The sequence below is a fragment of the Methylocella silvestris genome (assembly GCF_002891535.1).
Classification (GTDB): Bacteria; Pseudomonadota; Alphaproteobacteria; order Rhizobiales; family Beijerinckiaceae; genus Methylocapsa; species Methylocapsa silvestris_A.
In genome coordinates this window covers 1-47,074 of record NZ_PDZR01000026.1, presented here as the reverse complement: position 1 = coordinate 47,074, position 47,074 = coordinate 1, and the positions used below count along the sequence as shown (strand labels likewise).

The 47,074-nt window shown below is 62.1% G+C and carries 42 protein-coding genes and 1 pseudogene; 23 read left to right on the top strand and 20 right to left on the bottom strand.

From position 1 onward, the window contains the following. Positions 1–3,342 (bottom strand): type I polyketide synthase (locus tag CR492_RS17465; RefSeq protein WP_146030313.1); only part of this gene is annotated, 3,342 nt, incomplete at its 3' end. Between the two features lie 9 nt (positions 3,343–3,351). After that, entirely contained in the window at positions 3,352–5,355 is a 2,004-nt protein-coding gene (locus tag CR492_RS17460; RefSeq protein WP_102845012.1) for a non-ribosomal peptide synthetase, read from the bottom strand. A 625-nt stretch (positions 5,356–5,980) separates the two neighbouring features. On the opposite strand from CR492_RS17460, the gene CR492_RS17455 reads away from it, so the two are divergent. The 6 genes from CR492_RS17455 to CR492_RS17430 all read left to right on the top strand — a co-directional run bounded on the left by CR492_RS17455 (position 5,981) and on the right by CR492_RS17430 (position 13,520). After that, positions 5,981–6,358, top strand: a complete 378-nt coding sequence (locus CR492_RS17455; RefSeq protein ID WP_102845018.1) for a DUF983 domain-containing protein — start codon at positions 5,981–5,983, stop codon at positions 6,356–6,358. Further along, positions 6,355–7,098 carry an SURF1 family protein gene (locus CR492_RS17450; protein WP_102845011.1) on the top strand — a complete coding sequence of 248 codons (744 nt, stop codon included), beginning with the start codon at positions 6,355–6,357 and terminating at the stop codon, positions 7,096–7,098. Before CR492_RS17455 ends, CR492_RS17450 begins: the two co-directional genes overlap by 4 nt. Before the next feature lie 189 nt (positions 7,099–7,287). Further along, complete coding sequence (gene thrC, locus CR492_RS17445; protein WP_102845010.1) at positions 7,288–8,709, top strand: threonine synthase; 1,422 nt, start codon at positions 7,288–7,290, stop codon at positions 8,707–8,709. Continuing rightward, positions 8,706–9,971 (top strand): M16 family metallopeptidase, encoded by a 1,266-nt coding sequence (locus tag CR492_RS17440; RefSeq protein WP_102845009.1) that lies wholly within the window; start codon positions 8,706–8,708, stop codon positions 9,969–9,971. Before thrC ends, CR492_RS17440 begins: the two co-directional genes overlap by 4 nt. 13 nt (positions 9,972–9,984) lie before the next feature. Beyond that, complete coding sequence (locus CR492_RS17435; protein ID WP_432431220.1) at positions 9,985–10,593, top strand: GNAT family N-acetyltransferase; 609 nt, start codon at positions 9,985–9,987, stop codon at positions 10,591–10,593. A 65-nt stretch (positions 10,594–10,658) separates the two neighbouring features. Beyond that, positions 10,659–13,520 carry a sensor domain-containing phosphodiesterase gene (locus CR492_RS17430; protein WP_180982599.1) on the top strand — a complete coding sequence of 954 codons (2,862 nt, stop codon included), beginning with the start codon at positions 10,659–10,661 and terminating at the stop codon, positions 13,518–13,520. Between the two features lie 25 nt (positions 13,521–13,545). Here CR492_RS17430 and CR492_RS17425 read toward each other — a convergent pair whose 3' ends face one another. After that, positions 13,546–14,166 (bottom strand): YqgE/AlgH family protein, encoded by a 621-nt coding sequence (locus CR492_RS17425; protein ID WP_102845016.1) that lies wholly within the window; start codon positions 14,164–14,166, stop codon positions 13,546–13,548. Positions 14,167–14,453: 287 nt separating this feature from the next. On the opposite strand from CR492_RS17425, the gene CR492_RS17420 reads away from it, so the two are divergent. Continuing rightward, positions 14,454–15,299, top strand: a complete 846-nt coding sequence (locus CR492_RS17420) for a protein-disulfide reductase DsbD domain-containing protein (RefSeq protein WP_180982596.1) — start codon at positions 14,454–14,456, stop codon at positions 15,297–15,299. After that, positions 15,289–15,774: a peroxiredoxin gene (locus tag CR492_RS17415; protein WP_102845006.1), complete on the top strand. Its 486-nt coding sequence runs from the start codon at positions 15,289–15,291 to the stop codon at positions 15,772–15,774. The genes CR492_RS17420 and CR492_RS17415 overlap by 11 nt, the downstream gene beginning before the upstream one ends. A 36-nt stretch (positions 15,775–15,810) precedes the next feature. Here CR492_RS17415 and rnhA read toward each other — a convergent pair whose 3' ends face one another. The 3 genes from rnhA to CR492_RS17400 form a co-directional block, all read right to left on the bottom strand. Then, the gene (gene rnhA / locus CR492_RS17410) at positions 15,811–16,272 is read right to left on the bottom strand and encodes a ribonuclease HI (RefSeq protein ID WP_102845015.1); all 462 of its coding nucleotides are present in this window, start codon (positions 16,270–16,272) and stop codon (positions 15,811–15,813) included. A gap of 13 nt (positions 16,273–16,285) precedes the next feature. Then, a complete protein-coding gene (thrB, locus tag CR492_RS17405; RefSeq protein ID WP_102845005.1) occupies positions 16,286–17,251 on the bottom strand; it encodes a homoserine kinase in 966 nt (321 codons plus the stop codon). A gap of 157 nt (positions 17,252–17,408) precedes the next feature. Then, a complete protein-coding gene (locus CR492_RS17400; RefSeq protein WP_102845004.1) occupies positions 17,409–18,146 on the bottom strand; it encodes a DUF502 domain-containing protein in 738 nt (245 codons plus the stop codon). A 237-nt stretch (positions 18,147–18,383) separates the two neighbouring features. On the opposite strand from CR492_RS17400, the gene CR492_RS21390 reads away from it, so the two are divergent. Next, positions 18,384–18,515 (top strand): hypothetical protein, encoded by a 132-nt coding sequence (locus CR492_RS21390; RefSeq protein ID WP_280951551.1) that lies wholly within the window; start codon positions 18,384–18,386, stop codon positions 18,513–18,515. Positions 18,516–18,612: 97 nt separating this feature from the next. Here CR492_RS21390 and CR492_RS17390 read toward each other — a convergent pair whose 3' ends face one another. Continuing rightward, a complete protein-coding gene (locus tag CR492_RS17390; protein WP_180982595.1) occupies positions 18,613–20,037 on the bottom strand; it encodes a serine protease in 1,425 nt (474 codons plus the stop codon). 855 nt (positions 20,038–20,892) lie between these two features. Between CR492_RS17390 and mmoX the strand changes: the two genes are divergently transcribed. From mmoX to irrA, 11 genes are all read left to right on the top strand, one after another. Beyond that, positions 20,893–22,473 carry an aromatic/alkene monooxygenase hydroxylase subunit alpha gene (mmoX, locus tag CR492_RS17385; protein WP_102845001.1) on the top strand — a complete coding sequence of 527 codons (1,581 nt, stop codon included), beginning with the start codon at positions 20,893–20,895 and terminating at the stop codon, positions 22,471–22,473. A gap of 109 nt (positions 22,474–22,582) precedes the next feature. Next, the gene (mmoY, locus tag CR492_RS17380; protein WP_102845000.1) at positions 22,583–23,758 is read left to right on the top strand and encodes an aromatic/alkene monooxygenase hydroxylase subunit beta; all 1,176 of its coding nucleotides are present in this window, start codon (positions 22,583–22,585) and stop codon (positions 23,756–23,758) included. 12 nt (positions 23,759–23,770) lie between these two features. Further along, complete coding sequence (gene mmoB, locus CR492_RS17375; RefSeq protein ID WP_102844999.1) at positions 23,771–24,184, top strand: methane monooxygenase regulator MmoB; 414 nt, start codon at positions 23,771–23,773, stop codon at positions 24,182–24,184. A 24-nt stretch (positions 24,185–24,208) separates the two neighbouring features. Further along, on the top strand, positions 24,209–24,721 hold the full coding sequence (mmoZ, locus tag CR492_RS17370) for an aromatic/alkene monooxygenase hydroxylase subunit gamma (RefSeq protein WP_102844998.1): 513 nt from the start codon (positions 24,209–24,211) through the stop codon (positions 24,719–24,721). Positions 24,722–24,723: 2 nt separating this feature from the next. Then, positions 24,724–25,095 (top strand): soluble methane monooxygenase-binding protein MmoD, encoded by a 372-nt coding sequence (gene mmoD, locus CR492_RS17365; protein WP_348626730.1) that lies wholly within the window; start codon positions 24,724–24,726, stop codon positions 25,093–25,095. Between the two features lie 209 nt (positions 25,096–25,304). Beyond that, positions 25,305–26,357, top strand: coding sequence for an aromatic/alkene monooxygenase hydroxylase FAD-binding subunit MmoC (mmoC, locus tag CR492_RS17360; protein WP_102844996.1), 1,053 nt, complete (start codon positions 25,305–25,307; stop codon positions 26,355–26,357). A gap of 41 nt (positions 26,358–26,398) precedes the next feature. Further along, positions 26,399–28,489: a sigma-54-dependent Fis family transcriptional regulator gene (locus tag CR492_RS17355; protein ID WP_245412149.1), complete on the top strand. Its 2,091-nt coding sequence runs from the start codon at positions 26,399–26,401 to the stop codon at positions 28,487–28,489. 33 nt (positions 28,490–28,522) lie between these two features. Next, entirely contained in the window at positions 28,523–28,873 is a 351-nt protein-coding gene (locus tag CR492_RS17350) for a hypothetical protein (protein WP_102844995.1), read from the top strand. Between the two features lie 203 nt (positions 28,874–29,076). Next, positions 29,077–30,753 carry an Hsp60 family chaperonin gene (locus CR492_RS17345; protein WP_102844994.1) on the top strand — a complete coding sequence of 559 codons (1,677 nt, stop codon included), beginning with the start codon at positions 29,077–29,079 and terminating at the stop codon, positions 30,751–30,753. A 630-nt stretch (positions 30,754–31,383) separates the two neighbouring features. Next, positions 31,384–31,710: a hypothetical protein gene (locus tag CR492_RS17340; protein ID WP_102844993.1), complete on the top strand. Its 327-nt coding sequence runs from the start codon at positions 31,384–31,386 to the stop codon at positions 31,708–31,710. 137 nt (positions 31,711–31,847) lie between these two features. After that, complete coding sequence (irrA, locus tag CR492_RS17335; RefSeq protein ID WP_102844992.1) at positions 31,848–32,324, top strand: iron response transcriptional regulator IrrA; 477 nt, start codon at positions 31,848–31,850, stop codon at positions 32,322–32,324. A gap of 485 nt (positions 32,325–32,809) precedes the next feature. Here the strand turns inward: irrA and CR492_RS21215 are convergent, their stop codons facing one another. Beyond that, positions 32,810–33,334 carry a c-type cytochrome gene (locus CR492_RS21215; protein WP_245412148.1) on the bottom strand — a complete coding sequence of 175 codons (525 nt, stop codon included), beginning with the start codon at positions 33,332–33,334 and terminating at the stop codon, positions 32,810–32,812. A gap of 58 nt (positions 33,335–33,392) precedes the next feature. Then, on the bottom strand, positions 33,393–33,641 hold the full coding sequence (locus CR492_RS17325; protein WP_102844991.1) for a hypothetical protein: 249 nt from the start codon (positions 33,639–33,641) through the stop codon (positions 33,393–33,395). A gap of 380 nt (positions 33,642–34,021) precedes the next feature. Between CR492_RS17325 and CR492_RS17320 the strand changes: the two genes are divergently transcribed. Further along, positions 34,022–36,190: a TonB-dependent hemoglobin/transferrin/lactoferrin family receptor gene (locus CR492_RS17320; protein ID WP_102844990.1), complete on the top strand. Its 2,169-nt coding sequence runs from the start codon at positions 34,022–34,024 to the stop codon at positions 36,188–36,190. Between the two features lie 26 nt (positions 36,191–36,216). Next, on the top strand, positions 36,217–36,537 hold the full coding sequence (locus tag CR492_RS17315; RefSeq protein ID WP_102844989.1) for an antibiotic biosynthesis monooxygenase family protein: 321 nt from the start codon (positions 36,217–36,219) through the stop codon (positions 36,535–36,537). 30 nt (positions 36,538–36,567) lie between these two features. Here CR492_RS17315 and CR492_RS17310 read toward each other — a convergent pair whose 3' ends face one another. The 8 genes from CR492_RS17310 to CR492_RS17275 all read right to left on the bottom strand — a co-directional run bounded on the left by CR492_RS17310 (position 36,568) and on the right by CR492_RS17275 (position 42,527). Beyond that, on the bottom strand, positions 36,568–37,386 hold the full coding sequence (locus tag CR492_RS17310; protein WP_102844988.1) for a heme ABC transporter ATP-binding protein: 819 nt from the start codon (positions 37,384–37,386) through the stop codon (positions 36,568–36,570). Beyond that, a complete protein-coding gene (locus CR492_RS17305) occupies positions 37,383–38,453 on the bottom strand; it encodes a FecCD family ABC transporter permease (protein WP_102844987.1) in 1,071 nt (356 codons plus the stop codon). Before CR492_RS17305 ends, CR492_RS17310 begins: the two co-directional genes overlap by 4 nt. Continuing rightward, positions 38,450–39,346: a heme/hemin ABC transporter substrate-binding protein gene (locus CR492_RS17300; RefSeq protein WP_245412147.1), complete on the bottom strand. Its 897-nt coding sequence runs from the start codon at positions 39,344–39,346 to the stop codon at positions 38,450–38,452. The genes CR492_RS17305 and CR492_RS17300 overlap by 4 nt, the downstream gene beginning before the upstream one ends. Before the next feature lie 8 nt (positions 39,347–39,354). Continuing rightward, positions 39,355–39,537 (bottom strand): hemin uptake protein HemP, encoded by a 183-nt coding sequence (gene hemP, locus CR492_RS17295; RefSeq protein WP_102844985.1) that lies wholly within the window; start codon positions 39,535–39,537, stop codon positions 39,355–39,357. Positions 39,538–40,801: 1,264 nt separating this feature from the next. Next, the gene (locus CR492_RS21210) at positions 40,802–41,104 is read right to left on the bottom strand and encodes a hypothetical protein (RefSeq protein WP_245412146.1); all 303 of its coding nucleotides are present in this window, start codon (positions 41,102–41,104) and stop codon (positions 40,802–40,804) included. 32 nt (positions 41,105–41,136) lie between these two features. Further along, complete coding sequence (locus CR492_RS17285; RefSeq protein WP_245412145.1) at positions 41,137–41,802, bottom strand: hypothetical protein; 666 nt, start codon at positions 41,800–41,802, stop codon at positions 41,137–41,139. After that, complete coding sequence (locus CR492_RS17280; RefSeq protein WP_146030312.1) at positions 41,795–42,283, bottom strand: helix-turn-helix domain-containing protein; 489 nt, start codon at positions 42,281–42,283, stop codon at positions 41,795–41,797. Before CR492_RS17280 ends, CR492_RS17285 begins: the two co-directional genes overlap by 8 nt. Position 42,284: 1 nt before the next feature. After that, positions 42,285–42,527, bottom strand: coding sequence for a helix-turn-helix transcriptional regulator (locus tag CR492_RS17275; RefSeq protein WP_102844982.1), 243 nt, complete (start codon positions 42,525–42,527; stop codon positions 42,285–42,287). A 163-nt stretch (positions 42,528–42,690) separates the two neighbouring features. Here CR492_RS17275 and CR492_RS17270 point away from each other — a divergent pair. Then, positions 42,691–43,127, top strand: a pseudogene (locus CR492_RS17270) (IS5 family transposase); the annotation flags it as partial. A gap of 593 nt (positions 43,128–43,720) precedes the next feature. On the opposite strand, the gene CR492_RS20870 reads toward CR492_RS17270, so the two are convergent. The 3 genes from CR492_RS20870 to CR492_RS17260 all read right to left on the bottom strand — a co-directional run bounded on the left by CR492_RS20870 (position 43,721) and on the right by CR492_RS17260 (position 46,976). Next, positions 43,721–43,864 (bottom strand): hypothetical protein, encoded by a 144-nt coding sequence (locus tag CR492_RS20870; protein ID WP_180982594.1) that lies wholly within the window; start codon positions 43,862–43,864, stop codon positions 43,721–43,723. 180 nt (positions 43,865–44,044) lie between these two features. Further along, on the bottom strand, positions 44,045–46,279 hold the full coding sequence (locus CR492_RS17265; protein WP_102844981.1) for a spermidine synthase: 2,235 nt from the start codon (positions 46,277–46,279) through the stop codon (positions 44,045–44,047). A 175-nt stretch (positions 46,280–46,454) separates the two neighbouring features. Continuing rightward, complete coding sequence (locus CR492_RS17260) at positions 46,455–46,976, bottom strand: tetratricopeptide repeat protein (RefSeq protein WP_102844980.1); 522 nt, start codon at positions 46,974–46,976, stop codon at positions 46,455–46,457. Positions 46,977–47,074: the final 98 nt, after the last annotated feature.

The window sequence follows — 47,074 nt, the reverse complement described above, 5'->3', positions numbered from 1 at the left end:
GGCTGGGGCTGGGGCGGCAAGCACTGGCGACCCGCCAAGAGCGGCAAGCTGATTGGCCATGAGCCGGCTCATCGTTTCGAGCTGATCGCGAATGATCTGCTCAACGCCTGAGGCGCCGGCGCCAAGCGGCGGCAGGGCGGCGGCGACAGGCACGGCAAAGGATGTGACCGCAAGCGGCGCGCTGGCTGGCGCCGCCGCCGCCGCGGGGATGGCCGCTGGCGCGGACGGCGCGTAAGCGGTGCGGGTCTCCGGCGGCAGCACCTCCTCGATATGGGCGGCGAGCGCCGGGATGGTGGCGAGATCCCCCAGCAATTGCCGGAAGGTCAGCTTGACCTTGAAGTCGCGCTGCAACTGTTGCGTCACCTGGCTGAGGAACAGCGAATCGAAGCCCATTTCGAGGAAGGTCGCGTCAGGCGCGGCGTCGGCGACTGATTCGCCGGACAGGCTCTCGAGCAGATCGACAAGATGCCGGCGCAGCTTGTCTGTCATTCCGGCGGCGGTGGATGCCGTATCATTTTGCGAAGTCGTCATGGGTGCTGCAGCCATTGGCGGAAAAATCTCATTTGTCGGAAATGCTGAAGACGCGCCCGCGGCGAGCGAGGCCAAAACTTCAGGCTCGCGCGGCGCTGTATCCGCGAGCGCCCCGGCCGCATGGGTGACAGGCGGCGCCTCGAGCCAGTGGCGCGCGCGCTCGAAAGGATAGGTCGGCAGCGGAACGCGCAGCCGCCTTTCGTGCGAAAAGAGCCCGCGCCAGTCGATCACGACTCCGGCGCACCAGAGCTGGGCCGTCGCGCGGGCGAAAATCTCGGTGTCGGACGCCTCGCGCGATGCGTCTGGCAGCGATGCGAGCACGGCGTCGGGCGCGTTTCCCGCGCCGCCCTGCCGCGCCAAAGTCGACAAAGTGACCCCCGGCCCGGCCTCGATCAGGATCGGATCGGGGCCCGCCGCGTCGAGCATGGTTTTGAGGCCGGCGGAAAACCGCACCGGTTCGCGGCAATGAGCGGCCCAATAGTCGGGCGAAACCGCCTCCGCCGCCGTCAGCCAGCCCCCTGTCGTCGATGAGATCAGCGGCACGGTCGGCGGTGAAAGCTTCACGCCTTCGACCACCTTGCGCAGCGCGTTCGCGGCCGGCTCCATCATGGGTGAATGGAAGGCGTGCGACGTATGCAGACGCCGCGTCATCACGCCTTGCGCGGACAATTGTGCGTCGAGCGCGGCGATCGCGTCATCCGGCCCGGCGGCGACGCAGAGCTTTGGCCCGTTGACGGCGGCGAGCGCGACATCTCCCTTCAGATAGGGCGCCAGCTCCGCTTCCGGCAGACGCACGGCCATCATCGAGCCCGATGGCATCTCCTGCATCAGACGGCCGCGCGCGGCGATGAGGCGCAGCGCGTCCTCATGCGAGTACACGCCGGCAAGGCAGGCGCCGACGAATTCGCCGACGCTGTGCCCGATCATCATCTGCGGCGCGACGCCGCGCTCGCGCCAGAGCTCGGCCAGCGCCAGGCCCACCGAGAACAGAGCGGGCTGCGCGAACTCCGTCGCCTGTAGCGCCTGCGCGGACAGTCGCTCGGCCTCGTCGCCATAAAGAAGAGCGCAGAGATCGGCGTTCAGAATCGGGCGCAGGATTTCGGCGCTGCGGCGCATGCTGTCGGCGAAAGCCGGCTCGGTCTCGAACAGACCCTGCCCCATCGCCGGATATTGCGCGCCCTGCCCCGGGAACATGAAGGCGATCTTTCGCGGCTCCCCCTTCGGAGCGCCGAAGACAAGGCCCTGCCCCGATTTCAGCGTGGCCGAAGCGGCGGCGGCGTCATCGGCCGCGATCGCGGCGCGATGGACAAAAGCGCGGCGCCCGGCGGCCATCGTAAAGGCAACGTCGGCGAGCGGCGTCCGCGGATTGTCGGCGAGATAGGCAGCAAGATTCTGTCGCGCCTTTTCGAGCGCGGCGGCGCTGCGCGCCGAAACGCAGATGATCTGCGTCGGACGGATTGACGCCTCCGACACGGCGGGCGGCGCTTCTTCCAGCACGATATGGGCGTTGGTGCCGCCGACGCCAAAGGCGCTCACGCCGGCGCGGCGGGGGCCGGTCTCCTGCGGCCAGTCCCGCCATGTCTTGTTGACATAGAAGGGGCCGCCCTCGAAGGCGATGCGTGGATTGGGCGTCTCGAAATGGAGCGTCGCCGGCAATTGCCTTGTTCTGAGCGCGAGCGCCGTCTTGATGACGCCGGCGACACCAGCCGCCGCGTCGAGATGGCCGACATTAGGCTTCACCGACCCCAAAGCGCAGAAGCCGACGTCGTCGGTGCTCGCCCGGAACGCCCGGGTAAGGCCGGCGACCTCGATCGGATCGCCAAGCGGCGTCGCCGTTCCGTGGCATTCGACATAAGAGATCGAACGCGCCTCGACTTCGGCATTGGCGAGGGCCGCCGCGATGGCCTCCCACTGGCCGTTGACGCTCGGCGCCGTGAAACCCGCCCGCGCCGCGCCGTCATTGTTCAGCGCAGTCCCGCGGATGACGGCGTAGATCGTGTCGCCGTCGGCGATGGCGTCTTCGATCCGCTTCAACAGCACGACGCCGGCGCCGCTGCCGAACACCGTGCCGTCAGCCTTGGCGTCGAAGCTGCGCACATGGCCGGTCGGCGAAACCATCGCGCCTTCAAGCGCGAGATAGCCGCGCTTTTGCGGGAAGGTAATCGAGACGCCGCCGGCCAGCGCCATGTCGGATTCGTAGAGGAGCAGGCTTTTGCACGCCTCGGCGATGGCGACGAGCGACGTCGAGCAGGCGGTCTGGATCGTCATCGCCGGACCGCGCAGGCCAAGCTTGTAGGACAGCCGCGTCGCGAACACATCGGGCAACGCGCCGATCAGTTCGCCATAACTGCCGACCTGATAATTGCTCGTGAACAGCTCCACCGCGGCGCGATCCCTGAGGACGTTGCGGAGGAAATAGGTGCTCATGCTGCAGCCGGCGAAGACGCCGATGGCGCCCTTATAGGCCGCCGGATCGTAGCCCGCGTCCTCCAGCGTCTGCCAGGCGCATTCGAGGAAAACGCGATGCTGCGGATCGGTCAGCTCCGCCTCGCGCGCATGCATTGCAAAAAAGCCGGCGTCGAAATTCTCGACGCCTTCCAGAATCGAACGGGCGCGCACGAAATTCGGATCGCCGCGCACGCTCGGGTCGAAGGCGTCCTCAAGCTCGGCGTCGGTGAAATGGCTGATCGATTCGACGTTTTCGCGCAAATTGCGCCAGAACCCGGCGACATCGTCCGCGCCGGGGAAGCGCCCGGCCATCCCGACGATGGCGACGCCCGGCGGCGTCTCGACTGCGGAGTTGTCTTTCATGCGCCCGCCTCAGTTGATGGAGACGGCGCGACGGCGCGAGGCGCGTTTTAGAGCCTCCGACTGACGCTGCTTGCGGAGAGAGAGTTCGTCCAGCGCCTGCCTGTCCGCCGAGGCGGCTTCGACGGCGCCCTCGGCCGCCGGGGCCGCGCGGGTCTTGAGATGGGCCGCCAGCGAACGGACGGTTGTGAATTCGAACAGCGCGGTCATTGGCGCGTCGATATGAAATTCCCTCAAAATTTCTTCCTGCAAAGCCATCACGTCGAGCGACGCTCCTCCCAGATCGAAAAAATTGGCGTCGAGGCCGACCGAGCCGACCTTCAGAATTTTGCTCCAGAGGGCGGCGAGCCGCCGCTCGGCATCGTCCGCAGCCATAATCGTCGGCGCCGCGGTTTGTTCATCCCCGCCGCCAAGCTTGGGCAGCGCCGCGCGGTCAACCTTGCCGTTCGGCGTTCGCGGCAGTTCATCAAGGATCATGAAATGCGCCGGAACCATATAATCAGGCGCAATCTCGAGCATGCTTTGGCGCAATTCTCCCAGTGGAAGCGTCGCGCCGCCTTGAGCCGTCACAAAAGCAATGATTTGCCGCTCGCCATCTGTGCGGGACCGCACAAGCGCAGCCGCATCGGCGACCTGCGGCAAGCGTCGGATCAGGGCCTCGACCTCATCGACTTCAACGCGCTTGCCGCGAATTTTCACCTGCCGGTCGACGCGGCCGATGAATTCGACGACCCCATCGGCGCGCTGGCGCACGAGATCGCCGGTTCGATACATGAGGCGGCCTGGCTCGCCGCAAAAAGGATCGGCGAGAAATTTTTCGGCGGTCAGCTCCGGACGATTGAGATAGCCGAGCGCGACGCCTTCGCCGCCGGCGAAAAGCTCGCCTTCTTCTCCGGCGCCGACGCGGGAGAGGTCCGGGCCGAGCACATAGACCTTGGTGTGATCGATCGGACGACCGATCGGGATCGCGGCGTCCGGCGCGATATCGCGGGGAATTTCGTAGCAGCAGGTGAAGGTCGTGTTTTCCGTCGGGCCGTAGCCGTTGACGATGCGGCAGTCCGGCAATTCATCCAGCGCGCGGCGCACATGGCGCGGCGAGAGAACGTCGCCTCCGGCGAGGAGCAGACGCAGCGGCTTCAAGATCTCGATCTGGCGATCGACGATTGCGTGGAACAGGCTGGCGGTCAGCCAGGCCGCGGTGACGCCATAGTCTTTGATCGCGGCGCCGAGTTCGGCGAAGCTTGGGTGTGTCTCCGCGACGATGGCGATGGCGGCTCCGTTCAGGAGCGCGTTCCAGATCTCGAAGGTCGAGGCGTCGAAGGCGAGCGGCGCGAATTGCAGGACGACGTCGCGCGATCCGAGATCGGCGAAGCTGTTGAGCGCGAGCCGGGTCACGGCGCGATGCGGGATGACGGCGCCCTTCGGGCGGCCCGTCGTGCCGGACGTATACATGACATAGCCCGGGCTCTCGCCGCTCGCCGCCTCGGGCAGCGGCGAATCATCCTCGCCCGCGATCGCTGCCGCTTCGGCGTCGATCAGGATCGTCGGCGCGGTCCAGAGGCTGGATGACCCTGCATCCGATGTCATCGAGGCGGCGGAGACGACGACGACAGGCGCGGCGTCCGCCGTGATGAAGGCGAGATGATCGGCCGGATAGGACGGATCCAGCGGAGCGAAGGCGGCCCCCGCCTTCAGCGCGCCGACCATCGCGATGATCGCCTCGGGCGAACGCGGCAGAAACAAGCCGACGACCGATCCCGGCAGAACGCTTTTGGCGCGAAGATAGCGGGCGAAGCTGTTCGAGCGGCGATCAAGCTCCACGAAAGTAATAACCTTATGTCCGCCATATAGAATGGCCGGACGGTCCGCATAAATTTCGGCGGCCTCCGAGAAAAAAGAATGAATTGCGCGGGCGCGATCGAAGTCTGGCGCCAAGGCGGGAGGTTGCGGCCGTCCGGAATGGTGCGAACTCACTTTGTGTCTCCATTCACGAATGGCGCTTCCAACGCCGATCATATCACCCGGCGCCGGCGCCCCACAGCCGATTTCCGCTGCAGCGTTGAATTTAAAAGCTAAGTTCCGAGCGTCGCCCGCGTGAACTTAATGAATGTAGCGCTATTCGGCAAAGCGATTTTTATCAATGTGGCGAAAATGAGAACGATTAATGCAGGTATTTCGAGCGGTAGAGTTCCTCATCTACCGCCGCGCGTATCGGCTGATCCCTCTTTTGCGATGTATGAACCCATCGGCGCCATGCAATACTGCCGAGATTAATCGCCAAGTCGGGCGCGCCCGAGAGGTTATGGCCGCGCCGCCGACATTTTGGCGGCGCCGTAGTTGCCCGCAATGCATATTCTGATCGCAAGAAGTTCGTCGCCGCAAACAGCGCGGTTGCGAGGTTCGGTGAAACAGACAAATCGAAAGCTGAACATCGCTTTCATTCTGTTGAGGGCGCCCCATCGGCGGGCGCTGTCTCGTCGTAAATTGAATGACATCGTAGTTAACATAGCTTGGCCGGATGCACAATTACGCCCACGCTGGTTTCCCTGCGCGCGCTGGATCGTTTTTGTGCTATGGAGCCGCGCCGCCGCGGCGCAGGCCCGCCTTCTCCCTGCGACGGCTTCTCTATTTTGGGATTTCCATGGTCGACCAAGCAGCCAATCGTCCGCCATCGGTGCTGTCCGCCGGGCTCAAGGGGCGCTGCCCGCGATGCGGGCGCGGCAGGCTCTTCAAAGGCGTTCTTGAGCTCGCGCCGCGCTGCGAGGCCTGCGGGCTGGACTATGGCTTCGCTGATTCCGCCGATGGCCCCGCCGTCTTTGTCTCGCTCCTCGGCGGCTTCCTCGTGCTTGGCGCAGCGCTTTGGACCGAACTCGTCTATGAGCCGCCGATGTGGGTTCATCTTGTGCTGTTTCTGCCGCTCACCCTCATCGTCTGCCTTGGCCTGGCGCGTCCGCTGAAAGGGCTGCTGGTCGCACAGCAATATCGCACCAAGGCGGAGCAAGGGCGGTTCGACCCTTGACGGCGCAAGGGACGCAGATCGCGCGACGCAGCCTCGCTTTCGCCGCCGCCGCAACCCTTGCCGCCTGCGCCCTGCTCGTCGGCCTCGGCCTCTGGCAATTGCAGCGCCTTGCCTGGAAAGAGCAGCTGATCGAAAAAGTCGCCGCGCGCGCGGGCGCCGCGCCCGCGCCGCTGCCGCCGGAGAGCGACTGGGCGACGCTCAAGCCCGACGATTACGAATACCGCGCTGTGCGTTTTGAGGGCGTCTATGAACACGACAAGGAGGCGCTGGTGTTCCGCGCCGCCGGAGGCGCGTTGCGCCAGCCGGGCTATTTCGTCTTGACGCCGGCGCGGCTCGCCTCGGGCGCAACCGTCATCGTCAATCGCGGCTTCGTTCCTCTGGCGCAAAGGGATCGCGCCGCGTGGCCGGAGCCGACGAGCGGGACGCCAGAGCCGATCTCAGGCCTGATGCGCCAGCCCGAGCCGCGTAATCTGTTCACCCCGGCCGACGATCCGGCGAAAGGAAACTATTTCACCCGCGATCCGGCCCTCATCGCAGCGCATTTTGGTCTGCCCCGCGCCGCGCCCTTCAGCGTCGACGCCGACCGCGGCCCGGCGGCGAGCGGCCCGCAGGGCGGGGCGACGGAAATCGCATTTCCCAACAATCATCTGTCTTACGCCCTCACCTGGTTTGGCCTGGCTCTTGGCCTTGCCGGCGTGTTTATGGTCTTCGTCTGGCAGAACCGCCGCGCCCTCCGCTAAATTGCGCCATATTCTCCTGATTTCCGTTGGCCCGGAGCATGGCGCCGAAAAAGCGCCCACCCGTTTTTGGACGCCGTCATGCTCTGACTTGCAGACGAGAGCCGGCGGTTTCCGCCCCCTGCTGCTTGCCCAGTCGATCTATGTTAGCTTGCTGAATTCGCCGCGGCGGCGAGGTTTGGATCCATCACTTTGAAATATGTTTCAACACGCGGCGAGGCTGCCCCTCTTTCGTTCACGCAGACTCTGCTCGCGGGACTTGCGCCGGACGGCGGCCTCTATCTTCCCGAATCCTATCCCCGCCTCGACGCGGAAACGATCGCCAGTTTCTCGGGAAAATCCTACGCCGACGTTGCCGAGGCGGTGATTTCTCCCTTCGTCGGCGGCGAGATCGAATCCGGCGCCCTGCGCGCCATGATCGACGACGCCTATGCCGGATTCCGCCATGCGGCGGTGGCGCCGCTCGTTCAGCTCGACGATAATCTGTTCACGCTTGAGCTGTTTCATGGTCCGACGCTCGCCTTCAAGGATCTGGCGATGCAGCTTCTGGCGCGGCTGGTCGACCATGCCTTGAAGGCGCGCGGCCAGCGCGCGACCGTCGTCGGCGCAACTTCCGGCGACACGGGCGCCGCCGCCATAGAGGCCTTTTCAGGCCTGTCGCAGGTCGAAGTCTTCATCCTCTATCCGAACCAGCGCGTCTCGGAGGTGCAGCGGCGCCAGATGACGACGACCGGCGCGCCGAACGTCCACGCTATCGCCATCGAGGGATCGTTCGACGACGCGCAAAGCGCAGTCAAGGCGATGTTCAACAACCGCCCCTTGCGTGAAAACCTCAATCTCTGCGGCGTCAATTCGATCAACTGGGCGCGGATCCTCGCCCAGACCGTCTATTACTTCACCAGCGCCGTGGCGCTTGGCGCGCCCTACCGGCCGGTGTCCTTCGTCACGCCGACGGGTAATTTCGGCGACATCTTCGCCGGCTGGATCGCCAAACGCATGGGTCTGCCGATCGACCGGCTGGTGATCGCCGCCAATTCCAACGACATCCTCCCGCGCGCGCTGGAGAGCGGCGCCTACGTCGTCGGCGAGGTCCATGCGACGCAATCGCCCTCGATGGACATACAGGTGTCGTCCAATTTCGAGCGCCTCCTGTTCGAGGCGCATGGCCGCGACGCTGGAGCGATCCGCGCCAGGATGGCGCAGCTTGCGCAGTCGCGCGGCTTTACCATCGATCCCGCTCCTCTGCAGGCGATCCGGGCCGATTTCGACGCCTTCGCCGTCAGCGAAGCGGAAACCACGTCCGAGATCGGCCGCCTCTGGCGTGAAAGCTTCTATCTCGCCGACCCGCATACCGCCGTCGGGATTGGCGCCGCCCGCCGCGAGATCGCGGCACGAGGCGCAGCGACGCCGCTGGTGGTGCTCGGCACCGCCCATGCGGCAAAATTTCCCGACGCGATTGAGGCCGCGACCGGCGTCCGGCCGCCCCTGCCGCCGCATCTGCACGGCCTGCTTGAGCGCGCCGAGCAATTCTCGATCATCCCCAACGATCAACGCGCCGTCGAACGGTTCATCCGCGATGCGGTCGCCGAGCAGTCCACACAGGCCGCCTCATGAGCGCGCGCATCACGACCCTGCCTTCCGGGCTGCGCGTCGTCACCGACGCTATGCCGCATCTCGAGACAGCTTCGCTGGGCGTCTGGATCGGCGCCGGCTCGCGCCATGAGTCGCGCGGCGAGCACGGTCTGTCGCATCTGCTCGAACACATGGCCTTCAAGGGCACCAAGCGGCGCTCCGCCCGCGCCATCGCCGAGGAGATCGAGGCCGCGGGCGGCGACCTCAACGCCGCAACCAGCACCGAGCACACGGCCTATTACGCCCATGTGCTGGCGGAGGATGCGCCCCTTGCTGTCGATATTCTCGCGGACATCCTCACCGAAAGCATCTTCGACCAGGAGGAGCTGGAGCGCGAGAAGGGCGTCATTTTGCAGGAGATCGGCGCCGTCGACGATACGCCGGACGATCTTGTGTTCGATCTCTTCAACGCGACCGCCTTTCCGGGCCAGCCGATCGGACGGCCGATCCTCGGCACGCCGGACCAGATCGCAAGCTTCGGCCGCGAGGCGATCGGCGCCTATCTCGACAGTCATTACGCGAGCGATGCGACCGTCATCGGCGCCGCCGGCGCGATCGATCACGAGCAGATCTGCGATGAGGTCGAACGGCGTTTTTCAGCGCTGGCGCCGCGCGCCGCCGCGCCCGCCGCGCCCGCCGCCGTCTATCAGGGCGGCGAGATCCGGCTGAAGCGCCGGCTCGAACAGGCCCATATTGTGATTGGCTTCGAGGGGCTCTCCTACGCCTCCGAGGAATTCTACGCGCTGCAGGTGTTCGCCAATGCAGTCGGCGGCGGCATGTCCTCGCGCCTGTTTCAGGAGGTCCGCGAAACGCGCGGCCTCGCCTATTCGATTCACGCTTTCCATTGGGGCTATTCCGACACGGGCCTCTTTGGCTTCTATGCCGCGACGAGCGCCAGGGACATCGCCGAATTGATGCCGGTCGCGCTCGACTGCCTCGCCGAGGCCGCCTCGTCGCTGAGCGAGGCCGAAGCGCACCGCGCCAAGGCGCAGATGAAAGTCTCGCTGCTGACCGCCCTCGAATCGCCCTCGCCCCGCTGCGAACAGATCGCGCGGCAGGTGATGGCTTTCGACCGTGTGCTGTCGCGCGAGGAAATCATCGGCGCCATTGACAGGCTCGACATCGCTGACATCCGCGCCGCCGGAGCGCGGGCGCTGCGCTCCAATCCGACCGTCGCCGCCATCGGGCCGGTCGGCAAGGTTCTCACGCCCGATCGCGTCGCGCAGAGGCTGCGCGCCAGTTGAAGGAGGCATGACCGTGGCTCTGTTCCGGATCGGCCCGAACAATGAGAACGCGCAATATTTGCGCGGCGAAGGCGTCTATCTGCGGCCCCCCGAAATGCGCGACTTCGACGAATGGTCGGCCCTGCGCGAGCGAAGCCGCGATTTTCTGACGCCCTGGGAGCCGACCTGGCCCGCCGATGATCTGACCCGCACCGCCTTCCGCCGCCGCGTCCGTCGCCATCAGCAGGAAATCGACAGCAACGAATCCTTTCCCTTTCTCGTCTTTCGCGACGACGACGTTCTCCTCGGCGGCCTCACCGTCGGCCAGGTCAAGCGCGGCGTCGTGCAGGCGGCGACGCTCGGCTATTGGATCGGCGAGCCTTTCGCCAACCACGGATTCATGACCAAAGCCGTGCGGGCGGGCGTGATCTTCGCCTTCGGAACGCTCAGGCTGCACCGGGTCGAGGCCTCCTGCCTGCCCCATAATATCCCCTCGACGCGCCTGCTGGAGCGGGTCGGATTTACGCGCGAAGGCTATGCGCGGGCCTATTTGCGCATCAACGGAGTTTGGGAGGACCATTTGCTGTACGGTCTCGTCGAAACCGACCAGACGCCGGCGCGGCCGCGACAGGGCCGGCCGTGACAAATTTCGGGCCGGAAACGGCGGATTTCAGGGCGCAGGGTTTCGCGGCGCTGCGGCGCTGCCTTTTGCTTCTGGGCGCGCTCGCCCTTGCGCTGACGGGAGCGCTCGGCCCCGCCGCCGCGATCGAATCCGTGCGCGTGCCGCTCGATTCGCAGGTGATCGACCTCACCAAGGCCGTCGAAAGCTATAATTCCGATGGTGACCGCCTGCTCGTCTCGACGGCGCCGGGCTCCGACGGCATCGTTCGGCGCATCGAAGTTCGCGCGCGCGAGGAAGGAACACGGCCCAACTGGATCGTCTTCGCGCTGACCAACGACACCAGCGAGCAGGTCGAACGGCTGATCGTCGCGCCGCATTTCCGGCTCGTCGGCTCCGGCGTGATCTGGCCCGATCTCGGGTCGACGCGCATTTCGGCGATCACCGCCAGCCAGGGCTTTCCGCCCGAGCGCGAGGACAGCGAAGACGCCGACGTGTTCCGGCTGACGCTCGATCCCGGCACCACCATCACCTATGTCGCTGAGTTGCGCACGCCGAACCTGCCGCAGCTGCACCTCTGGGAGCCCGACGCCTTCAAGGACCGGATGACGAGCCTTGCCCTCTACAAAGGCATCATCATCGGCGTCGCCGGCCTGCTCGCATTGTTTCTGACCATTGTCTTCGTCGTCCGCGGCGCCGTCATCTTTCCCGCCGCGGCCGCGCTCGCCTGGACGGTGCTTGCCTATGTCTGCATCGACTTCGGCTTCTGGGGCCGGATCATTGGCGCCGAGGGACAATCAAACCGCATCTGGCGCGCCGGCACGGAATCGATTCTCGCGGCGACCCTGCTGGTCTTTCTCTTCGCCTATCTGAATCTCAACCGCTGGCATGTGCGCGCCTCCCACGTCGCCGCCATCTGGCTGATTTTCCTTGCCGCTCTCGTCGGGCTTTCCGTCTATGACGCGCCGGTCGCCGCCGGCGTCGCGCGCATTTCCATCGCGACGATCGGCGTCGTCGGCTTCGTGCTGGTGCTCTATCTTGCGATCCACGGCTACGACCGGGCTGTGATGCTGATCCCGACCTGGTTCCTGCTGCTCGCCTGGATCGTCGGGGCCGCCTTCACCGTCACCGGCACGCTCACCAATGATCTCGTCTCGCCGGCGCTGATCGGCGGCCTCGTGCTCATCGTCATGCTGATCGGCTTCACGATCATGCAGAACGCCTTTGTCGGCGCCGGCCTCGCCCATGGCGCAGTGCCGGACGCCGAGCGCAAGGCGCTGGCTTTTACCGGCAGCGGCGACATCATCTTCGACTGGGACGTCAGCGCCGACCGCGTCTATGTCAGCCCCGAGGTCGAGGCTCAGCTTGGCCTTCAGCGCGGCGCGCTCGAAGGGCCGGCCTCGAACTGGTTCGACGTGCTGCATCAAAGCGAGCGCGACCGCTACCGCGCTTGCCTCGACGCGATGCTCGAGCAGCGGCGCGGCCGCATCAATCAGGATTTCAGGCTACGCGCGGCCGACGGTCAGCATTTCTGGTTCCGCCTGAAGGCCCGGCCGGTGGTCGGCGCCGATGGCGAAGTGGTGCGGATCGTCGGCGTCCTCAGCGACATCACGGAAATCAAGACCGCCGAGGAGCGGCTGCTGCACGACGCCGTGCATGACAATCTGACCGGCCTGCCGAATCGCGAGCTTTTCTTTGATCGGCTCGACGCGGCGCTCGCCCTCGCGCAGAGCGATCCGAAAATACGGCCCGCCGTGATGAGCATCGACATCGACGGCTTCAAGCAGATCAATGAGCAGGTTGGCCTCTCGGCAGGCGATTCGATCCTTTTGACCGTGGCGCGTCGGCTCGGGCGCATTCTGAAGCCGCAGGATACGCTCGCGCGCCTGTCCGGCGACCAGTTCATCTTGCTGATCGTCTCTGAATCCGAAACCGATCAGATCACGGCTCTCGCCAATACGGCGCGCCGCGTGGCGTCGACCCCGGTCGCCTTCAGCGACAAGGAGATTCCGCTGACCGCCTCGATCGGCCTCGCCTTCTACGATCCGCAGCTGCACGGCAAGCGCGAGGACATGCTGAAGGACGCCGAGATTGCGATGCGGCATGGCAAGCGGCTCGGCGGCAACCGGATCGAGGTGTTCCGCGCCACCATGCGCTCGCTTCGCTCGGACCGTTTCGGCCTTGCCGCCGATCTCAAGCGGGCGCTCGATCGCGGCGAGATGAAAGTGGTGTTCCAGCCGATCGTCCGGCTCGAGGACCGCACCGTGGCCGGATTCGAGGCGCTGCTGCGGTGGGACCATCCCCGTCTCGGCCGCCTCAATCCGGGCGAATTCATCTCTGTCGCCGAGGAAACCGGCGTCATCATCGACCTTGGGATTTTCGTCATGGACCGCGCCGCGCGCGAACTCGCGGTATGGCAGCGCGCGCTCGACGTCGATCCGCCGATCTTCGTCAGCGTCAACGTGTCGTCGCGGCAATTGCTGCGGCATGATTTGCTGCAGGACGTCAAATCGGTGCTTTCGCGCGTCGAGATCGCGCCTGGCTCCTTGAAGCTGGAGCTGACCGAGAGCCTTGTCATGGAGAATCCGGAATATGCGGCGCAGATCCTGACCCGGATCCGCGATCTCGGCGCCGGCCTGTCGCTCGACGATTTCGGAACCGGCTATTCCTCGCTCGCCTATCTGCAGCGCTTTCCCTTCGACACCATCAAGATCGACCGCTCCTTCGTGCGCCAGAATGGCCATGGCGCGCGCCCGGTCATTTTACGCTCGATCGTCGCGCTGGCGCATGATCTCGGCATGGAGGTCGTGGCCGAGGGGGCGGAGGCGGAATCCGACGCCATTGAACTTTATCAGCTCGGCTGCGAATTCGCGCAGGGCTTCGCCTTCGGCCATCCGATCAGCGCGGCCGAAGCGCGCAAGCTTGTCGGCGCCGCAACGATAGCGGCCTGACTTTGGCCTGCCCCCTCCCCGCGTCTCAGGCGTGGCCGAGATCGGAGGAGAGGCGGCCGGGATCGATGCCGATCTTTTGCAGGGCGCGCTCATATTTGGAGCCGAGCGCTTCGTCGAAGATCAGCGACGGGTCGGCAGGAATATTCAGCCAGCCATTGTCCTGCATCTCGGCCTCGAGCTGTCCCGCCGACCATCCGGCATAGCCGAGGGCGAGAATGGCGCGGTCGGGCCCGTCGCCCTTGGCGATGGCGCGTAAAATATCGATCGTCGCCGTCAGCGACACGCCGGCGTCGATCGGCAACGTTGAATCGTCGATGAAAAAATCATTGGAGTGCAGCACGAAGCCCCTGCCGGTCTCGACCGGGCCGCCTTTAAGCACCTGAACCAGTTCCGCCTGAGCCGGCAGGCGAATCATTTCATCCGCCTTGATGACGTCGAGTTGCACCAGCAATTCGGAAAAAGTCACCTTGCGCGCGGGCCGGTTCAGGATGATCCCCATCGCCCCTTCCTCGGAATGGGCGCAGAGATAGATGACCGAGCGGGCGAAGCGGTTGTCGGACATGCCGGGCATGGCGACGAGCAGTTGCCCGTCGAGAAAAGCGCCATGGCCCTGTTTTCCACCGTCGCGAGGCAATCTCGAACCCATGATTTCCGCCATATTCTGCTGGAATTGCTTCCAACGCTGGTTAAAACCGCGCGCTATCCCATCCTCGCACTGTCGTCCCCCCTGCCTTGCGTGCTCCAGATCACCTCAATGTAGGTTGCAGCGCCGTCACATGCAAAATAGGTTGGACGTCGAATAGATCCCGCGATCGTATCATTCTGATGCAAATGTCTTTCCAGCTCTTCAATGAGGCAACGCGACCAAGCCGCGCAGGCGGTTCGTCGCTGCTTCTTGCCGCCGCCATTACAGCCGGATGCTCGGCCGGATTCATGGCTGAATTACGGGCGGAGCCGTTCGCCACCGAGTGGGTCGGCGGGCCTAAATCCTCCACCCGGCTGATCGCAGCGCCCGGCGCGGACGCCGGCTCGTACCGGGCCGGCGTCGAAATCCGTCTTGAGCCGGGCGTGCTCACCTATTGGCGCAACCCCGGCGAGGCGGGGGCTCCGCCCGAATTCAATTTCACGGCCTCGGACAATGTCGAAGATGTGACAGTCCGCTTTCCGACGCCAAGCCGCATCGACGAAGGCGGCGCCGATGCTTTCGGCTATCGCGACGAAGTGATTTTTCCACTCGACGTCAAGCTGACGGACCCCAACCGCCCCACGCTCTTGTCGCTGTCCCTGAATTATGCCGTGTGCGGCCAGATCTGCATCCCCGTCAATGCTCAGGTCGAGCTGAAGCTGCCCGTCGCGGCCGCGCCGCCGGACGCGTCCGGTCTTAACCATCAGGCCCGGCTTGAAGCGGCGGCGGCAAAGGTGCCTCGCCGGCTCGGCGCGGAGGAGCGGGACGGCAAATTTCTCATTACGCGCGACCTTGCCGCGAGCCAGCCGACGTGGCGGCTGAGCCCGCGTGGCGACGCGGCGGCGATCGGCGCGACGGATATGTTCATTGAATCCCCGCCCGGATGGTATTTCGAGTCGAGGCGCGGCGAAGAGCCCGGCGAATTCCTCATCGTCGAAGTCGAAGCGCCACACGCGGAACGTCGCGCCTCCGTTCATGCCACGCCAATCACGGTGACGCTGGCCGCGCCGCAGGAGAGCTATGAATTCGGCGTCGCGCTCGACGCCGGGCGCGCCGCCGCAGACGGTTCGGAGGGGGAAAAGCATGACAATTAAAGTCGGGGATCATCTGCCAAAGGCCAGTTTCGCCGTCATGACCCCGGAGGGTCCGGCCGTACGCTCCACAGACGATATTTTCAAGGGACGCCGGGTCGTTCTTATCGGCGTGCCCGGCGCCTTCACGCCGACATGCAGCAATGTGCATCTGCCGGGTTTCGCCAACAGGATCGACGATTTCAAGGAAAAGGGCGTCGACGCCATAGCCGTCACCGCCGTCAACGACGTCTTTGTCATGCACGCCTGGGCGAGTTCCAGCGACGCCGGCGCGCATATTTCCTTTCTCGCGGACGGCAATGGCGATTTCGCAAAGGCGCTCGGCCTCACCCTCGATCTGACCGAGCGCGGCCTTGGCGTCCGCTCGCAGCGCTATTCGATGCTGGTCGAGGACGGCGTGGTGCGCCAGCTCAATGTCGAGGCGAGCGCCGGCAAGGCGGACGTTTCGAGCGCCGAATCGATTTTGCATCAGCTTTAACGCGGGGCGTCGAAAATCCTTCGTCCGCTTCGCTCGCTACGACGTCGCCGCTTTGCGGGCGGATAGAAAAGGAGCCATGCCGCGTCGCGCGAGCGCGTCAGCGCGCTCGTTCAGTTCATCGCCGGCATGGCCCTTGACCCAGCGCCATTCGATCGCATGAGCCGCCGCCGCGGCCTCGAGCCTTTGCCACAGATCGACATTTTTGACCGGCTTCTTGTCCGCCGTGCGCCAGCCATTGCGCTTCCACCCGGCCATCCAGGTGGTGACGCCGCCCTTCACATAGTTGGAATCGGTGACAAGCTGCACGGCGCAGGGCCGCGTCAGCGCCTCGAGCGCCATGATCGCCGCCATCAGCTCCATGCGATTGTTGGTCGTCGCCGCCTCGCCGCCGCAAAGCTCCTTGAGATGATCGCCGAACGTCATGACGGCGCCCCAGCCGCCCGGACCGGGGTTTCCCGAACAGGCGCCGTCGGTGAAGATCACAACCGGCTTTGGCATCGGCGCTTCCACTTCATGGCAGGACGCCGAGCTCGCGCACATCGCCGATCGTCTGCAGCAATTGCAATTTGGCGAAATATTCGAGCGGATTCTTCGGATTGACGAGCGCTCCTGGGGGAACGTTGAACCAGTCGACAAGACGGGTCAGCCCGAAACGCAGGGCGGCGCCTCGGGCAAGAATCGGGATGGCTTTGGCTTCCGCCGCGCTCAACGGGCGCAGGCTGGCATAAGCGCCGAACATCGCGGCGCCCTTGTCGACGTTGAATGCCCCGTCCGGGTCGAAACACCAGGCGTTGAGGCAGATCGCCAGATCATAGGCGAGATCGTCGACGCAGGCGAAATAGAAGTCGATCAGGCCGGAAATCTCGTCGCCGAGAAACAGGACATTGTCTGGAAACAGATCGGCGTGGATGATTCCGCGCGGCAAATCCCGCGGCCAGTTCGCCTGCAGAAATTTGAGCTCGGCGGAAATTGTCGCGGCAAGGCCCGCTTTGACCTCGTCGGCGCGAAAAGCGATCGGCGCGAAGAGCTTTGGCCAGGCTTCAAGACTCAGAGCGTTGGCGCGCGAGCCCTCGAAATCGGCGGCCCCGAGATGAAGCCGCGCCAGCGCGGCGCCGAGGCGCGCGCAATCCTCGATCCCCGGCCGGTTGCGGCAAACGCCTTCGAGGAAGGTCACGATCGCCGCCGGACGCCCGGCGAGGCGGCCGAGCGCCCCCTCCGAACGCATGCGGACCGGCTGCGGGCAATTAAGGCCGCGCGCGGCGAGATGATCCAACAGAGAGAGGAAGAACGGCAGGCAGCCTTCCTCGACGCGCTTTTCATAGAGCGTCAGTATGTAGACGCCTGTTTCGGTCGACAGGATGAAATTCGAGTTCTCGACGCCTTCCGCAATGCCCTTCAGGGCGCGGACCCGGCCGAGATCGTAATGCTCGAGAAAGGCGGCAAGATCGGCGTCGGAGACTTCGGTATAGACTGCCATTGAGGTCCGCTGAAGACATTGGCTCCCGGCCGCGGCCAGGGACGCCGCAAAGGGCTGCTTCCCCGGGGCGCGAGAGGCGCTCCGGTGTTAGAGAGAACGGGCCGCCAGGTCAATTTAAGCCCCGGCTGATTAAGCCTGCCGGCTGCGCCGCGCAAGATCAGGCGGTTTCGCGTTGCGGATGGAGCGCAACCGCGGCAAGCGCGGCCGCAGCCTCGGGCTGGATGACGCCGCAGGACATGATCAGCTTGGCGGCGGCCTCCGGCGTGATTGCCAGTTCGATCACCTCGCGCGCCGGCACATAGAAATAGAAGCCGGTGGTCGGATTGGGCGCGCAAGGCAGAAAAACCGAAACATAGGGCTCGCCGCTCGCAAGATGAGAGCCGATGAGAGGGGACGGCGGCAACGATATAAAGACGATCGACCAGGATGCCTTGCCCGGAAACTCGATCATCCCGACCTTGCGAAAACTCTGCCCCGACTGCGAGAACAGCGTTTCGAAGATCTGCTTCACGCTTTTATAGATCGAGCGGATCACGGGCATGCGGGCGAGCAGCGCCTCGCCGATCTTGAACAGGCCCACCGCCGCGATGCTGTGGGCGGCGCAGCCGAGCAGCGTCAGGCCGAGGAACGCGAGAACGACGCCAAGTCCCGGGACGCGAAACGGCAGATAGAAATCCGGTACGACATTTTGCGGCAGCAGGCCGCGCACCCAGGCGTCGATGGTGTCAACGAACCACCACACAATATAGGCGGTGACGGCGACCGGTCCGGCGACGACGATCCCGGTCAGGAACCAGTTGCGGATCTTGGCGCCAAACCCGGCCGATTTGACGCCCCCCTGGCGCCCGTCCGGGTCGGTTTCGATGAGGCTTTGCAGCGGCGGAATTTGCGTCATGCTTTCCTCATGCTTGCATCGCCGGACGGCGTTGGATTCGCCGTCGCAAAAACGGGGCCGAGCCCCTTGCGGGCGCCCCCGACGCCCGGCCGGCTTTCGCCTCTCTGTAACACAGAGCTCGCCATGGCGGCGATTCCGGCCGGGCCGGCGAGCAAGCCGGTCTTGCATATCGAGACATGGGGATAGTGACGTTTCTTCTTGAGGCCGGTCAAAATGGCCGCAGCACGGAATGAGCAAATGATGCGGCTGAACGATCCGCCGGCGCTTCGAGGCCCCTTCGACCGGTTGGGGCGCGCCCCTGCCGCGATCGAGGAGGAGGAGGAGAAACTGACCGGCAATCAGATGTCCGGCCTTCAAAGCTTTGCCTGACACGACCTTGAGCAGCGTATCGCGTCGAAAGCAGAGCCTATCAGGACAGAGCCCTGCCCGACCGGTATTTCGGCGCAAAATACCCGGCCGATCGGCGCTATCTGCAGGAAACGGAAACGCTCACGGCTTGAGCCTGCGCCGTCAGCGCCGGCGCCGAAATCTCCTTTGACGCCAATGCGGCAGTGAAAGCGATGTGGTTGCCATCAAGAAACCCGGCGAGGAGATTTCCCTTAAGGGCGAAGTTCGCCGCTTGCGGCGCATCGCCGCTCGTCGCAACAAGGGTCTTGACGGCGCCGAGCCCCGCGGAAACGACCCCGACAACATTGCCGCTCTGGTCGAAAAGCGGGCCGCCGGAATCGCCCGGCTGTGCGGGCGTCGAAATCTGCAGCATGCGGTCGTCGCCTGCAACGCCAGAGAGGCCGGTGATGCGGCCGAAAGAGAAACCGCCCGCGTTCAGCGGCACGGGAGGGAGCGGAATGGCAAACGCCTCGATCGCCTCGCCGAGCCGGACGTCGGAGCGAATGTTGACGACACCCTCCGGCTTCAACGACGTCTTGAGAAGGGCAAGATCGGTGGCATCCTCCCGAGCGATGAGTTCGGCTTGCGCCCCCGGGCGTCCGTTCTGGGCGACCTCGATGATCGAGCAGGGCCCGACGACATGAGCGCTTGTTACGACATGCCCCTCGCGATTCACGAAGAAGCCCATTCCGGAAAAGTTCTCCCGCGGCTTCTGCGGAGTCTCAGGCGCCGGAGTGGCCATGGGTCCGACGCTCAGGTCAGCGGACGAAGGAAGCTGAGAGATGTCGACGAATGGCGCGCCGCTGATCGAACTCGAAAGCGAACCCGCTATCAAAGTCGCCGCGCGCTCCAGATGCAGATCGGCGGCGGACTCCAGCCAAAACAGCGATAGCCAAATCACGCCCGGGCGATCGCTCTGGCAGCGAATGAAACTGTCGAGACCGTTGCTGCGCGACGATACGCTGAAGAAATCCTCTGTCAGGACCTTGGAAACGATCTGCCCGCCGTCCGCAATGACTTTGTCGACGACCGATTTATAGGCGGCGGCGAGATTGACGTCGCGGAGATAGTCATAGGTCAGCCAGACACGCTTGGCCGGATCTCGCCAGGTGAGGCCGTCCTTGTCCCGCTCGGCCAGCAGGCCAAGCGCCATAGGCGCCCAGATCTTGTAACCGCGCGACGGATGGGGAATCGCCCGGAATCCCCACATCTCGAATAGCGGCGCGCCAGCGCGAAAAAGACGCGCGCGCAGATCTTCGTCGACAGCGCCGGTCGCCGGAAGCGCATTGTCGCTTTGATACTGCGCCGTCGCTTCAAAAAACTGGCGACTGAAACTGGCGTCGGCGGCGGCCGGCCAATATCCCGCCGCCGTCAGCAGGACCTTGACTTTGAGCCTTTCGCTGATCGGCAACCGACTGAAGGCGCGCGCCGCCACGGCGTAGCTTGACGTTGGCGGCGCCGCAGCGACCGGCAGGCTCCAGACCATCAGAAGCACAACCGCCACGAGCGCCCTCATGCTGCCCCTCAAGCAAAACCCATCAAGCCTGACTCCGAGGAATGCGGCGCCTGTAAAAAATCGATACAGTACAAAACTGATACTGTCTGAAACCTATACAGAGCGAGATCAAAAACCGCACGCCGCGCAAGCGGCTGACGCCATCGTCCGGGTGTACGCTTTAGAATGCGAACGGAGAAAATCAGAGCGGACGTTATCCGGGAGCGCCATTGTCGATCTGTATCATAATTATACATATGTATTATTCTTATACAGACTACGATGGGGAGCTTTTCCACGTGCGCAAATCAAATGGCGTTCATTTTACCCTGCCCGACATCTATTCATCGAGATTTAATGCGCCCGGCGACGAAAACAACCTATCAATTCCGGCAACTTTGGCAAAGTAAATTTGCCCTGTCATTAAAAGCGCAACACTGCAGTGCACAACAGGCCTGCCGCACTGCACCGGAAGCGCCGGGAGACAGCGCGCGTCTCCCCTGCGGAAAATAGATCTCTACACAGGAAAGACAACAATCAGCGGCGCGCTGCCTTGCAACAGGCCGGCCTCGTTGACCTACGTCGAGTCAAATTTGACGCATGTCAAATTTGCGGACAGCTGGCTGGATTAAAATGATCCGGAGGAGCGGGATAATGCCAGGCAGACGCGATTAGCGCATTTCTCTATCATATTGAAATAAGCTGCCTTTTTAAATTGAATGGCGTTCTTCTCAAGCGCGGCGCCACACTTGCTGATAAGCTAGCGCCACATCGGGCCCATCTCAATCGCTCGATCGATAAGGCGTCGCAGATCAAGGTTGCTGGCTCTGCCGGCGCCCAATGTGAGCACCAAGGAGGAGACATATGGCATTAAGCACCGCGACAAAAGCTGCGTCGGACGCACTCGGAGCCAACCGCGCGCCGACAAGCGTAAGCCCACAGGAAGTGCATAGGTGGCTGCAAAGCTTCAACTGGGACTTCGCGCAGAACCGGACGAAATACCCCACAAAATACCACATGGCGAACGACACCAAGGAGCAGTTCAAGCTCATCGCCAAGGAATATGCGCGGATGGAATCGGTCAAGGATGAGCGCCAGTTCGGCACCCTCCTTGACGGACTGACCCGCCTCGAAGCCGGAAACCGCGTGCATCCCCGCTGGGGCGAGACGATGAAAGTCGCCTCCAACTTCCTCGAAGTCGGCGAATACAACGCCATCGCGGCGTCCGCGATGTTGTGGGATTCAGCCAGCGCGGCTGAACAGAAAAACGGATATCTGGCGCAGGTTCTCGACGAAATCCGCCACACCCATCAATGCGGCTTCGTGAACTACTATTTCTCGAAGCACTACCACGATCCGGCCGGCCATAATGATGCGCGCCGCACGCGCGCCATCGGGCCGCTCTGGAAGGGCATGAAGCGCGTCTTCGCCGATGGCTTCATCTCGGGCGATGCAGTCGAATGTTCGGTCAATCTACAGCTCGTCGGCGAAGCTTGCTTCACCAACCCGCTGATCGTGGCCGTCACCGAATGGGCCTCGGCAAACGGCGACGAAATCACGCCGACCGTGTTTCTCTCAATCGAGACCGACGAGCTGCGCCATATGGCGAATGGCTACCAGACTGTAGTCTCTATCGCCAATGATCCGGCGGCGCAAAAATATCTGAATACAGATCTCAACAATGCGTTCTGGACGCAGCAGAAATATTTCACGCCTGTGCTCGGAATGCTGTTCGAATACGGCTCGAAGTTCAAGGTCGAGCCGTGGGTCAAGACCTGGAATCGCTGGGTCTACGAAGATTGGGGCGGGATCTGGATCGGTCGCCTTGCAAAATATGGCGTCAATTCGCCGCCAAGCCTGCGCGACGCCAAAAAGGACGCCTATTGGGCGCACCACGACCTCTTCCTGTTGGCCTATGCTTTATGGCCCACCGGCTTCTTCCGGCTGTCGCTGCCCGATGACGAAGATATGGAATGGTTCGAGGCGAACTATCCGGGATGGGACGCGCATTACGGCAAGATCCTGCGTGAGTGGAAGGCTCTGGGTTGCGAAGATCCGAAGAGCGGATTCCTCCCGATCCAGTGGCTCATCCAGAACGGCCATCAGGTCTACGTCGACCGCGTGTCGCAGGTGCCGTTCTGCCCGACTCTCGCAAAGTGCTCGGGATCGTTGAGAGTCCACGAGTTCAACGGCCAGAAGCATTCCTTCAGCGATGATTGGGGCGAACGCATGTGGTTGTCTGAGCCCGAGCGCTACGAGTGCCAGAGCGTTTTCGAGCAATACAGCGGCCGCGAGCTGTCGGACGTTGTTGTCGAAGGACATGGCGTTCGCGCCGATGGCAAGACCCTGATCGGTCAGCCCCATGTTGCAGGCAGCAATTTGTGGACTGTCGAAGATCTGAAGCGGGCAAACTGCGTGTTCGCTGATCCGCTCGCCGGATTCTAGGAAACGGCTTTCGTCGGATCGATCCAGGTCGATCCGACGGCTTCCGATCAACGCCGAATAACATGGCCTCTGTCGCGCCATGAAATAAAGTCAATGGAGGAAACTATTTATGGCTATCGCCTCGACGACCAAGCGCGGGCTAACAGATCCTGACAAAGCAGCGCAAATTCTCGCCGCCATTCCCGACCATGAACTCGACTCACAACGCCGGATGAATTATTTCGTGACGCCGCGCTGGAAGCGGCTCAGCGAATATGAAATCCTGACTCTCTACACGCAGCCCAACCCGGACTGGATCGCCGGCGGTCTTGATTGGGGCGATTGGACCCAGAAATTTCACGGCGGCCGGCCATCCTGGGGCAACGAAAGCACAGAGCTTCGCACGACCGATTGGTATCGTCACCGTGATCCGGCTCGCCGCTGGCATGCGCCCTATGTCAAGGATAAAGCCGAAGAGTGGCGCTACACGACGCGTTTCCTCGAAGGCTATTCGGCCGAAGGAGCCGTGCGCTCCATCGATCCGACATGGCGCGACGAGATTCTCAATAAATATTGGGGTGCATTGCTGTTCAGCGAATACGGACAGTTCAACGCGCATTCGTCGGTCTCACGCGACGCTCTGTCCGACACGATCCGGTCGACGGCGACGTTCGCCGCGCTCGACAAGGTCGACAATGCCCAGATGATCCAGCTTGAGCGCAACTTTCTGTCGAAAATCGTCCCGGGCTTCCCGGAATCGACAGATGGCCCGAAGAAACTGTGGCTCACCGACCCGATCTACCGCGGCGCGCGCGAAACCGTGGAAGAAGCCTGGCAGGGAATTCAAGACTTCAATGAAATCTTGTGGGCCGTGCATGGCGTCTACGATCCGCTGTTTGGCCAGTTTGCCCGCCGCGAATTTTTTGGCCGCCTCGCGGCTCACTATGGCGACAGTCTGACGCCGTTCTTCCTCAATCAGACGCAGACCTACTTCCAGACCACAAAAGCCGCGATGAGCGATCTGTTCTTCTATTCGCTCGGAGACGATCCGGAATTCGGCGACCACAACCGGACCTGGCTTCGCGCCTGGACCAACAAATGGCTGCAGAAGACCGCCGAAGCCCTCCACGACTTCCTTGGCATATACGCGAAGGTGGACAAAGTTGCGGGCGTCAGCGACGCGGCCGGCATCAAGGCGGCCGTCGGCCGGGTCGTGAACGACTGGGTCGAGGATTACGCGAAGAAGATCGACTTCAAGGTCGACGCCGGTCAGCTGATCGCCAGCATTACTCGTGACGTCAAGTGAAGGTGTAGGAACATGACAGCAAAGAATGCATATAACGCTGGCATCATGAAGAAATCTGGCGAGGCTTTTGCGGCGGAATTTTTCGCCGAGGAAAACCAGGTCGTTCATGAGTCGAATACGGTGGTTCTCGTGCTCATGAAAAGCGACGAGATCGATGCGATTGTCGAAGAGCTCATCATGGGCGAAGAGGCGAAGCGCAATCCGACCCTGGTTGTCGAGGATCGCGGCGGCTTCTGGTGGATCAAGGCTGACGGCAAGATCCAGATCGATACGGAAAAGGCGAGCGACCTGCTCGGCAAGACCTACAGCATTTACGATTTCCTCGTGAATGTGTCATCGACCATCGGTCGCGCCTACACGCTCGGAAACACCTTTACCATTACATCCGAGCTGATGGGTCTCGATCGCAAGCTCACTGACGCCTGAGCGATCGATAGGGAGGAACAAGAAATGCCAAACTACAATATCCATGAAAATCCCGTGCGATCGGACTGGCTTGAAAAAATCGCCGAGCTGAAGTCGGTGAAGGACGCCACAGCCTTCATCCAGGATTTCCGCAAGAAGAACACCTCGCCGTTCCGCACGTGCTATGCGCTCGACGTCGATTATCTCTTTATCGAAGCGAAGATCGAGGAGCGCCTCGCCGTCCTGAAATCGTCGACCTTCTCCGCCGCCGATCTCTTCACGAAGGCGACCACCGGAGAGACGGCTCAAGCTGTCGCCGACGACTGGATCGCCAAGATGGACGCGGAAAAGGACAAGTTCGCCGCCGAGAAAATCCTGATCACCTTCCGCCAGCTCTACAAGCCGCCGGTGCTCCCGGTGAATCTGTTCTTCAAAGTGGATACCTATCTCGGCAGCCGTCTGATGGAGCTGCGGAATACTGACTACTATGCGGATTCGCTTGAAGACTTGCGCAAGAAGCGCGGCGTCAAGGTGTTGAGGCTCGGCAACGTGGCTTGACGATGCCATGCGTTTTCGGGCGTCGGATGGTTCTTCCGCCGGCGCCCGGACGAAAATCGGGGAGCGCTTTTGGTATGGCTGCGACAATAGACGTTGATCAAGAAGAAGAGAATGTTTTGACGGCCTCCCCGATCGGTCGGGGGTCGTTCGCGGAATGCTCGACACGCATCGAGATCTTCAGCGAAGGCCGATACCGGGCATTCGTCCAGGATCTCGAATGCATGTGGCGGTGGGAGATCCACCGGGACGGCGACTTCGTTCAGGAAGGATGCTCGCTCAGCGAATCGTCATCCCGGGAAGCGGTTGGCCACGTCGTGTCGTTTTATCAGCGGCGCGATCTTGGCGACGTCAGCAGGGCGGACGTACAGACTTAAGCCCCGCGAGCAAAGAGCGTGCGTTGCGAATTGCCTGATCAGCGACGTTTCGGCCGGCATCCGAAGGCGGATCGGGCATTTGAACAACTCGGGGTCGCGCGCTGCGCAAGTGGCTCAACGCCTGACCGCCGGCGTCGAACGGCGCTGAACTTTTCTCAAGAAACTGATCGCAAACGCGATCCTCCATTCGAGGATTTGGGGACGAAAACATGTTCAAGGTGCGCGCGATAACTGAGGATCAGCATGATCTGACCTTCGAATGTTCGCCGAGCGAGGACGTCATCTCTGCTGGTCTGAAGAGGGACGTGATTTTGCTCGCCTCTTGCCGCGAAGGCGGCTGCGCGACGTGTAAAGCTGAGATCGTCGACGGCGATTACGAGCTTGGCGGCTGCAGCGTGCAGGCTCTCCCGCCGGACGAAGAAGAGGCTGGGGTGGTTTTGCTCTGCCGGACCTTTCCGAGAAGTGATCTTGTTCTTCATTTGCCCTACACTTTCGATCGTATTTCCTTTCATAAGGTCAATACAGACTGGCAGGGTGAGATTGTCGCCGTGGAGCGGATCTCCTCCAATGTAGCGCGGCTGCAAATCGAGCCGAAGGATCCAGAAACGGGCGGCCCGATCAGCATCCCTTTCGTCCCCGGTCAATATGTCGATATCGAGATTCCGGGCTCCCCCGTCAGCAGATCCTATTCCATGGCGACGACGAGCACGCAGTCGCGGCTCGATTTCCTGATCCGTCTATTGCCCGACGGGCAGTTCTCGAATTTTTTGACGACGGCGGCAAAGCCAGGACTTGCCGTCAAACTGCGTGGTCCGTTCGGGGCGTTCAACCTGCGCGAGAACGGTTTTAGGCCTCGCTATTTCGTCGCTGGCGGAACCGGCCTGTCTCCGGTCCTGTCCATGATCCGGTACATGCAGCAGGAGCAGCATCCGCAGGAAGCGAAGCTCTTTTTCGGCGTCACCCACCAGCACGAACTGTTCTATCTCGAAGAGCTGAAAAAGCTGGAAGAATCGATGCCGAACTTCAGCGCTCACGTCGCGGTGATGCAGCCGGACGGCAATTGGCAGGGCAGCCGAGGCACCGTCGTCGACGATCTGCTCAAACATCTTCGAGGAACGAAGGCGGCGCCCGATATTTACATGTGCGGTCCGCCGGGAATGATCGACGCGACCTTCGCGGCTGCAGCAAATTATGGCGTCCCGAAAGATCACGTCTATGTAGAAAAGTTCCTTGCAACAGGGCAGAATCAGGCCGCAGAGTAGGAGACTTTCGAGGCCTTCGCCTCTCAGGATGGTGCTCAGCTATGTACACCGTGGTCCAAATGCCGAAACACTTGAATCCGGAGGCCATTGCGCCGGAACAGGACTCGGGACTGTTCGGCGTCGATCGGCCGGGCGTCGCGTGGGATTGGATGATGCAGACCGGTCAGCCGCCCGAAGGCGACGACTGGGTGCGGCCGCAAGTGTCGGAAGCCTGGTACAGATGCATCGAAGAATACAGGCTTTCGCCGCGCACGAACCTTCTTCGTCCGCATGCGATCATGGATTTCGAGAATGGCGCCCGCGCGACGTCGGCGACCAATCTCGACGTCAGGACGGCTCTGGCGACCATGGCGTTCAATCTGCAGCCAGCGCTGCGGGACACGAGCGTCAGCCTGCTTTTGGCCGACAGCGCCGGCACGCTCATTCACGCGCTCGACGCCGGCTCCAGTCTCGGCCCGATGGGTCGTCGCCTGGTGCGGCTCGGCGAGAGCTGGAACGAACTCATCATCGGCAACAACGGGTTGGGGACCGCCGCCGTGTTGCGCGAACCTGTCGCTTTCGACGGCAAAGAGCATTTCTCCTCCATCCTGCATCCCTTCGCGACAGTTGGCCATCCGCTTTTCGCGCATGACGGAAGCCTCGTCGCCCTGCTTGGCCTCATCACCGATCAGCGTTCATCCGCACAAACGCTGCTCGGCTTCGTTCGGATCGCCGGCTATCTCGTTGAAACCAATTTGTTCGAGTGTCAGGCTCCCGGCGCCTTCATGCTGCGGATGCGCCTGAACAATATTAGCGCTGGTCTGACCGGCCAGGATTGTCTGCTCGACGGCCTCATCTCGCTTGATGAACAGGGCAGGATCGTCGGCGCGACGCGCACGGGACTCAATCTGCTGCGCGCCGACCTTCACTCGGATATTCTTTTCAAAAAAGTCGAGGCGGTTCTCGGAGTCACGCTTGGCGATCTGCGCGCCTGCGCGCGCCAGGGCGAACCGATCGAACTGGAGATCCCGCACGGCTGGCGGCTCAAGGCGGAATTCATCGTCAGGAGGCGGCCCGAGAAGGACGTTGTCCAATCCAGCCGCGTCTCCACCGTCAAGGGCTTAAGCCGCGCCGCCCCGGGCGCGACCCCGGGCCGCGGCGGCAAGGCAGGAAACGGCGAAGAATGGCGCGACGCCGTCCTCGAAGCCGCACAACAAAAGGCGATCAATCTCCAGAAACAGAAGATACCGATGCTGATCACCGGCGAGTCCGGCGTCGGCAAGGATCATTTGGTGCGGATGATTCATGCGCAGGGCATCCGCAAGGGGCGGCCCCTTGTTCTTGTGAATTGCGCCGCAATCCCGCGCGATCTGATTTCGAGCGAGCTGTTTGGCTACGTGCCCGGCAGTTTCACGGGCGCCCGCACCGGCGGCAAGACCGGCAAGTTCGTCGAGGCGCATACAGGCGTTCTGTTCCTCGACGAAATCGGCGATATGGCGCTCGATCTCCAGACCGCGCTGCTCTGCGCGCTTGACAGTTCCGAGATTGTGCCAGTCGGCGGCTCGAAACCGGTCAGGGTCGATGTTCAAGTCATCGCGGCGACCAATAGCGATCTTCCGGACTGCGTCAGGAAGGGAGCGTTTCGACGCGATCTCTACTACCGGCTGAACGGCGCTCAATTCTGGTTGCCGCCTTTGCGGGAGCGTCCCGACAAGCTCGGCTTGATCGAGCATTTGTGGGAGCTCGAACTCAAGGCGCAGGGAGTCGACGAGCCCAAGACGCTGAGCGCGGAAGTGTGGGATATTTTCGAGCGCCATCCATGGCCGGGCAATATTCGTGAATTGCTCAATGTGTTGCGGTCCTGTTTGGCCATGACCACAGGCTGCGAAACCCAGGTTTCCGATCTTCCGATCGACTTCCTCAAGGAGATGAGCGCTTCATCCCAGGGCGACGAAGAGGGAGAGGCCACACTGTCGACGCTTTCCAGATGGCGGCCCCCGCTGGAGGCCAAAGCGCTTGCCGACTGGGAGGCGGATGCGATCCGTTCGGCCCTCGCCAAGACGGCGGGCAACATTTCAGAATCCGCGCGCCAGCTCGGGATCACGCGCGCGACTTTGTACCACAAAATGGCGCGGCTCGGTTTGCGTAAATGAGGGACAGGACGGCGCCATAGCTGGGAGAGAAAAATGGACGAGGACGTCGAACAATTTCTCGCCGCGATGGCAAAAAGCGCCGACGCCACGACGCATGAACTGGAGATCGAGGAAGCGGCGCTGCGCGCGCTTGTCGGCGCCGCGCGCGCCGAGGAGTTGGAGCTGCTTTGGACGCAGCAGCTTGATCCCGCCGACGAGGAAGACATCAAGCGCTACATGGATTGGAACGACAAGAAGCTGATCTGGATCTGGCGCCGTCTTGAACGCTCGCGCGAGCGGCGCGTCGCGGCGGGACGCGCTTATATGATTAACAGTCAGGACTCTGCCGCGCCGGGGATCTCTACCCCGGCAAAATCGGGCGCGCGGCCCCGCAAACCTCTTTGAGGCGGCGTCGCCGCGCCACGCTTTTGACGCCGCCCGGAGGCGATCTTGGATCGAGTAAATCCAGCCCTATCCTGATCCAACAAGGCTTTGCGCGTCGCCGCGCGAAGAGACTGTGACGCGTTGCAAGCCAAAAACAACATGCGCAACGAACAAGAACACATGTGACTAAAGAGAACGCGGTCGGCGTTCCAGGTGAGGAAACAATGGCAAAAGATATTCGCTATGGCGACACCGTCCGCCGCAAGATGCTCGCGGGCGCGAACCTACTGGCCGATGCGGTTCAAGTGACTCTCGGACCACGCGGCCGCAATGTGGTGATCCAACATCGCACCGCAGGAATTCTACCGGTCATAACCAAGGATGGAGTCACCGTCGCGCGATCGATCGCCGTTGACGATCGATTCGAAAGCGCCGGAATCAACATGTTCAAGGAAATGGCGGGCCGCGTTTCGAAGGAATGCGGCGACGGCACGACGACGACCATCGTGCTCGCCCGCTTCATCGCCCGCAAGGTGCTGCGGGCGATGAGCTCGGGACTTGATCCCAACGGACTGCGGACGGGGCTGGAGCTTGCAACGCAGACCGCAGTCGAGGACCTGAAGCGGCGGGCGAAGAGCTGCGCCGATGAACGCTCGATCGTTCACATTGCCGCGACCGCGTCAAATGGCGATTTATCTGTCGGGGAGATGCTGGCCGCCGCCTTCAAAAAAGTCGGCCCGAACGGCATCGTCAACGTCAGCCTCGGCAATGGGACGAGCGACGAAATCACATTTCAGGAAGGCGCGCATTGGGAACAGGGTTGGCTCTCGCCCTATTTCATGACGGACAAGACGCGCCGCATTGCAGAACTGACAAACCCTTACGTTCTGCTTTACGATCGCCCGATCAAGCAGTTCGATGCGTTGATCCCAATCCTGGATCAGGTGCGGCAGGCCGAAGGATCTCTGTTGATTATCGCCGACGACGTCGAGGAGGCGGCGCTCGGCGGGATTTTGCTCAACCATATCCGTTGCGTCCTGAAGGCCGTTGCGGTGAAGCCGCCGGCCTATGGCGATCGCCGCAAGGAGACCCTTGCGGACCTTGCCTGTCTTCTCGGCGGTCGAGCGATCCTCGAGGGCAATGGCGACGAACTGAGCCATGTAAAGCTTGCTGATCTCGGCCGCGCGAGCCGCGCCGAGATCACCGAGAGTGAGACGACCCTTTTTGGCGGCGCCGGCGACGCCGACAAGATTGCCGAGAGGGTGCATGCGCTCCTGTTTGAGACTGAACGTCTTCAGAAAAACGATAGGGGCTCTCCAACGGGAAAGCTGCACGACCTCGAGGAATTCGACGAGAGAATCGGCAATCTGTCCAGCGTCACCGCAACCATCCATGTTGGCGGCGATACGGAAACGGAAATGAAGGAGCGTCTCCAGCGCGTCGAAAATGCAAGAAACGCCGTAGCTGCGGCGCTGGCCGAGGGTGGACTTCCCGGGGGCGGCGCAGGGCTTCTACGCTGCCGAAAAGCCCTGAGCGGCCTCTCGTCCACGGATATCGCCGTCAGGCACGGCATTCAGATCATCGCTGACGCGGTGGGCGAACCCTTGCGCCGGATCGCCGACAATTCCGGCAAGGACGCGCTAGCCGTGGCGTATGAGACGCTGGCCTCGAGCGATGAAGCTTTCGGCTTCGATGTGAGAGCAGGACGGCTCGGCGATTTGTTCGAGGCCGGCGTGATCGATCCGTTACGCGTGACGCGCCTTGCCTTGCAGTACGCCGCCATCACGGCGAGCACACTCATGACGACGGAATGCGTCGTCGCGAATTTACCGCCAGACGATCCGACCTTTGGCTATACGGGAGAATGGGCGGCGGCGACGCGCGAAGATCCGCGTTTGTGAGATCCTTGTGACTGCGTGACAAGAGCCTGTGCCGCGCCGAAATGCTCCAGGGGGCGCAGTCGTCGCCCCCCAACATGCAAAAGGACGCCCGAAGCGACGTGCGCCCTGTTTACAATTCCGTCGGAAAGCCGATCCGCGCTCAACCCAAAGGCCGCCGTCGATACGCTTTTGGCTCGCTCGCCGGATGCCGCGGCGTCGCAGGCCGGCCAATTTTCTCTGCCGCCGGCTCTAGAGCAAAAGCCTATCTGACTGGAACGGGCGTTTGCTCTACCCTTGTTTCAACGCATGCGCTTGGTCCAAAAAGCCCTCAGCTTTTTGGGTGGATGCTCGGCCTTGGCGAGCCGCCTGACGGGGCGCATCAGGCCCCCCTGTTCAGATGACATACGCTGTATAGAAAACACAGATCAATTCCCGCTAAAAGCCTGTAGCAATCTTGTCGCCGATCTGTATTCTCTTGTAAATCTACCAGCTAACACATTGTTAAAGCTTATATTTATCTGATTATTTGTCTTTGTTGCGATTGTTGTCTGATGCCGCCCCGACTGGCACGCCTCCTGCGATTGCTTTGTCAGCAAGGCGAACGCGAAACAGGCGGGCGCCAAGAATCCGATTAAAGCGGGAGGCGCGTCAATGAACAACACCAGGATCTTCTTGTTTGTCGGGGCCGGACTCATGGCCGTCCTTTGCGGTGGAGCGAGCGCGGAAGATCCTTCGCGCGCGTTCATCGACCGTTTGTCCGGCGAGCCGTTCAGAACCAACAGCGTCGGGCCGTCTTCGACCAAGATCGAAACAAACCCGGCGCAAGCCTATATTGAAAGGCTGTCCGGCGCCACGCAGGTCGCCGAGCGCGTTGGGCCGGGTACGACGGCGATTACCACCGACACGACTCAAGCCTTCATCGATCGCGTGGCGACGCCACATGCTTTCACGACCCGCAGCGCAAGCACAGGCCAGTAAGGCTCCGCAGCCGCTCATTGAGCCTGTTTCTGCACTGCCCGCATGAAGATCAATCGACCACCTAAAGGCCGATTTTTCGCTACTTAGAAATATATCTTGAACACCAAGAAAAAAGAAAAATCAAAGGGACATGCGTCATGAACGATCCAAGGAGGCAGTATCTCGCCGGAACTCCGGCCCTGTCCAAGACTCAGATAGGCGTCTTCTTGAAGAGCTATGGTCTGCGCGCGACCCGGCAGCGCCGGGGCCTCGTGAGGCTGCTTTTCGGCAAGAACGATCGGCATATAACAGCTGAAACTTTGGCTAACGAGGCTAGAACCGCGAATATCCATACATCGATGGCGACAGTCTACAACGTTCTAAATCTGTTTGCTCAGGTGGGTCTGATCCGCAGTCTGGCGATCGAGGGAGACAGAGCCATTTTCGATACGAACACAAGCGACCATTGTCACTATTTCTTCGAAGATACAAAGGAGGTTCGCGATATCGAATCGAGCGAAATGAACCTCGCCAATCATATCGAGGCGCCCGACGGCTACGAGGTTTCCAGGGTGGACGTGGTCGTGACGCTGAAGCGAAAGGACCCGACACCGCCTGCGCGGGCAGCTCTGTGACGCGTCGTGCGCGCTTCGATCTCTAATTGAATCGTATATATCCGCCCTTCGATAGATCGCAAAAGGCGCGCGGGCGATCGCGCCATGGGCATCCGAATCGGTGCCACAAAGCTGGGCCACTATTATTCCTGACGCTTTCCTTCGGGCGTCCTGCGGAAGCCCCGTCCCGCAGGACGTCTTTTTTTATGGACGAGCCGTAATTGGTTGTCAGGTTGGCGTAGCGTGATGGGCCGCCCTCGCATAGGTCGTGCGCGCGGCTACGACGGGCGCGATGTTGGATCGCAAATATATTCATTCTAAACATTATGAATGAGCCGGCGCCCGCCGAACGCAGCTTCTTCTTCAAGCGCGCTCGCCGCGCCGCCGTTCCCGGCGATCAATCTGACGTCGCGGTCTCGAGGCGACCCGCATTTCTGGGCCCGCCGCCTATTCTGGCATATCGGCAAAGGCTGGCGCGCCAAATCGCAGCGACACGCGTTAGGGTGCTAATGCTTTGCAAGACCCAGTATGTAAGCGGCAATGGAGTCCGTTTCTTCTTGATCCAGTATAATGTTCGGCATGGTCGGGTGGGAGGACCGAAGGAAGACTTTGATCGCGAGTTCGCTTGTCGACGACATACGGCTGATGTCGAGGAAGCTGGGAGCCGTCGAGTTCGCAGGTTGCTGCGTTGCAACGGGGCCAACCTGATGACATTCGCTGCAGACTTGCTCGGCGAGTTGCCGGCCGACGGCTGGATCTGCCGCCTGGGCGCTGGCGGCGGCCAAGACAGCGAGTGGGGCCAGAAGCGCTATTGCAAATGGATTGAATTTTATCATTTCGATCGACTTCCACTTGTCACTTCGGCTTAGCCGTCTTTGCAACAGGCGACCAATTCGATTCAGGTTCTTCCGCTGATTGTGAATGAGCGTCTTTTTGAGCCGGTTCAACCCCATTCCCGGGCCAGGCTGACCCTCGACATCGATCGTGGCGATCCTCGCGTCCAGCAGCTCCCGCGTGCGCGGATAGCCCAAACAGAGCTGACGCGCCTGAGCCGGCGCGTCGCCCTAGCCAGACCGGCAACTGAACCGCTCAAGCGAGCTTGAGCCGATCGGCGTTGGCCGAAACGTGCTCGCGATATCGGCAAACCACTTCATCGAATGAGCCACCGGCGATCAATGTGGAAATAGCCTCAAATCCGGCGTCGATCTTTTCCTTGACCATCAGGCTGGACTCGTCGCTAGCCGATGAGCCGCCCATAGCCAGCTTCATCAACCGAAGCCCGATAACGCTGTTTGATTCAATCAAGAGTGAGGTGAAGGCAACTGAAGAACTGAACATTGAGGCTGCTCCCGGCAGCCGCATGCTGCAATGAGGTGAATACAAACATAACATAGAAGTTCCGCCAGGCGCATGCTGCGTTTCGCTTTCGCACAGGCATCCTCGGCGGGGCGAGGGAAAACGCGCCAGCGCGCAAACCGGCCCGCGCAGAATGAGCGTCGCAACGATACGTTGCAAATCTGCAACGAAGCTGGATATAGCGGCCTGCCGATTTTTACATAACGGAGGCAGACTTAAATTGGAATAAATACATAGATTTTAGGAGGCCTTTACTTCGGCGTTTGCCGCCGCCTAACGTGAGCTTGTGCCTCGCAAGCCAGCCAGCGCCTCCCGTATCGCAAGCCAGCCAGCGCCTCAATCCATCACAAAAAGGGCTGGATATGTCTGTTCGAACAGGGGTGGCCACAGCGGCCGCAGCCACTTTCTTCGCCATCGCGCCAGTCCACGGACAAACCGCGCCGGCTCCAACTCAAGACGCCGTTCCGGCCGCCGACGCCGCTGCGCCGGATGCGGGGCTGAGCGGCGCGATCTCGCTCGATCAGATCACCGTGACGTCGACCAAGACGCCGGAACAGGCGATCGACGCCCTTTCTGCGTCGAGCGTTGTCGACACGTCGCAAATCAATGTCCTTCAGCCCTCGAAAGCGTCGGGCGTTCTGCAAGACATTCCGGGCGTGACGACGCAGGAAAGCCAGAATGATCCAGGCCAGTCCGTGAATATTCGAGGCCTGCAGGATTTCGGGCGCGTCAATATTTTGGTCGACGGTGCGCGCCAGGATTTTCAGATCTCCGGCCATAACGCAAACGGCACCTATTATCTCGATCCGGCGTTCATCGGCCGTGCGGACGTCACGCGTGGACCGGTCTCCAATATTTATGGATCGGGCGCTATCGGCGGCGTTGTTTATTACACAACAAGGGGCGTCGACGACGTTCTCGCGCCCGACAAGATCTATGGCGCCTCGCAGACGATCGGCCTCGGCTCGAACAGCCGCGAGATCCTGACGAGCACCGCGGGCGCCGCGCGCTTTGGCGATTACGCAGATCTTTACGCGCAATTCGTCTATCGCGGCCTCGCCTCCTATTTTGACGGCGTTGGAGACAAGGTGGCGGATACGGGAAGCACGATCGCCGGCGGGCTCTTCAAGGCCAACATTCGCCCGGCGGAAGGTCAGCAGATCACTGTCTCGAGCCTCAATCAAAGCTACAATTTCACGAATAACGGCACGAGCAATGCAGGAAGCCGGTTTTCCGACCACGTAACGACCGGCAATTACACGCTGGGCTACACAGCCGCGCGGCCGGATCTGCCATGGCTCGACTTCAGCGCCAAGGCATACTACACGACGACCAAGAACCAGCAAACCGCGTTGGCGCCGGACGCGACCTACGAGGCGCTCGGCGTTGTACCGGGAGACCCGCTTGCCGACTCCATGTCGACAATCGGCTTCGACATTCACAACACGTCGCGCTTTGATACCGGACCGCTCAGCCACGAGCTGACCTATGGCGGCGACAGCGCCTGGGACCACGTTAACACTTTCGACAATGCGGGCGGATTTGTCTCGGCTCTGACGCCGTCCGGCAACCGCCGCCTTTCCGGCGGATTCGTTCAGGATCAGCTGCGCTATGGCGGCTGGCTGCGGTTCGTCGGCGCATTGCGATATGATGATTACAGTCTGACCGGCGACGGCGTTAACTCCGGGGGCGGCCATCTCTCGCCAAAAATCACGATCGGCGTTACGCCCGTTCAGGGAATCGAACTTTACGGACTTTATGCTGAAGCCTATCGCGCGCCATCGGTCACGGAGACTTTTATCGAGGGCGTGCATCCCTTCCCGGCCTTTAACATCCTGCCCAATCCGGATTTGACGCCTGAAACCGGCCACAACTTTGAAGGCGGCGTCAATATAAAATACGACAATATCCTCGCGCAGGGCGACAAGCTTCGCATCAAAGCCAATGTATTCTCGAACATCGTCGACAATTACATCGATTTTGAGCCGGTCGGTCCATCTTTTCTCGTACCTTTCATTCCCGGAGCGCCGACGTCGCTTTGCAATGTCGCGCCCTTTCTCTGTTTTCCGATTACGTCCTATCAATATGTCAACATCGCGCAGGCGCATCTCTACGGCGTCGAGCTCGAGGGCGGCTATGATTGGGGCGGCGGCTTTGTTGCTGTCTCGGGCGCGCATATCAATGCGCGCAATGTGAGCGCCAACCAGCCGCTCATTACATCGATTCCCGACAAAATCAGCGGCACGTTCGGCCTGCGCTTTCTTGACCAGCAGCTGACCATCGGCGCGAGAGCCGTGTTCGTCGCGCCGAGCGTTGAGCTTTACGACGACACCGGAGCGACGACCAATGAGCCCACAAAAGGATACGGGCTTCTCGACCTCTTCGCGTCCTATAAATTCAGTGAATCGGTGAACGCCGATCTCTATCTCAAGAACGTGTTCAATCAGCAATACACACAATATCTGAACACGCTGCCGAGCGCGGGCTTCGGCGCCAAGGCCTCGCTCACCGTTAAATTTTCGTCGATGTGATCGACGCGCCAATCAGGAGAGACACCATGTATATCGCTATGAATCGTTTCAAAGTGCGCAAGGGTGAAGAGCCGGCTTTCGAGGCGGTCTGGCGCGCGCGTGAAAGCCGCCTCCACGAAATGACCGGATTTTCCGCCTTTCATCTGCTGCGCGGACCGGAGAGTGAAGACCACACGCTCTATGTGTCGCACACGATCTGGGACAGCCACGCCGATTTTTTCGCCTGGACCAAATCGGAGCAGTTCCGCGACGCGCATAAGGATGCGGGCAAGGGTCCGTCGCTCACGATAGGACATCCGGCCTTCGAAGGGTTCGAGGCGGTCGAACTGGCCGATGTGACGGCCTGACGGGCCGAATGGCGAGGCGCGCCCCAGGGTTTATATCTGGGGCGCCGCCGCCCGGCGGCTCGGCACGATAAAAGGAATATTGCCGGGCGGCGGAGCGCCAACCTTGACGTCGAGCCGAAAGACCTCGGACATCAATGCGTCGGTCATCACCTTTGCCGGCGCTCCGCGCGCGGCGATCTTGCCATTGTTTAGGACGATGAGATCGTCGGCGTAGGCCGCGGCAAGATTTAGATCGTGGATCACCGCGACGACGGCCACGCCTTCTCCCGCCAGCCGCGCGGCGGCGTCGAGCAGGTCGAGCTGGTGACGGAGATCGAGATTTGCGGTCGGCTCGTCGAGGAAAAGGATCTGTCGCTCGGCCACGGTGCGCCCCGCCGCGAGTTGGCCCAGCACGCGAGCGAAATGAACGCGCTGCCGCTCCCCGCCGGAGAGGGTCCCGATCAATCGCGAGGCAAGGTGTGAGACATCGGCCGTCTCCAGCGCCCTGCCGATCAAAGCGCTTTTTTCCCCGCGCGACAGGGACCGGCCGACGCCGTCAACACCGAGGCCTGCGACCTCCCGCACCGTAAAGGGGAGCGAAACCGCGCCGCTTTGCGGCATCACCGCCCGAATGCAGGCGAGCCGCCAGGGCTGGAACGCGGCGAGATTTCCCCCGAGCAGGATGACGCCGCCGTCGCTTGCGCGGAGTTCGCCGGTGAGCAGCTTCAGCAAGGTGGACTTGCCGGCGCCATTTGGTCCTATGACGATCGTCATCCGTCCGCCCGCCAGTTCGAGCGAGGCGTCGGCGATCAGGACGCTGCTCCCGGCGCGATAGGTCAAGCTTTCCGCCGTGAGGATCGCATCTGTCATTCGAAATGGCGCATTCGGGTCGAGAGAAGCCAAAGGAAGAACGGCGCGCCGATAAGCCCGGTCAAAATGCCGATCGGCGTCTCGGCCGGCGCTGCGATGGTGCGCGCAAGAATGTCGGCGAGCACGAGCAATGAGCCGCCGAGGAAGATGCTCGCCGGAAGAACGAGACGGTGGTCGGCGCCGACCGTGAGACGAATGAGGTGCGGCGCGACGATGCCGATGAAGCCGATCGGACCCGCAAGCGCGACGCCGACGCCGACCGCCAGAGCGGCAAGCGCAATCATGATGCGCTTGTCCCGTTCGACGCGAACGCCAAGGTGAAAGGCTTCGGCCTCCCCAAGCGCAAGCGCGTTGAGGCTCCGCGCCAGAAAGGGGGCGGCGAGAAAAACCGGCGTTATCAGCGCCGCTGCGACGGTCGCCTTGGACCAGTTTGCGCCGCCGAGGCTGCCAAGCAGCCAGAACGTCAGATCGCGCAACTGGCGGTCGTCGCTGATCGTGGCGAGGAGCCCGGTCAGCGATCCGGCGAAAGAGCCCACCCCGATCCCTGCGAGCAGCATGGTCGCGATCGACGTGCGGCCGAGGCGCGTCGATAGGACATAGAGCAGCGTCGTCGCGACGAGGCCGCCGAGAAACGCGGCGATGGGAAGCGCCCACACGGAATAGGCCGACATCAGCGGCGCTGCGATGCGGTCGCCAAGGACAATCGCCGCGGCGGCGGCGAGCGCCGCTCCAGCAGAAATGCCGACCACTCCGGGATCGGCAAGCGGGTTACGAAACAGGGCCTGCAGCAACGCGCCGGACAGCGCGAGCGCGCCGCCGATGAGGAAGCCGAGAAGCGTGCGCGGCAATCTGATGTTGAGCACGATCATGGCGTCCGCCGATTGCGCAAACTCGCCTTGCAGGATCAGGACGATACGCGCAGGCGCGATCGCCGCCGCGCCAAGAGCGATCGACGCCAGACCGGTCAACAGGCACGCGACGCTCAAAATGGCGATCGTCGCAATGAATTTTTCGCGAGACGAATCCCTGTCTTCGCGCCGGCCGTCGCGCCTGGCGAAGAAGGTCACGGCGCCGCCGTCGCAAGCGACGGATAAAAGGCCTCGATCAGAGCCCGTGCGGCGTCAGGCGTGCGCGGACCGAAGCCCAATAAAAAGAGTCCATCCAAGGCGACAAGCGCGCGCGTTTTGGCGGCCGGCGTCAAAGCGAAAGCCGGCGACGCGAAAACAGTCTCGGCGTCGATACGATGATCACCATTTTTCATCATGAGCACGACGTCAGGAGCGGCGGACGCAATCGCCTCGTCGGTCATCGGCTTGTATCCGTCAACGTCCTCGGCCGCGTTGACGGCCCCCGCGAGCGCCAGCATGCTCGCGGCCGATGTGTTGCGCCCGCCGACGAGCGTGCGTCCGTTGGCGAATGACAGCACAAAAAGCGCGCGGACGGGTTTGATGATTCTTGCCCGCAATGCATCGAGCGCCGCGAACCCCGCGCCGACCTCGCGATTGAGCTTCGCCGCAGCGTCCTTGGCGCCGACGGTTTCGCCCAGAATTTCGATCTTCCGGCGCACGCCCTCCGGCGTCGGCGCGTCAGGAACGATGTCCAAGGGCGCCCCGGCCGTGCGAATCAACTCAAGCGCGGCCGGCGGCCCCGCTCCTTCGATGGCAAGAACGAGCGTCGGCCGCAAGGACAACACCCCCTCGGCCGAAATCGCCCGGACGTAACCGATAGACGGTTTGTCGTGAAGAGCGGACGGCGGAGCAAGACTGGTCGAATCGACGCCGACAATCTTGTCCTGAGCGCCAAGCGCATAAAGGATCTCAGTTATCGAGCCGCCGAGCGCGACAATGCGCGACGCCTCCGCCCACGCCGCCGTGTTGGCCGTGAGGAAGGCAAAGGCAAGCACGATTGCCGCGAGCCGCATGAAGGTCGAAGGTTGTTTGAGATCGGGACACGATTTCACGATCGCGCTCATTTGGTCAGAAGGAGTTTGTCGTTCGACGTCAGGCGCAGACGATAGCGCTCGCCGCCGTGCAGGATGATGATTTCGCGTCGAGAGGCGAACAAATCCTCCGAGGAAACCACATGCGCCTCCTCCGGCGCGGCATCCGAATTGGGAGGCGGATCGTCCGACTTAATATTACTGTGCTTCATGGGCGTTGCTGCACTTTCGGCACGCAAAGCAGTTTAGAATTACCTTAATTCTAAATAGCCAATTCTGTTCTAAGCTTGCGTATCCGATAAGACTTGGCGGGGTCAACAGGCGTTCGCCTCGGGTGGTTTCATTAACTTCGTCACCGCCTCAACTGCGTCGTGTTTTGATGTCTTGACGCGTGCTGGAAAACTTCCGCGGTTCGACCACAGGCAGCGCGCCGCCCGGCTTAAGATTTTGACAAAAGCGGCGCCCCGAGCCCGAAGCAGGCGCTAAGACAATAGCGAAGCCGAACTTGCTCCCGCGCGCCTGGCGTGATTCTCTCGGGCGGCGAGGGTGACGCAGGACGCCGCTCGGAGCGACGAAGGGATCGCGGATAAAGTGGGTCGTTGTTCAGGTTGGGATTGTTGGCGGCCTGACTGGCTGACCTGGCGATCGCTCACGCCCAGCGAACTTGTCGCCTTCGTCACCCCATTCCGCCGCGCTAAGCGCTTCGGGACGCACAAACGTCAGTGCGGCCATTAGGCGCCGCGCGTTTTCGGCAATCCTTCGTATGTCACGGTCGCCCGGAGCAGGCCACCGAACGCCTTTCGCTCGACGACGGCCGCACGGAGCTCCCGCGCCTCTCGGAGGCTGGTCGCAGGATAGCCGCCCGTTGCGAGCGTCTCTTGGGCGCCGCCAAGCGATAACCGAGCCGCCACCGCTTCAACCAGTTATGCATGTCAGCAGACGTCGCAAAACGTTATTTGGTGCGGCTGCAGGAGTCATATATACGCCACATCTAGTTGATATTTAAGCCTATAATTTGTCGGCGCCGACTTCAAGGCCAGCAATAAGGCCAACAATTTTAACTGGTAGCAAGCTTTGGGTGTCCGGACCGTGATAGAAATCAGCGCAAAATTTGCGAGTCGGCATCGGGCTCGTGAGCCGCTACAGCCACTGTCTTGTTGGCAACCCAGATGCGGCCGCAGCCCGAACGATTACCCGCAGCTGTCTCGCGCCACCAAGCTCGTATTGCCACGACTTTCGTTCGCCGCCGCGACGCTCGCCCTATGAACCGCCGTTACGCTTCGGGCCGATTCTAAGAGATCATTGCTTACGCGTCGAGTGATAGTATCGCGGCAAAGATGATTGCGATCCGAGGCGGCTAGCTACCCCGATGGGGAAAGATATCCGGGGCCATTCCCATAAGATGGGCGATGACCTGGCGCACGGTTTCAGAATCCGGCGCAGCGCCCGTCTCAGCTCCGTATTCCTGCATTGAGTCTAGAATTTGGCCTGACGCGCGCCCGACACCGCGCCGTAGCTGGTTAGAGTGGTCAGCACATCGTCATGCCCAAGGTTCTGGCTCCAAGCTTTGAGTTCTTCTGGTGTTTTGCAGCGCCGCTCGCCCATCATGGTTAAGGTGTCGCGACATAAATGAGGATTCGAGTACGGAAGCCCTGCCGCCTCGAATGCCCGGCGGAATATACGGCGGATTGCATCACCGCCTCGCCAATGTTCGTGCTTCAACCCAGCGGCCTCAAAATACCCGCTTTCCCCGACCGCGACGCGCGTCGCCGGAAACAATGGATCATCCGGTCCGTAGAGCTTCTCCCGCGTCAGATACCGAATCCAGTTTGAACGATGGCTTCGACGTCCGCACCGACCGGGAAAAAGTTCGATGTGAAGGTCTTGCGGTTTTTGGCGTGGACTTGTCGGGCGTCTTGGAACACCGTTCGTTGCGCGACGTCGACATGGCGCAGCGACATGGAGGCCATCGCGTCGTTGCGCGCTCCGCTCAGGAGCGCGAACGCGACCAGAGCGCGATCGCGTTTTTCTATATCAGTTTCACTCGGCATGAACGCGATGACGTGGCATACCTGTTCGTGAGTTGCGGCGACGCGCTTTCGCACGGCTTTTGCGATGCGGCCATCATTGTTAGATGGATTAAAATAATCCGCATCCGAATAAGCAATGCGCTTGTAACCGGGTTCCCGAGCCAGCCATTTGAAAAACGCCTTCAGGGCCATGAGGCGCGAATAGATCGTCGCCGTGGCCAATGATTTTCCCGTAGCCGGATTAATAGCGTCGGCAAGCTGGCGCTTGAATTTGCGGGCCTGCTCGATATGAAAGAGGCGGAAATCTCGATACCCTGTCGAGGTTTCGAAAAGCGCAATTGCGGCCGCCACCTGGTCGGCACTTGACTTGCTCATCCGCCTTGCCTCTTCGAGGTAAGCGAAATACCGTCGCTTGGTGCGTTCGTTCTGGGCATGATGTTTATGCATGGGTTTGGGGTTCCCCTAGCAAGTGCTCATTTGTGGAGGGGTCGGTCATCTCTCTTATGCGTTCGGGAGCCTGCCTAATCGTCACGTCCAATATCGCCTGAAGTTCCGGAAGTTTTGCGAGCGAGACGCGCTTGTGCATCACGCGGGTGCAGTCGCAGCAGAGAGCGCGGAGATTGCCGCTGCTGGCCGACAAAGGGACGAACTCCACCATGTCGGCCGCCGGCGCCTTGGGCGCACGACAGGCGAAGCAGAAGCACTCGTGGAGCTTGCAGGTCTGTTTCGCGGATTGGCGGTCTTGCCAAAATTGCGCCAGATCGGCGCCGAGGATCAGCAACGGCTTATGGTCCGAGATTGATGGCAGGCCACGCTTCAGCCAACGGCGCACGGTGGCCTTTCCGACCCCGCGAGCTCGCGCCGCCTCGTCGACGGTATAATTGCGGTGGCGATTGACGCCGCGACAGCTTGGAGGGCGACGCGCCATGTCACGACGCCCCCCGTTCGATCAGCGCCCATATGTCTTCGACGCGCCAGACCGTCGTGCGCGGGCCGAGCTTGACTGGTTTGGGAAACCGGCCACTTTTGACGCCTGCCCACCACGTCGACCGGCCAACGGGAATTGGTCCAATCGGCCCAAGGACAGACGTGAGACGGACGAATCCGGTGTGCGGAAAATCATTAACGCCAGCGCGAGGTCGAACGCCGGCGCCATCGCTCGATTGAGCCATGGACGATCCTTTTTTGTCTTAATCGACGATCCAGCGGCCCAAACGGTCTTTAACTGGCTGCGAGTCGCTGGTAGGATTGTCCCGCTCCTAGGTTGAGAACCCATACAGTCCTCTGATTCTATGGTATCTTTTCGCCATGATTTGAGTCGCGGGGGCGAATGTCATGGCGAAGAGTTTGTTTTGGCTGTCGGATGCGGCATGGGAGGCGCTGGAGCCGCATCTGCCGCGCGGCAAGCCGGGAAAGCCGCGGGTAGATGATCGGACCGTCATTTCAGGCATCCTGCATGTGTTGAAAACAGGATGCCGCTGGCGCGACGTTCCGCCAGCCTATGGGCCCCCGACGACGATCTACAACCGCTACAATCGTTGGTCGCAGCGCCGCGTCTGGCAGCGTCTCTTCGAGAAAATGGCGGCCGCCGGTCCCGTGCCGGACGAACTTTCCATCGACTCAAGCCATGTCAAGGCGCATCGCTCGGCGAGCGGTTCAAAAAGGGGGAGTTCGCGGAAGCGATTGGCCGCTCGCGCGGCGGAAGAACAAGCAAAATCCACGCTTTGGCCGATGATCGCGGCAGACCGGTCGCCTTTGCGCTGACGCCGGGAAACAAGCGATTCACCAAGACGCGCCAATCGGTTAAAAACCTATCCCCGCAAATCACTGGCAAATCACGATTTGACGGCGAATCTAATTTCTGGGGCTCGACGCTCTCCATATTCGACTTGATTCTCCGCTGTCTCACGGCGAAAATAGGCGTTTGATTCCCCTAGGGAGCGGCAAAGCAATCAATCATTTAGCTGGTTTCTGAGTTTCTTCTCACACAACGGTCTCACACAAGAGTTTCCCCCCGGGATGTTTTCCTGAGGGCGCGCCCCGCTCACCTCCGAGTAAGCCAGAGATAGTGTTCCGCATCCGGATCGGCCCACGTTTGAAGAACTTTTTCTAATTCCCGACCACGGACGAGTCGTTTCTAGCGCCCTCATATCCGTTGATTTCGCTCAGACTGTTTGTCCATGCGCTTAGCATCCTCGTCGAAGTCAAAAGCGATGCGCTCAAGCAACGCTGAGGTCCGGGGCCATTCCAGCGCGACCGCCTTTGCAAACCCACGATATTTTGCCGCGAGTTCCCGTTCTTGCGCGCCGCCATCGTCCGGTGATCGAATTGTCGCGCCGCGCCGGTTCGTAAGCGCCGCGATAGGTTAGCAGTTCTTGCAGATGCCGCGAAGCACGCGATCGCCATCATCGTGGATGGACCAGCCGGTAAGGGTTGGCGCCACTTCGTCGGTAATGTTCGGGCGCGGCACCGTCGCGCCGGTCGGCGCCAGATTGGCCCTGTTCGCCAATCCATCGCTGTTAGCGTTCTGAGCGCTCGATGAATGCGTTCAGATCGTCTTCGAATATGAGCCGGACGGCCCGGAACGAACGGCGGCGCGCCAGAGACAGGCCGTCGCCGGCGGCGCTAGCAAGGCTCGCAAAGGCTCGCCGTCACGGTTTGGGAGGCGGAGCGCCCGCCGCCTGGCGCGTCAGCGCCATCGCATAACGCCGAGGATGTTCGAGCGCTCGTCCGTCCAAAGCGCGGAGCCGGGCTTCGGCGTGTCCCAGCTGTCTCCGAGAAAGTCGAGATTGCCGCCGGGCGCGGCTACGGCCACAACCTCGGCGCCAATGCGACGCAATCCGGCTCCCATTGGCGGCGCCAGGAGATGACGCGCGGGCGCGCCGGCGTCGGCGGCAAGTCGAGCCACCACTGGCGTCAAATCGAGGTAGCGGTTACTTACGTGAAACAGCACGATTCCATTCGGCGTCAGGCGCGAAAGATATAGCGCAAGCGCCTCTCTGGTGATCAGATGCATAGGGATGCTGTCGGAACTGAAAGCGTCAATGACCAGTAGATCGTATTTGACATTGGCGTCGGCCGCGAGGGTCAATCGCGCGTCGCCCAGCACGACGGCGGGACGGTTGCCGCAACCGGCCATGACGTGGAACCAGCGCTGGTCGCGGGCGAGGCGCTCGACCTCTGGATCGATTTCCCGGAAGGTCCAGGCTTCGCCGGGATGCGCGTAGCAGCCGAGGCCGCCGATCCCGAGGCCAAGCACGCCGACTGCAGCGATCGGCGCGCCGCGGCGAGCAAGCGCGGCGAACATCCGGCCGAACGGGCCGGCTGTGTCATAATAGCCGAGCGGCGTGAATTCCTCGCCAGGGCGGGTCCCCTGCATGCCATGAACGGTGGTGCCGTGCTGAAGCACGATAAGGTCTTCGCTTGGCACGCGGCGCACGCGGTGAACGCCAAAGAAATTCCGCGTGGTCGTCAAGGCGCCGGAGGCGTCCACAAACATTGGAAACAGCAGGCAACCGGCGAGCGCCATTGCGAGCCGCACACGACGTCCCGTGAACCAAAGCAACGCCGCCGCCGGGACCGCGACCGCCGCAATGCGCGCGGCCGGACGCAGGAACTCCGGTCCTGCAGGGCTCTCGGCCCAAAGCAACGCGACGGCTACACCCATCAGGACGACGGGGAGAAGCAAATCGCCGCGGATCGCCCAATTCTCCCGCGCCTCAGTGGGCAATCGGGGCGGCGGCGGACGCAACAGGCAGGCGGCGATCAAAAGGAGAGGATACTCAAAGGGGCCGCGGAACAGCGCGGGCGCCAGGAGCGCGCTAAACGACCCGCCGAGCGCGCCACCTATCGAGATCAGGAGAAAATAGCTGGTCAGGCGAGGTGCGTCGGGGCGCCTTTGCGCCAGCTCGGTGTGGCAAACCGCCGACGTCAGAGCAAAAACCACAAGCGAGAGAATCAGCCCCGCGGCGGCGGGCGTCCCATTGAGACCGGCTAGGGCGGCGGCGGCGAGCGCAATTCCCTGTAGCGGCAGTAACGCGCGTAGCCCGATCAGGGGGCGCCGCGAAAAAGCGAGCATGAAAGTCAGGATGTAAATTGTGAGGGGGGCGACCCAGAATAGGGGCGTCGCGGCAATATCGGTCGTGATGTAGGTTGTGACAGCCAGCATCAAAGCGGAGGGAACAAACGCCAGAATTATCCAGCGCAGCCCTTCCTGGACGGTCATGCCCGCTGCCGCGTCGGTTTGCGGGTCGGCCTGGTCGGCGAGGGGCGTGGCGCGACGCGACGCGACGACGCCGCAGGCCAGCACCGCCGCGGCGGTCGCGGCGAAGCCGAACGACCATAGCTGCGCCTGGCCCGACAGGCCCAGCGTCGTCTCGATGAGCACGGGATAGCCCAAAAGCGCCAGCAGACTGCCCGCGTTGCTGGCGACATACAGAAAGTAAGGGTCGTGCGCCCGCGGATGAGTGGTTCGCGAAAACCAATGTTGCAGCAGCGGAGCGGTGGCGGCGATCGCGACGAAGGGCGCCCCGACGGCCAGCATCAACCGCGCCAGCAGCCAGTCCGCCGGCTGCGCGCCGGCCGGCGGCGCATCCACGCCAAGCGACAAGGGCAAGAAAACCAGAGCTCCGGCAAGCACGAGCGCGTGCAGCGCGACCTGGCCCCGGGGCCGGCGCCACTCGGCCAGCCAGTGGGCATAGCAATAGCCCAGAAGCAGCGTCGCCTGGAAGAAGCAGACGCAAGTGTTCCAGACCGCCGGCGAGCCGCCGAGGCGCGGCAACAACATGCGCGAAACCATCGGCTGAACCGAGAACAGCAGGAACGCTGAAGCAAACAGCGCGACGACGAAGGCGAGAAGAAGCGCCGCGCCCGCAACCGGCTGGCGCTGGATCGCAGCGGGGATGTCGCGCGTCGCAATTGCCATGGCGTCGGCGCCCAGAATCGATGGTTAGGCGCGATGGACCCGTCATCGCATCGGATCGTCGTGGTTGCGTTCGAGAAGATTTGAGGCGCCGCCAAGCGTACTGCGGCTCCGCAGCGGAAGCACGTAGGACGCGCCAAGAGGCAATGGCGCCAACGCGGCGGACGGTAATCCTGTCCTAAGGCTCACGCTGGATGAACTTGTAGCTCGAATTCAACAGATTGATGTTGTTTTGTATCGTTGGGTTATCCGGATCGAGCTGGAAAGCTTCCGTGAATTTCTCCCGGGCCAGGATCAGTTTTCCGCGCAGCATATAGGAGTAACCCTGATTATTGAGAATTTGCGTCGTTGGCCCGCTGAGCTTTATCGCTTCGCGATAGGCGCGGTCGGCCAGATCGAAGCGTCTCAGATGGTCATAGGAGGCGGCAAGTCCAACCCACGCTTTCGGATCCTTCGGGGCCTTTTCCACCGCATCCTGAAAATACCGCTGCGCCGTTCCGTAAATCCCGCGATTGAAAAATTCCTGGCCGAGCCGCAAAGGTTCGTCCGAAGGGTAATAATTGACGTCTCCTGGTCTCTGAATCGACAAAGTGGTCCGTTCAGCATCAACATTTGCGGCCGGCGGATCTTCGCCAGGCAAGCAACCTGCAAGCAGGAAGGCGGCGAGTGTGGCGGTCAGTGGCAGAGTAACGCGCGCCATTGGATGGAATGTGCCCCTCAAATAGCGACCGGGCTGATCCAGTCGCGAAAGCCTCGCTCGGTCGGCGCTGCGGACCCTCGCCACCCGCCCTTATTGCC

Coding starts and splice junctions, on each gene's coding strand:
- mmoB (WP_102844999.1), top strand. CDS start 23,771: ATGACAGCAAAGAATGCATATAACGCTGGCATCATGAAGAAATCTGGC.
- rnhA (WP_102845015.1), bottom strand. CDS start 16,272: ATGCCAAAGCCGGTTGTGATCTTCACCGACGGCGCCTGTTCGGGAAAC.
- CR492_RS17285 (WP_245412145.1), bottom strand. CDS start 41,802: ATGCATAAACATCATGCCCAGAACGAACGCACCAAGCGACGGTATTTC.
- mmoX (WP_102845001.1), top strand. CDS start 20,893: ATGGCATTAAGCACCGCGACAAAAGCTGCGTCGGACGCACTCGGAGCC.
- hemP (WP_102844985.1), bottom strand. CDS start 39,537: ATGAAGCACAGTAATATTAAGTCGGACGATCCGCCTCCCAATTCGGAT.
- mmoC (WP_102844996.1), top strand. CDS start 25,305: ATGTTCAAGGTGCGCGCGATAACTGAGGATCAGCATGATCTGACCTTC.
- CR492_RS17355 (WP_245412149.1), top strand. CDS start 26,399: ATGTACACCGTGGTCCAAATGCCGAAACACTTGAATCCGGAGGCCATT.
- CR492_RS17425 (WP_102845016.1), bottom strand. CDS start 14,166: ATGGGTTCGAGATTGCCTCGCGACGGTGGAAAACAGGGCCATGGCGCT.
- CR492_RS17320 (WP_102844990.1), top strand. CDS start 34,022: ATGTCTGTTCGAACAGGGGTGGCCACAGCGGCCGCAGCCACTTTCTTC.
- CR492_RS17400 (WP_102845004.1), bottom strand. CDS start 18,146: ATGACGCAAATTCCGCCGCTGCAAAGCCTCATCGAAACCGACCCGGAC.
- CR492_RS17310 (WP_102844988.1), bottom strand. CDS start 37,386: ATGACAGATGCGATCCTCACGGCGGAAAGCTTGACCTATCGCGCCGGG.
- CR492_RS17455 (WP_102845018.1), top strand. CDS start 5,981: ATGGTCGACCAAGCAGCCAATCGTCCGCCATCGGTGCTGTCCGCCGGG.
- CR492_RS17280 (WP_146030312.1), bottom strand. CDS start 42,283: ATGGCGCGTCGCCCTCCAAGCTGTCGCGGCGTCAATCGCCACCGCAAT.
- CR492_RS17265 (WP_102844981.1), bottom strand. CDS start 46,279: ATGGCAATTGCGACGCGCGACATCCCCGCTGCGATCCAGCGCCAGCCG.
- CR492_RS17340 (WP_102844993.1), top strand. CDS start 31,384: ATGAACAACACCAGGATCTTCTTGTTTGTCGGGGCCGGACTCATGGCC.
- mmoD (WP_348626730.1), top strand. CDS start 24,724: ATGCCATGCGTTTTCGGGCGTCGGATGGTTCTTCCGCCGGCGCCCGGA.
- CR492_RS17275 (WP_102844982.1), bottom strand. CDS start 42,527: ATGGCTCAATCGAGCGATGGCGCCGGCGTTCGACCTCGCGCTGGCGTT.
- thrB (WP_102845005.1), bottom strand. CDS start 17,251: ATGGCAGTCTATACCGAAGTCTCCGACGCCGATCTTGCCGCCTTTCTC.
- CR492_RS17345 (WP_102844994.1), top strand. CDS start 29,077: ATGGCAAAAGATATTCGCTATGGCGACACCGTCCGCCGCAAGATGCTC.
- CR492_RS21390 (WP_280951551.1), top strand. CDS start 18,384: ATGATGCGGCTGAACGATCCGCCGGCGCTTCGAGGCCCCTTCGACCGG.
- CR492_RS17260 (WP_102844980.1), bottom strand. CDS start 46,976: ATGGCGCGCGTTACTCTGCCACTGACCGCCACACTCGCCGCCTTCCTG.
- mmoZ (WP_102844998.1), top strand. CDS start 24,209: ATGCCAAACTACAATATCCATGAAAATCCCGTGCGATCGGACTGGCTT.
- CR492_RS17440 (WP_102845009.1), top strand. CDS start 8,706: ATGAGCGCGCGCATCACGACCCTGCCTTCCGGGCTGCGCGTCGTCACC.
- mmoY (WP_102845000.1), top strand. CDS start 22,583: ATGGCTATCGCCTCGACGACCAAGCGCGGGCTAACAGATCCTGACAAA.
- irrA (WP_102844992.1), top strand. CDS start 31,848: ATGAACGATCCAAGGAGGCAGTATCTCGCCGGAACTCCGGCCCTGTCC.
- CR492_RS17460 (WP_102845012.1), bottom strand. CDS start 5,355: ATGATCGGCGTTGGAAGCGCCATTCGTGAATGGAGACACAAAGTGAGT.
- CR492_RS17420 (WP_180982596.1), top strand. CDS start 14,454: ATGGCTGAATTACGGGCGGAGCCGTTCGCCACCGAGTGGGTCGGCGGG.
- CR492_RS17415 (WP_102845006.1), top strand. CDS start 15,289: ATGACAATTAAAGTCGGGGATCATCTGCCAAAGGCCAGTTTCGCCGTC.
- CR492_RS17350 (WP_102844995.1), top strand. CDS start 28,523: ATGGACGAGGACGTCGAACAATTTCTCGCCGCGATGGCAAAAAGCGCC.
- CR492_RS17315 (WP_102844989.1), top strand. CDS start 36,217: ATGTATATCGCTATGAATCGTTTCAAAGTGCGCAAGGGTGAAGAGCCG.
- CR492_RS17325 (WP_102844991.1), bottom strand. CDS start 33,641: ATGTTCAGTTCTTCAGTTGCCTTCACCTCACTCTTGATTGAATCAAAC.